General features: G+C 70.5%; 15 protein-coding genes. 9 read left to right on the top strand and 6 right to left on the bottom strand.

The features are described 5' to 3' along the window. The 3 genes from D7Y15_RS14000 to D7Y15_RS13990 all read left to right on the top strand — a co-directional run. A partial coding sequence (locus D7Y15_RS14000; protein ID WP_233604950.1) for a baseplate J/gp47 family protein occupies positions 1 to 1,434 on the top strand: 1,434 nt, incomplete at its 5' end. Further along, entirely contained in the window at positions 1,431 to 3,047 is a 1,617-nt protein-coding gene (locus tag D7Y15_RS13995) for a phage tail protein (protein ID WP_120580742.1), read from the top strand. The genes D7Y15_RS14000 and D7Y15_RS13995, both read left to right, overlap by 4 nt. Positions 3,048 to 3,079: 32 nt before the next feature. Beyond that, entirely contained in the window at positions 3,080 to 4,942 is a 1,863-nt protein-coding gene (locus D7Y15_RS13990) for a DUF6519 domain-containing protein (RefSeq protein WP_121752893.1), read from the top strand. Positions 4,943 to 4,951: 9 nt separating this feature from the next. On the opposite strand, the gene D7Y15_RS13985 is transcribed toward D7Y15_RS13990, so the two are convergent. Then, positions 4,952 to 5,980 carry a toprim domain-containing protein gene (locus D7Y15_RS13985; RefSeq protein ID WP_121752892.1) on the bottom strand — a complete coding sequence of 343 codons (1,029 nt, stop codon included), beginning with the start codon at positions 5,978 to 5,980 and terminating at the stop codon, positions 4,952 to 4,954. Between the two features lie 36 nt (positions 5,981 to 6,016). Then, a complete protein-coding gene (locus tag D7Y15_RS13980; RefSeq protein ID WP_120580745.1) occupies positions 6,017 to 7,207 on the bottom strand; it encodes an alpha-hydroxy acid oxidase in 1,191 nt (396 codons plus the stop codon). Positions 7,208 to 7,428: 221 nt separating this feature from the next. Here D7Y15_RS13980 and D7Y15_RS13975 point away from each other — a divergent pair, with 221 nt between their 5' ends. After that, positions 7,429 to 8,697, top strand: coding sequence for a PLP-dependent aminotransferase family protein (locus tag D7Y15_RS13975; RefSeq protein WP_199733947.1), 1,269 nt, complete (start codon positions 7,429 to 7,431; stop codon positions 8,695 to 8,697). 13 nt (positions 8,698 to 8,710) lie between these two features. Here D7Y15_RS13975 and D7Y15_RS13970 read toward each other — a convergent pair whose 3' ends face one another. From D7Y15_RS13970 to D7Y15_RS13960, 3 genes are all read right to left on the bottom strand, one after another. Then, on the bottom strand, positions 8,711 to 10,456 hold the full coding sequence (locus D7Y15_RS13970; RefSeq protein ID WP_121752891.1) for an ABC transporter ATP-binding protein: 1,746 nt from the start codon (positions 10,454 to 10,456) through the stop codon (positions 8,711 to 8,713). An 88-nt stretch (positions 10,457 to 10,544) separates the two neighbouring features. Beyond that, positions 10,545 to 11,876, bottom strand: coding sequence for a glycosyltransferase (locus D7Y15_RS13965; protein ID WP_121752890.1), 1,332 nt, complete (start codon positions 11,874 to 11,876; stop codon positions 10,545 to 10,547). 52 nt (positions 11,877 to 11,928) lie between these two features. Continuing rightward, on the bottom strand, positions 11,929 to 13,521 hold the full coding sequence (locus D7Y15_RS13960; protein ID WP_121752889.1) for an MBL fold metallo-hydrolase: 1,593 nt from the start codon (positions 13,519 to 13,521) through the stop codon (positions 11,929 to 11,931). 223 nt (positions 13,522 to 13,744) lie between these two features. Here D7Y15_RS13960 and D7Y15_RS13955 point away from each other — a divergent pair, with 223 nt between their 5' ends. After that, the gene (locus D7Y15_RS13955; protein ID WP_121752888.1) at positions 13,745 to 26,890 is read left to right on the top strand and encodes a non-ribosomal peptide synthetase; all 13,146 of its coding nucleotides are present in this window, start codon (positions 13,745 to 13,747) and stop codon (positions 26,888 to 26,890) included. Positions 26,891 to 26,897: 7 nt separating this feature from the next. Continuing rightward, complete coding sequence (locus tag D7Y15_RS13950; RefSeq protein ID WP_121752887.1) at positions 26,898 to 46,397, top strand: non-ribosomal peptide synthetase; 19,500 nt, start codon at positions 26,898 to 26,900, stop codon at positions 46,395 to 46,397. 51 nt (positions 46,398 to 46,448) lie between these two features. On the opposite strand, the gene D7Y15_RS13945 is transcribed toward D7Y15_RS13950, so the two are convergent. Beyond that, positions 46,449 to 47,462 (bottom strand): hypothetical protein, encoded by a 1,014-nt coding sequence (locus D7Y15_RS13945; RefSeq protein ID WP_120574433.1) that lies wholly within the window; start codon positions 47,460 to 47,462, stop codon positions 46,449 to 46,451. Positions 47,463 to 47,571: 109 nt separating this feature from the next. Between D7Y15_RS13945 and D7Y15_RS13940 the strand changes: the two genes are divergently transcribed. From D7Y15_RS13940 to D7Y15_RS13930, 3 genes are all read left to right on the top strand, one after another. Continuing rightward, on the top strand, positions 47,572 to 48,396 hold the full coding sequence (locus D7Y15_RS13940; protein WP_121752886.1) for a hypothetical protein: 825 nt from the start codon (positions 47,572 to 47,574) through the stop codon (positions 48,394 to 48,396). A 156-nt stretch (positions 48,397 to 48,552) separates the two neighbouring features. Continuing rightward, entirely contained in the window at positions 48,553 to 49,635 is a 1,083-nt protein-coding gene (gene hppD / locus D7Y15_RS13935; protein WP_158629049.1) for a 4-hydroxyphenylpyruvate dioxygenase, read from the top strand. A gap of 42 nt (positions 49,636 to 49,677) precedes the next feature. Continuing rightward, positions 49,678 to 50,448, top strand: coding sequence for a hypothetical protein (locus tag D7Y15_RS13930; RefSeq protein WP_121752884.1), 771 nt, complete (start codon positions 49,678 to 49,680; stop codon positions 50,446 to 50,448). Positions 50,449 to 50,472 lie beyond the last annotated feature (24 nt).

The raw sequence follows: 50,472 nt of genomic DNA, 5'->3' as shown, positions 1-50,472 counted from the left end.
GTGGTGGTGACGGGCGTGCAGGCCTCGTGGGGGCGCCTGGCCTCGGTGGCGAACAACGCCGAGCTGGGGCGCACGGAGCTCGTCCCCGTGGACGGCTGGCAGGGCCGGGGCGGGGGAGAGTTTCCCCGCGCGGAGACGCGCGTGTACGGCCGCTTCCAGGAGGTGGCGCGGCTGGTGGGTTGGGAGGAGAACGCCACGCCGCTGTCCGGCACGCAGGTGCCGCTGGACACGGTGCCACGGGGCCTGACGTTCGGCCGCGCCGTGGTGGTGCGGCAGGAGGGCGGTACGGCGCCGCCGCTGCTCACGCGCGTGCAGGGCACCGGCGAGGGCTTCGTCGCGCTGGTGGACCCGCTGCCTCCCGGCAGCACGGTGGACAACCTGGTCCTCCACGCGAACGTCGTCCTGGTGGGGCACGGAGAGCGCAAGCCCGAGGAGGTGCTGGGCAGCGGAGACGCCACCCAGACCGGGCAGGCGTTCGTGCTGAAAGAGCGCGGCCTCTCGTTCGTCGCGGACTCCACGCGCGCGTCGGGCGTGCGCGCGGACCTGGAGGTGAAGGTGGCGGGCCGCCGCTGGCAGGCGGTGGAGAGCCTGCGCGAGTCGGGCCCCACGGACCCGCACTACACGGTGCGCCTGGTTCGCGACGGGGAGCTGGCGGTCGTCTTCGGTGATGGGCGCAACGGCCGGCGGCTGCCGACGGGCGCGAACAACGTGCGGGTGGGCTTCCGCGCGGGCTCGGGGCTGCGAGGCAACCTGCCCGCGGGCAGCCTCGCGAAGCCGAGCCGGCCTCATGCGCTGGTGGAGGGGGTGGAGCAGCCGCTGCCCGCTTCGGGGGGCAACGACATGGAAGACGTGGAGGCGCTGCGCCGCACCGCGCCCGCCACGGTGCTGACGCTGGAGCGCGCGGTGTCGACGGAGGACTTCGCCAGCCTCGCCATGGGCCACAGCAGCGTCTGGCAGGCGCGCGCGCTGCTCAAGCGCAACCCCGGCTCCCGCATGGAGCTGGTGGAGGTGGTGGTGGTGCCCTCGGACGGTGGAGAGCTGGGACCCCTGAAGCAGTCCCTGGCGGACTTCCTGCGCGCCCACTCGCTGCCGGGCGTGGAGGTGTCGCTCTCCCGCTACCTCAGCGAGCCGGTGACGCTCGACGTGGAGGTGGAGGTGGACACGCGGGCCTTCAACCCGGACGCGGTGGTGCAGGCGGTGCGGGCGGCGCTGCTGGACGCGCTGTCGCTGCGGCACCGGGGGCTGGGACAGGCGCTGTACCTCAGTGACGTCTACAAGGTGGTGGAGGCCGTGACGGGTGTGGAGAGTTCCATCTGTGTGATGGCCGGTGTGCCGGGGCTGCAGCGCAAGGACGCGCCGTCCGGCGCGCACGTCGTCTACCTGGCGCCGGAGGGGCAGGACCTGTCCGTGCGCTTCAAGGAGTACTCACTGTGAGCTCGGGAAGCGGGGGGACGGGGAGCGGGCTCGGCGCGCAGCTCTACGGGCTGCTGCCGGAGGTGTACCGCACGCGTGACAACGGAGACCTGCGCGACTACCTGGGGTCTTGCGGCGAGGTGCTGGACCTGGTCCGCGGGGTGATGGCCCAGCGGTTGGCGGATGCGTTCCCGGACCATCCGGACGCCCAGGGCTGGACGCTGCCGTATCTGGCGGAGCTCCTGGACGTGAAGCTGCTGTCGCCCGCGGAGCCGGAGCAGCGGCGTGAGCTGTCCCAGGCCGTGTCGCTGCGCCAGCGCAAGGGCACGCCCGGGTCGGTGGTCCAGGTCGCCCAGGACGTCGGCCAGTATGCCTGGGACACGGAGGACCCTCGGAACGAGCCCTCCGAGCCTGTCTACCTCCAGGAGGGCTGGAGGCGGGTGGCGGTGACGCCGCGCGTGGGACAGCCGTTGCTCCCGCCGGAGTCGCTCGGGGCCCTGCCACTTCCGGCGGGGGCGCCAGCGCGACGGCACCCGGCGCTGCCCGCGGCGACGGTGGACCTGCGGTACCTGTCCCGCAAGGTGGCGCTGCCGCCGCGTGGGGATGGTTCGTCGCTGCCGCCGTTGCAGGAGAACGTGCACGGCATCCCCGCGGCGCCCGGCCACTTCGACGACGTCTCCCGGCGGACACCGGACCTGCGCCGGCCCTCCGCGCGGCAGGGACAGGTCCACCCCAAGCGCGTCGCGGTCTTCACGCTGCCCAGGGTGGGGTTCTTCCCTCCGGGCTGGGAGTTCGGAGACACGCGTCCGCTGCCAGTGCCCCCGGAGCCGTCGCGCGTGCTGCCCCGACGCCGTCAGGGGCCCCTGACGCCCGAGCCGGAGTCGGGCGACTACGTCCTCGAGAACCTCGTCCTCCCCGAGGGAGAGGACGTCATCGTCGGCAATCGGCCGCTGGTGATGCGCAACTGCGTCGTCCAGGGCAACGTGTACATCGACGCCTTCGATACCGCGCACGTCATCGAGGACTCCATCGTCACGGGGATGGTGACGAAGAACCTGGGGAACGAACTCGTCGTCCGCCGCTCCGCCTTCGGCCGCCTCCAACTGGAGGCGGGCACGCCGGACGTGGTCGGCGCGACGGTGGAGGACAGCCTCCTGGGGTCACTCGAGAGCACGGCGTTGATCACGTTGCTGAGCGTGACGGTGCTCGGCTCGATGGACGTGGCGCGGTGCTTCGCCAACGACTCGCTCTTCGCGGGCTCCGTCACTCCCCGCCCCGGGGTGGGCAACTGCTTCCGCTACTGCCGGCTGCCAGAGGCCACGCTGGGGGCGTACACCGTGGAGGGGCAGCCCGCGGAGGCGTACGCGTGTACGAGCGAGGTGCCCCGTTTCCGCGCCACCGTCTTCGGAGCACCCGGCGCTGGCGTGCTCGCGAGCGACAGCGGCGCGAGGCTGCTCGATGGCGCGGAGGATGGAGGGGAGCTGGGGGCCTACCGCCACCGTCGCTATGCGTTGCGCGACGAGGCGGTGCTCGCCCGGCTCCGTGAATCCCTGCCCGCGGGCATGAGCGCCATCCTGGTTCCCGACGAACGGCTCGGCCTGGCCCTGCCCGTCGTCACGCCTCCTTCCACCTGATTCCCGCTTCGACTCCAGCGGAGTTCCTCATCATGAAGACCCAGATTTCACGCGACTCCCACGACTCCTCCAAGGGCTACTCCGGCGTCTACCAGCAGCAGGGGCGGATGCTCACCGACGCGGACTGGAACGAGTTGGTGTCCATCATCAACGACCGCGTCACCAGCGCGCTGCGGGACGTGGTGGGCAGCGGCGGCCCCGCCACCGGCAAGCTGCTCATCTCCAACACGCTGCAGATGACGCCCGGCAGCGTCTACGCGGACGGGCTGATGGCCTCGCTGCCCGGCACGACGCCCTTCACCTACGCCACCCAGCCGGACTTCCCATTGGCGCCGGGGGCACCCGCGGTGGGCGAGAGCCTCTACGCGGACGTCTGGGAGCGGCCGGTGCTGTTCCTGGAGGACCCGAACCTCCAGGATCCGGGGCTGCACGGCGCGGACACGAGCACACGCACGCAGGTGATGCTGCAGATCAAGCGCTGCCCCGCGGGCCAGCAACCCACGGACCCGCTCGTCAACCCGGGGCGGGGCAACGCGCCGCTCACCCTGTCCCAGCGCGTGGCGGGCACGGGGCCCGCCGCCCAGTTCACGGGCAACTACCTCTTCCGGCTGGAGGTGCATGACGTGAAGGGCTCGCCCACGGCGCCCAGCGAGCTCACGTTGAAGTGGTCGAGCGAGAACGCGGCGGAGGCCTACGCGAACGGGCCTGGCGTGCCCCAGGACTACCAGGGCAACGACTGGCTCTACGAGTTCTACAACGCCGCGACGGAGCGCCACCTGGGCGTGCACCTCGGCACGCCGTCGGCGGGGTTCCCCTCGCGCGGCCGGTTGGAGGCGGGCTACCCGGTCTCCGTGCCCGACGCGGCCACGTACCCGTTCGTCCGCAGGTGGGACGGCTGGTGCACGCTGACGCGCAACACCACGACGGGAGTGTGGACCTTCGCCAGCGGCGGGAGGGATCGCGGCGCGCCGCTGTCCACGGCCAATGCGCAGGGCGTGCATGGCCATGTGCGCATCGAGAGCGGCGTGCTGCACCTGGAGCTCCAGGACCTGGCGCTCGCGCTCACCCTGACGGGAGGGGGCACCACCAGCCGTGCCTTCGTCGCCGGGGACTACTGGCTGGCGCCCGTGCGCGAACAGGATGCCGCGGGGGACCAGGTCCTGAGCGGCGCGCAGCCCGTGGGGCTCCTCCATCGCTACGTGAAGCTGGGCGTCATCGCGTCGGGCTCCTTCACGCCGGAGCGGACGCTGGGGTTCCCCTCGTTGACACGGCTGATGTCGCCGTCCGTGGGGGACTCGGGGGCGAACTACGTCGGCACGGAGGCGCACGCGGACGTGACGGGCACCACGGTGCAATCACAGCTCAGCTCGCTCATCCCCGTGTTGAACAAGGCGAACTCCGCGTCCAATGGTTCGGGCCTGATTGGCAGCGCGGCCATCACCGGTGCGCCGAAGAACCTGACGGCGGGCACGGTCCGGAGCCAGCTCACCCAGCTCGTCACCCACCTCAACACCCACGTGGCGTCGACCTCCACGGACCACGATGCGCGCTACTACCCGCGAGCGGACGCGAACGCGACCTTCGCATCCACGAGCCACCACCACGATGCGCGGTACCCCTCGATGCTCTACCAGTGGACGTTCACGCTGGAGCCCGACGAGTCGTGGGAGGCGGCGGTGCCCCTCTTCACCCAGCCGCCGCTCATCGCGATGGGACTGAAGCGTCAGATCCCTCAGGGAAACGAGGATGACATCTACTTCGCCTACAGCGGGCCAATCCACCCGCAAATCGAGGTGGAGCTCTATCCCGGGGGGAGCAGCTCCAATGAGCTGTACGTGAGGAACACCTCCGCCGAGACCGTCGAAGTGCAGCTCCGCATGTTCGACGTGCGGTAGGTCCCGGGTTCATCCCTGGGTACGCAGCAACGACTCCAGCTCCTGGCCTGAGAGCCCGGAGTGCGAGGCCAGGGCCTCCAGGAGGGCCGTGCGCGCCGGGCCCTCCTGCAGCCGGAGGAAGATGGGGGAGAGCTCTTCAATGGCCTTCTTCCGCTCGGAGGCGGAGGCGCCGCGCCCCTGGGGCAGGGCGGTGGCGAGGAGGTAGTCGGTGAGAGGGCGCGCCTCGGAGAGCAGGCGGCGCATGGCCCCGGCTCCGGCGCGGAGGATGAACTCGTCCGGGTCCTCCTTGCCGGGGAGCTGCACCACGCGAGTCCTCGGGACGTAGAGCAGCAACAGGTCGCTGTTCTGCTGGATGCCTCGCCAGCCTCCGCGGTCTGGATCCAACATGACCACCAGCTCGCGGGCCCCCGCGGCGAGCAGCAAGTCGATCCGGGCCGTGCTCAGGGTGGTGGAGATGAGGCCGACGCTGTGGGGGAAGCCGGCCTGGTGCAGCAGCATGCAGTCGAAGCCTCCCTCGACGACGATGGCGGAGCCCTCGCCGCGGATGGCGTCGCGGGCGTGGGTCAGCCCGAAGAGCGTCGTGTTGCGGATGAAGATGGAGGAGTTCCGGGTCTCCAGGTACTTGACTCGTTGATGGGGAGGGAGGTCCCGTCCGATGAATGAGAGGGATTGTCCTTCCGGGGAGCAGAACGGGAGCATGACGCGCCGCTTGAAGTAGTCCGTGTGGCGGTCGCCCGCCCTCGGATGGCGCAACACGCCCGCACGCTCACCCGCGTCGAGGAGTTCCTCGCGTGCGAGTGTCTCCGCCAGCGCCGTCCCCGAGGCCGAGGCGTAGCCGAGACCAAAGGCCCGAGCACTCTCCAGCGTGACTCCGCGCGAGGCGATGTAATCCCTCGCGGCCTGTCCCTCCTCATCGTCCCAGAGACGCGATTGGAAATGGGTTGCGGCGAGGGTGACACACCGATGGAGTTCCTCTCGTTCCAGCCGAGCCGCCTGCTGGAAACCGTTCTCCTCGCCGCGCGTCTCGGTCTGGCTCATGGATGACAGGATAACGCGGGAATGGCGCTCACGCCCTCACCCGGTGGACGTACGCCCCGCTGGCAATGACAGCCGTGGAGCCTCGCCAGGTCCTCGCAGATACGAGGCATCCAGCTGATCCAGCCGGGGGCAGCCCAACAGCGTCAGCGTACGGTCAATCTCCTTGCGGAAGAGCTCCAGCGCGAGTTCCACGCCGGCCTGGCCATCGGCGGCCAACCCATACAGGTAGGGCCGGCCAATCATGCAGGCTCGCGCGCCCAAGGCGATTGCCTTCACCACATCCGAGCCACGACGAACGCCGCCATCCAGGATGACCTCCGCGCGCCCACCCACGGCGTCGACGATCTCGGGCAACACGTCGAGAGCGGCAGGCAGGCCATCCAGCTGCCGCCCACCGTGGTTGGAGACGACGAGGGCCTGGACTCCGCGCTCCACGGCGCGCCGGGCATCCTCGGCGCAACTGAGCCCCTTGAGCACCAGCGGACCGGGCCACAACTCCCGAAGCCACTCCAGATCCGCCCAGGTGACGGATGCATCGAACTGGCGCGAGGTATAGGCAGCCACGGAGACCGCATCCCGGCGCGTCAGCGCCTTGCTGTCCTCGAAGTTGCCAAAGGTGGCCCGTGGTGAGCGGGTCATCCGCAGCACCCAGCCCAGGTGCAGCAGGAGGTCAAAGGCATTGGCCACCGTGAGGCGCGGCGGCACCGTGAAGCCATTGCGCACGTCACGCTCGCGATTGCCCATGTCCGGGACATCCACCGTCACGCAAAGCGCCGTGTAGCCCGCGGCCTTCGCCCGTTCCACGAGCGAACGCGTGATTCCACGATCCTTCCAGATGTAGAGCTGAAACCACCCCGGTGCCGGAACCGCCGCGGCGACCTCTTCAATGGTGCACACCGACATGGTGCTCAGCGTGAAGAGGGCCCCCTTCTTCACGGCAGCCCGAGCCGCGAGGCGCTCCCCGCCCGGCGCGAGCAGACCCGCGAGGCCCACCGGCCCGAGGATCAACGGGAGCTCCAGCCGCTGCCCCAGCAGCGTCGTGGAGAGGTCCCGCGTGCTGACGTCCACCAGCGAGCGAGCCCGGAACGCATGGCGGCCAAAGGCTTCCCGGTTGGCGCGCACCGTGAACTCGTCGTCCGCGCCTCCCTCCACGAAATCGAAGAGGAAGCGTGGAATCCGGCGCCGCGCCCGCTGACGCAGATCCTCGATATTGGCTGTCTTGGGCATGTCCGTCTTCAGCCTCGTTAGGAGGGCTGGAGTTCAAGTCAACCATTCGTAATCCCCCAAAATCGCATTCCCCGCAAGGGCCTACCTTTCGTGGGTCGGGGTCGTTTATCGTCTCGCGGAGGCACGGGTGGTTTGCGTGCCCTGCTCCTGTCCGGGTCGCTCTCGCCATGCTCCTGCAAAACGCGCTTCACGCTTCGTTGACGGATCCGAGTCTGGAGGTCATGAACTTCCTGAACGAGATCGCGATCCGCTTTCCAGAGGCGATCTCGTTCGCTCCGGGGAGGCCGAACGAGCAGTTCTATGAAGCCGAAAAGCTCACCGTGTATCTCGACGCGTACTGCCGCTATCTGCGCGAGGAACGCGGGCTGACCGAGGCGCAGGTCAAGACGCAATTGTTTCAATACGGCCGGACCAATGGCCACATCCACGACCTGATCGCGCGGATGCTGGAGAAGGACGAGGGAATCCGGGCCGCGAAGGAGTCCATCGTCGTCACGGTCGGGTGCCAGGAGGGGATGTTCATCTCCTTGCGCGCGCTGTTTTCAGCGCCCACCGATGTGTTGCTGGTGGGAATGCCTTGTTACATCGGCATTACCGGCGCGGCCAAGCTCCTGGGAATCGAGATCGTCCCCGTGACGGAGCGCGAGGACGGGTTGGATCTGCAGGAGCTTGAAGACACGCTGAGCAGGCTCAAGGCGGAAGGCAAACAGCCCCGAGCGCTCTACCTCGTCGCGGACTTCGCCAATCCCTCTGGGAAGAGCCTCCCGGTGCCGGCACGCAAGCGTCTGCTGGAAATCGCCAGGGGCGCGGGGTTTCTCATCATCGAGGACAACCCCTACGGCTTCTTCTTCCGGGAGGGCCCCCGGAAGCCCACCCTCAAATCCATGGATGAGCACCAGCAGGTCATCTACCTGGGCTCGTTCTCGAAGTCCGCCTTCCCTGGCGTGCGGGTGGGCTACGCGGTGGCGGACCAGCGCGTCCTGGGCGCCACGGGGAAGCAGCACCTGTTGGCGGACGAGTTCTCGAAGATCAAGAGCATGCTGACCGTGAATACGCCCGCGCTCAGCCAGGCCATCATCGGCGGGATGCTGGTGATGAATGAGGGAGGGCTCCTTGACGCGAACCGCGAGGCGATTCGCTTCTACAAGGAGAACATGGACGCCACCCTCGGTGCGCTGGAGCGTCACTTCCCGAGGAGCGAGGCCTGGGCGCGCGGCGTGACGTGGAACGTTCCCGAGGGCGGCTTCTTCCTGGTGATGAAGCTTCCCATCGAGGCCGATGAAGCCCTGCTCGAGCGGTCCGCGAAGCACCACCAGGTCATCTGGACGCCCATGCGGTATTTCTACCTGGGCTCGGGAGGAGAGACCGAGCTGCGGCTCTCCTGCAGCTATCTCACTCCCGCCGAGATTGAAGAGGGAATCTCCCGCCTGGCCAGGTTGATCCGTTCGGCGCTGGAGCAGCAGCCCGCCCGGGCACTCTCCGTGGGGTGAGGTTGTAGCGGGCTCAGGCGGCCGCGAACTGCCGCTCCACCAGGCGGCGGTACAGGCCTTCCTGCTCCATGAGGGAGGCATGGCTGCCGCTCTGGACCACCTGCCCGCCTTCCAGCACCAGCACGCGGTCCGCGCCGAGCACCGTGGACAGGCGGTGGGCGATGATGAGCGTGGTGCGCCCGCGCATCAGCCGCTCCAGGGCGTCCTTCACCAGGTGCTCGCTCTCCGCGTCGAGTGCGCTGGTGGCCTCGTCCAGGACGAGCAGGCGCGGGTCCTTGAGGATGGCGCGGGCAATGGCCACGCGCTGCTTCTGGCCGCCGGAGAGCTGCACGCCGCGCTCGCCCACGGAGGTGCGGTAGCCGTCCGGGAAGCGGCAGACGAAGTCGTGCGCGTTGGCGGCGCGGGCGGCGGCCTCCACCTCGGCCTCCGTGGCGTCGAGCCGCCCGTAGCGGATGTTGTCGAAGATGGAGCCGGAGAAGAGCATGGGCTCCTGCGCCACCACGCCAATCTGCTGACGCAGCCACTCCGGGTCCACCGTGCGCAGGTCCCGCCCGTCCAGGAGGAGACTCCCTCCCTGCGGGTCATACATGCGCGCCAGCAGCCCGGCGATGGTGGACTTGCCCGCGCCCGAGGGGCCGACGATGGCCACCACCTCGCCGGGCTGGATGGCCAGGTTGAGGTCCTTCAGCACGGGCGCGTCCAGCCGCGTCGGGTAGGCGAAGCGCACGGACTGGAACTCGACGTGGCCCTGGAGGGGGTCGATGCGCTCACCGCCGGAGATGGGCATGCCGGGCTTGCGATCCAGCAAGTCGAAGACGCGCTCGGCGGAGCCGGAGGCCCGCATGAAGTCCGCCCACAGGTCCGTCAGCCCGCTCACCGACATGGAGACCAGCGTGGTGTAGACGAGGAAGGAGGTGAGGCTTCCAATGGACAGGTCGCCCCTCAGCATCAGCCGGCTGCCGTACCACAGCACGAGGGACCCGGCGATGAAGCCACCGAAGGTGCTGCCGCCGATGAAGAAGGCGGACAGCTGGGTGCGCCGGCGGGCCAGCGCGAGCGCCTTCGCCAGGGCGACGCTGTAGCGTCCCCCCTCGTGGCGCTCGGCCGCGAAGGAGCGCACGGTGCGGATGCCGACGAAGATCTCCTCGGCCACCGCGTTGGACGCGGCGTGCTCGTCGTTCACGCGCCGGGAGGTCAACCGCATGCGCCGGCCATACACCATGGCCACCACCACCACCGGAGGCACCACGGTGAGCATCAGGAGCGTGAGCGTGGGCGAGGTGTAGAAGAGCAGCGCGACGCCGCCCAGCACCTGCGCCCCGCTGCGCAGCGCCATGGCGATGTTGCCGCTCACCGACTGCTGGAGCACCGCCGTGTCGGCGCCCAGCCGGGTGACCAGCTCGCCCGTCTTGCTGTTGTCGAAGAAGGCCACCTCCTGGGACACGAGGTGGGAGAAGAGCCGCTCGCGCAGCGCCTGCACGACGTTTTCGCCCGCGCTGGTGAAGAAGTAGTAGCGCAGCGCGTTCGCCACGGCCGTGACCGCGAAGATGACCGTCATCCAGAGCGTGGCCCGGTCGATGAGGGCCTGGTCCCGGGCGCCGAGCGCCTCGTCGATGATGAGGCGGATGGCCTGCGGGAAGAGCAGGGACAGCCCGCTGCCGATGAACAGGAAGAAGACGCCCGCGGAGAGCCTGCGCGCCTCGGGACGGGCAAGGCTCAGGATGCGGCGCGGAGTGACGGAGGACGCGGCAGGGGGCATGGGTCGGTCGGACGAGGAGGCGCGGTGGGCGTTTCTGGCCGGGTGCCGGAGTCACCGGAAGCGGTGGGGGCGGGGGACGCGGGCGGCGTCAGGCCGCCTGGGCCTGCCTGCGGCCGCGGGTTTCGAGCGCGAGCCGCTCGAGGGTGTCGATGGCCACGCTGTCCTTGCGCATGGCCTTCAGCTCCTCGGAGAGCTTCTGGACGCGCGCGTGGAGCACCTGGTCCTTCAGCAGGGCCTGGACGCGCTCGCGGATGGCCTCCGGCGTGGCCTCGCGCAGCGACAACTGGTAGGCGAGTCCCTGCTTCTCCAGCAGCTCCGCGTTGAGCGGCTGGTCAGCGAACAGGGGGATGATGAGCATGGGCACGCCGTGCCGCAGGGCCCGGCCCACCGCGCCCCAGCCCCCGTGCGTCACCAGCGCCGCGACGTGGGGGAAGACCTGCTCGTGGGGCAGGAAGGCTTCGGTGCGGATGTGGGGGCCCAGGTTGTCGGGCACGTCGCGGGCGCCGGCCGTGGTGGCCAGGACCGGCATCCCCGTGGGGTCCAGGGCCTTCAGCACCCGGCGCATCAGCCCTCCGTCCTGGCCCACGCTGGTGGTGCTGACCAGCACGGTGCCGGGCGCGATGGGGCCGAACGTCGCGGAGTTCTCCGCGGTCGCCCCGTCGAAGGCGATGGTGCCCGCGTAGAGCTGCTCGCCCCGCCGGGGGACTCCCGCCAGGATGTTCTCCGGCACCATGGCGAGGTGGAGCTCGCTGGAGCCCATGGTCTGGAACAGCTCGGCGTGCTTCGCGGCGCGCGGCGGCAGGCCGAGCTTCGCCCGCGTGCGCCGCAGGGGCAGGAACGCCTCCACCAGGGCGTGTGTCAGCCGGGGCATGCGCCGCGCGAGCCGGCCCGGGGGCGCGGTGCGCAGCAGCACCGGCAGCCCGTCCGCGTCGATGACGCTCCCCAGGTTGCCGGTGCTGATGGCGGGAATGCCCAGGCGCTCCGCCGCGTACCCCGCGCCGAAGGCGAAGTAGTCGTACACCACGCAGTCCACCTGCTCACGGCGCAGCAGGGGCTCCAGCTGGTGGCAGTAGTCCTCCGCGCTGCCCAGCACCGCGCGGCGGTAGCACGCGAACCAGTAGGCCCTGCGCAGCAGCAGCGAGACGCGCATCCAACCGGGAAGCGTCTCGCGGGCGGCCTCCATCCGGTCCATGATGCCCCGGTAGTCGCCGACCGGCACCAGCTCCGCCCCCGAGGCCTCCACCTCGGCGGGGACGGCCTCCTCGGTGAACACGAGCACCCGGTGCCCGCGAGCGACCAGGCTCTGGGCCAGGTCGAGCACGCGCGTCAGGTGGCCCTTCATCTGGCCCTTGCCGCCCGGTGTGACCATGAGGAAGGTGGCCCGGTCACCCTGCCGCGCGGGAGTCGTGGGGGTCTGCATGGGGGACCTCGGGGGAGGCGCCACGGCCCGGGTCACCCCGGGCGGGGCCGGGTTAGCGGAGGAAGTACTCGGCCTGTCCGTAGGGCATGCCCGCCGGAATGCCCTTCTCCGCGCAGTACGCGAGCAGCTTCCGGGACTCGACGAGCTGCGGGGAGTTCTCGTGGTAGCCCATCACCATGACGTGTCCCAGCCACGGCTCGCGGCCCATGGCGTAGATGTGGACCTGTCCGGGCTTGAGCCGCTGGACGATTTCGATGGCGCGCACGGCGTTGGAGCCGTTGAGCCTGCGCGACTGGTCCATCTTGCGCTGCATCGGCGCGGGCAGCAGCGGGCCGTACATCCAGCTCAGGGGCCCGCCCTCGGACTCCATGCCCAGCCACATCATGTCGATGTCGCCCACCTCGCGGTGGATGTGCTCGTACAGGTGGGGCTCCAGCGCGTTGGAGTCCGCCGCCATCAGCAGGGACTTGCCCTCCAGCTTGACGAGGTGGGCCAGCTTGGCCTGGATGTCCAGGTCGCCGTGCTCGCCGATGAAGGGCAGCCCGATGAGCTCGCCGTTGGGGAGCGGCAGGGACTCCAGCTCCGCCAGCGCCACCACGTTCTGGAAGCCCGCCTGCTTGAGCATCAGCTTGAGTGACGGGTCCGCCAGGCTGCCACCGCCAGCGGCCGGCACGACGAGGGTGCCGATGCGGTGCCGCAGCTGCAGCAGCGGCTCGAACATCAGGTGGTCCGCGTGGCCGTGGGTGATGAGGACGTAGTCGATCTTCTCCGGCAGGTCCGCGAAGGTGTAGCGCGGCAGGTCCGTGGGGAAGTCGTAGCTGACGACCGGGTCCGTGAGGATGCTGACGTGGCGTGACTCGATGAGCGCGCACGCGTGGCCGAAGTAGCGCACGCGCACCCCGTCCCCGTCGTACCGGGGCGCCGGACGCGGGGGCTCTTCCGTGAAGAAGGCGGCGAAGGTGTCCGCGTCCTTCTCCGCGATGCCCAGCGCCTCGCGCACGGGCGCCACCGGCGCCGGGGTGCGGCTCATGGCGAAGAGCCGGTCAAGGGCCTCGTGCCGGTAGGGCACCTTCACCTGGAGGCTGCCGTCCGCGGTGTCCAGGCGCGGCGTGCTGAAGACGTACGGGCGCTCGTCCCCGTGGATGAGCCGCATGGACAGGCTCTGCGAGGACTCGCGGTGGAAAGGGCTGCGGTAGAGCAGCGCCTCGAAGAAGCGCGGCGAGGCCCGGTTGTTCAGGTCGTACGTCAGCTCCACGTAGCCGCGCAGCAGGTCCGGCACGCGCGGGTACAGGTCCTCCAGCGAATATCCCTCCGCGGTGGCCAGCAGCTTGTCCAGCTCCAGCATGGCCTTCGCGTACTGGAGCGACAGCGCCTCGTCCTTCAGCGTGCGCTCCAGCAGCGCCTTCACGTCGCCCACCCGGTCCACGCCGAGGTTGAGGTAGGGGCCGCCGCGCAGCGCCGGGCTCTTCAGCGCCGCCACGTGGATGGCCGGGTTGGCCACGAAGGACTCCATGATCTTCACATGGAGGTTCGCCACGAACAGCGGCGCCGTCATGGGCGAGGCCAGGAACCACCACGCGTACCACTGGTTGTAGAGCGGCTCGGTGACGACGTTTTGTTTCAGGAACAATGCGGGCTGAGACATCCTTCAATCCTTGGTGGCGCACGCCCTGGTGAGCGCGCACGGTCCGGCGGCTCCCTCGGGTCACGACCTGGGTCGGCTGCGGGTCACTGCGTGCGCTGGGGCAGTTTGCCACAATCAGTGAAATTGTATAGGTGTCAGCCCAGCCATAATTGCATTCCGTGCATTGTGGGCTCTCTGTAAAAACTGCGGTGCAGCCGGGAAACATACATCTCTGAGGCTTGGTATGGGTGCAGGGCTTACCCCGCGTGGCGGCACGTTGGTGGAGTTGTTGTTGGGGCGGGCGGAGACGAAGCCCGACGAGCGCCTCTACACCTTCCTGGAAGAAGACGGCCCGGACGCGGAGCTGACGTATCGCGGGCTGGATGCGCGGGCGCGGCGTATCGCGGTGGCGCTCCAGGAGTCCACGCCCGCCGGTGAGCGCGCGGTGCTGCTGTATCCGCCGGGGCTGGAGTACGTGGCGGGCTTCTTCGGGTGTCTGTACGCGGGGGTGGTGGCGGTGCCGGCCTACCCGCCGGATCCGATGCGGCTGGAGCGGACGCTGCCGCGGCTGAGGGCCATCATCCAGGACGCGCAGGCGACGGTGGTGCTCACCACGTCCTTCGTGCTGTCGATGAAGGAGGCCCTCTTCGAGTTCGCGCCGGACCTGGCGGCGCTGCGCTGGGTGGCCACGGACGAACTGCCGGAGGGCGGGGAGTCAGGCTGGCGGGGCACGGAGGCGGATCCGGAGTCGCTGGCGTTCCTCCAGTACACCTCCGGATCCACGGGCACGCCGCGCGGGGTGATGCTGAGCCACGGCAATCTGTTGCACAACCTGAGGCTCATCTCCGGGGCCTTCCAGGTGCGCGCGGACAGCGCGGGCGTCATCTGGCTGCCGCCGTACCACGACATGGGGCTCATCGGCGGCATCCTCCAGCCGCTGTACGCCGGCTTCGCGTGCACGCTGATGTCGCCGATGACGTTCCTCAAGAACCCCTTCCGGTGGCTGGAGGCGCTGTCGCGCACCCGGGGCACCATCAGCGGAGGGCCCAACTTCGCCTTCGACCTGTGCGTGCGCAAGGTGTCGGAGGAGCAGCGGCGCCAGCTGGACTTGAGCCACTGGGAGGTGGCGTTCTGCGGCGCGGAGCCCATACGCGCGGAGGCGTTGGATCGCTTCGCGGAGGCGTTCGGGCCGAGCGGCTTCCGCCGGGAGGCGTTCTACACGTGCTACGGGCTGGCGGAAGGGACGCTCATCGCCTCCGGCGCGACGAAGGGCCACGTGCCGGTGCTGCGCACGCTGGACCGCAAGGCGCTGGAGCTGGGCCGGGCCGAGTCCCCGTCCGCGAGCACGGAGGCGCGCACGCTGGTGGGCTGCGGCAAGTCCCTGGAGGATCAGGAGCTGCGGGTGGTGCACCCGGAGCTGCGCGAGCCGTGTCCCCCGGGCGTGGTGGGGGAGGTCTGGGTGTCGGGACAGAGCGTCGCGCGCGGGTACTGGCGGCGGCCCGAGGAGTCCGAGGCGTCCTTCCAGGGGCGGCTGGCGGACGGGCGTGGTCCCTTCCTGCGCACCGGTGACCTGGGCTTCCTCGACGCGGACGGTGAGCTCTTCGTCACCGGCCGCATGAAGGACCTCATCATCCTGCGCGGGCGCAATCACTACCCGCAGGACCTGGAGCTGACCGCGGAGTCGAGCCACCCGGCGCTGCGGCCCGGCTGTGGCGCGGCCTTCGCCGTGGAGGTGGGCGGTCAGGAGCGGCTCGTCCTGGTCCAGGAGGTGGACCTGCGCCGCTACGCGAACCTGCGCCAGCAGTTCGAGGCGGGCGAGGTCGCCCTGGGCGCCATCCGCCAGCGGCTGGCCGAGGGGCACGAGGTGCGGCCCCACGCGGTGGTGCTCATCGAGCCGGGCAGTCTGTCGAAGACGTCCAGCGGCAAGGTGCAGCGCCGCGCCACCCGCGCGGCCTATCTGGAGGGTTCGCTGCGCGTCGTGCTGGCCTGGGAGGAGGAGGGTCCCCCGGAGGGCGGTCCTTCCGGTGGCGGTGTTTCCGGTGGTCCGTCGAGTGGGTCGTCGTCCGGGACGTCCTCGCCACCGTCCTCCGGGGCGGGCGGCGGGACGGCGCGCGCCGAGGGCGGGGCCGGCGCTCCGAGCCGGCTGGAGGCGGTGGAGGCGTGGCTGGTCTCGCGGCTGGCGGCTCGGCTGCAGCTGCGCCCCGAGTCGCTCCGGCTCGACGAGCCCATCACCCGCCACGGGTTGGACTCGCTGGCCGCCGTCGAGCTCGCGAACGACGTGGAGACCGGCCTGGGCGTGGCGCTGCCCATGGAGGTGCTCCTGCAGGGCCCCAGCCTGTCCGAGCTGGCCCGCCGCATCTGCGCGAAGCAGGAGGGGACCCACCGGGGCGCGCCCACCCGGACGTCGAGCGAGGACGCGGTGCCGCTGTCCTTCGCGCAGCAGCGCCTGTGGTTCCTCCACCAGCTGGAGCCGGGCAGCCCGCTGCATCACATCCCCGCGGCCGTGCGTCTCACCGGCGAGCTGGACGTGGCGGCCCTGTCGGGGGCCCTCGGTGCGCTGGTGCGGCGCCACGAAGCCCTGCGCACCACGGTGGACGAACGGGACGGCGTGCCCGTGCAGTGCGTCCTCGCCCACCTGGACGTGACGCCGCGAGTGGAGGATCTGACGGACGTGCCCGCGGCCCGGCGCGAGGCGGAGATGCACCGGCGCCTGCGGGAGGAGGCGTGCCGCCCTTTTGATCTGACGCACGGCCCGCTGCTGCGTGCGCTCCTGTTGCGCACCGGGGAGCGGGAGCACGTGCTGCTGCTGGTGGTGCACCACCTCGTGGCTGACGGCTGGTCCCTGGGCGTGCTCGTGCGCGAGGTGGGCGCGCTCTACGCCGCGCTTCGCGAGGGCCGGGACGCCACGCTGCCGGCGCTCCCCGTGCGGTACGTGGACTACACGGTCTGGCATCGGGAGTGGCTGAAGGGCGACGTGCTGGAGTCCCAGCTCGCGTGGTGGCGCAAGCAGCTCGCGGGCGCGCCGCAGGTGCTGGAGCTGCTGGGGGACGCGCCCCGGCCGCCCGTGCAGTCCTACCGGGGCGCGAAGCGGCCCGTGCGTCTGTCCGCGGAGCTCACCCGGGCCGTGCGCGAATTGGCCGTGCGGGAGGGTGTGACGCCCTTCATGGTGTTGCTGGCCGCCTTCCAGGCGGTGTTGCACCGGTACTCCGGTCAGGAGGACGTGTGCGTGGGCACGCCGGTGGCGGGCCGGACGCACGCGGAGCTGGAGGGGATGGTGGGCGTGTGCATCAACGCGCTCGTGCTGCGCACGCGGGTGGAGGGACAGCGGTCCTTCCGGGAGCTGCTGGCGCGCGTGCGTGAGGTGACCCTGGGCGCCTATGCGCACCAGGACGTGCCCTTCGAGCTGCTGGTGCAGGCCCTGCAGCCGGCGCGCTCGCGCAGCCACGCGCCGCTCTTCCAGGCCATGCTCATCCTGCAGCCGGCCTCGGCGGTGTCGCCCGCGCTGCCCGGCGTGGAGGCGCGCCTGGAGGATGTGGACACCGGCACGGCGCAGTACGACCTGACGCTGTCGCTGCACCAGGTCCAGGGCGCGCTGGAAGGGACGCTGGAGTACAGCACCGACCTCTTCCAGGCCTCCACCGCCGCGCGGCTGGTGTCGAACCTGGAGACGCTGCTGACGGGCGCCGTGGCGGAGCCCTCGCGGGCGGTTTCCCAGCTGCCGCTGCTGTCGGAGGACGAGCGGCGGCGGGTGCTGGGGGAGTGGAACGCCACGCGCCGGCCCTACGAGGATTCGGGGCTCGCGGCGCTGCTGGAGGCGCAGGCGGCGCGCACGCCGGACGCGGTGGCGCTGGTATCTGGCGCGGAGCGCCTCACGTACCGCGCGCTGCACCGCCGGGCGAACGCGCTGGCGGCGCGGCTGCGCGCGGAGGGCGTGGGGCCCGAGGTCGTGGTGGGCCTGTGCGTGCGCCGCTCGGTGGAACTGGTGGTGGGGATGCTGGGCATCCTCAAGGCGGGAGGCGCGTACCTGCCGCTGGACCCCAACTACCCGGCGGAGCGGCTGGCGTACATGTTGGAGGACTCGGGGGCGCGCCTGCTGCTGACGCAGGCGTCGCTGGCCGGGACGCTGGGCGCGGACGGAGTGCGCCCGGTCCTGGTGGACGCGCCGGATGCGCGCGGCGAGGCGTCCGAGCACGGGCCCGGCGACGGCGCGGGCCCGGAGCACCTGGCGTACGTGCTGTATACGTCGGGCAGCACGGGGCGCCCCAAGGGCGTGCAGGTGGTGCAGCGCAACGTGGCCAACTTCTTCGCCGGCATGGACGAGCGCGTGCCGGTGGGGCCTCGGCCGGTGTGGCTGGCCGTCACCAGCGTCTCCTTCGACATCTCCGTGCTGGAGCTGTTGTGGACGCTGGCGCGCGGGTTCCAGGTGGTGGTGCACGGGGATGAGGTGGGCGCGGCCTCGGTGCTGGCGGAGGTGCGCCAGCACGCGGTGACGCACCTGCAGGGCACGCCGTCGCTGGCGCGGGCGCTGCTGCTGGAGCCCGGAGCCGAGGAGGTGCTGGGCACGCTGCGCTGCCTGCTGGTGGGCGGTGAGGCCCTTCCTCCGGCGCTGGCGGCATCGCTGGCGAGGCGGCTGCCCCGGCGGCTGCTCAACATGTATGGCCCGACGGAGACCACCGTCTGGTCCTCCACGCACACGGTGGGGGCGGCGGAGTCGCCGGTGCCGATTGGCCGGCCCCTGGCCAACACGGAGCTGTACGTGCTGGACGCGCACCTGCGCCCGGTACCGGGAGGGGTGGCGGGAGAGCTGTACATCGGCGGCGAGGGCGTGGTGCGCGGCTACCGCGGCCGCCCGGAGCTGACGGCGGAGCGCTTCATTCCGGATCCGTTCAGCGGGAGGCCGGGGGCGCGGCTGTACCGGACGGGAGACCTGGCGCGGTGGAAGGCGGACGGGACGCTGGAGTTCCTCGGCCGCGTGGACTTCCAGGTGAAGGTGCGCGGCTTCCGCATCGAATTGGGCGAGGTGGAGGCCGTCCTCGCGCGGCACCCTGGCGTCCAGGCCGCGGTGGTGTCCGCCCGAGAGGAGGCGCCCGGGGACCGGAGGCTGGTGGCGTATGCCGTGCCCCGCCCGGGACACACGCTGGACGTCAGCTCGCTGCGCGAGCACCTGCGGCGCGGGCTGCCGGAGTACATGGTGCCCTCGGCCTTCGTGGTGCTGCAGGCGCTGCCGCTGACGCCCAACGGCAAGGTGGATCGCAAGGCGCTGCCCGCGCCGGAGGGCCGGGGGCTGGAGCCGCGCCGCGAGGCCTTCGTCGCGCCGCGCACGCCCACCGAGGAGCGGGTGGCGGGACTCTGGGCGCGCCTGCTGCAGGTGGAGCGGGTGGGCCTCCACGATGACTTCTTCGAACTGGGCGGGCACTCGCTGCTGGCGGCCCGGCTGGTGGCCGCGGTGCGCGCGTCGTTCGGCGTGGAGGTGCCGCTGCGGGACGTGTTCTCGGCCCCGACAGTGGCTGGCCTGGCGGAGCGCCTCCAGGCCGCGGCGGGAGGCGGGCAGGCTTCGGCGCTGCCCCCCGTGCGGCCCGTGGCTCGCGGCGAGACGGCGCCGCTGTCGTTCGCGCAGCAGCGGCTGTGGTTCCTTGATCAGATGGAGCCGGGCAACCCGGCGTACAACGTCCCCGGCGCCGTGTGGCTCGACGGCGCCCTCGACGTGGCCGCCCTCGAGGAGGCGCTCCGCGAGGTGCTCCGGCGTCACGAGGCTCTTCGGACGCGCTTCCGCGAGCAGGAGGGAGGACCCGTCCAGGTCATCTCGCCCGTGCCGGCCGGCCCGCTGTTGGAGGTGGTGGAGGTCCAGGGCGGGGATGCGGCCGCGCTCGAGGACGAGGCCCTGCGGCGCTCCCGTGAGGAGGCCCGTCGTCCGTTCGAGCTCACGCGCGGGCCGTTGATGCGCGCCACGCTGCTGCGGCTCGGGGCGCATGAGCACGTGCTGCTGCTGACGCTCCACCACATCATCTCGGATGGCTGGTCGCTGCGGGTGCTGGTGCGCGAGGCGGTGCAGGCCTATGGGGCCCTCGTCGAGGGACGTGCCCCCGTGCTGCCACTGCTCCCGGTGCAGTACGCGGACCATGCGCTGTGGCAGCGGGAGTGGCTCCGGGGCGAGGTGCTGGACGCGCAGGTGGCCTGGTGGCGCGAGCACCTGGCGGGGGCGCCTCCCGTGCTGGACCTTCCCACCGACAGACCCCGCACGGCGGTGCAGGGCTTCCGCGGCGCGCTGCTGCCGGTCCAGTTGCCCCGGGAACTCTCCGGCGCGCTGAAGTCGCTGGCCCGTGCGGAGGGCGTCACGCCTTTCATGGTGCTGCTGGCGGGGCTCCAGGTGCTGCTGTCGCGGTACTCGGGACAGCAGGACGTGAGCGTGGGCACGCCGGTGGCGGGGCGCCACGGCGCGGAGGTGGAGGAGCTGATCGGCGTGTTCATCAACACGCTGGTGCTGCGCACGAAGCTGGAGGCCGAGGCGTCCTTCCGGACACTGCTGGGACAGGTGCGCGAGACGACCCTGGGCGCGTTCGCGCACCAGCAGGTGCCCTTCGAGCGGCTGGTGCAGGCGCTCCAGCCCGAGCGGCGGCTGGGGTACTCGCCGCTGTTCCAGGTGATGCTCATCCTCCAGCAGGACCTTCAGGCCGAGCTGAACCTGCCCGGGCTGAGCGCGCGCCTGCGCGACGTGGATGTCGGCACCTCCCGCTTCGACTTCACGCTCTCCCTCGCGGACACGGCGGAGGGATTCCAGGGGACGCTGGAATACAGCACGGACCTGTTCGAGGCGGCGACGGTGCAGCGGATGTTGGGGCACCTGCACGTGCTGCTGGAGGCTGCGGTCGCGGCGCCGGAGCGCAAGCTGTCCGAGGTGACGCTGCTGACGGAGGCGGAGCGTCAGCAGGTGCTGAAGGGATGGAACGCGACGGAGCAGGAGTACGCGCGCGAAAGCAGCATCGCGGAGGAGTTCGAGCGTCAGGTGGCGCAGCGGCCGGACGCTGTGGCGGTGGAGTGCGGAGAAGAGAAGCTGACGTACCGGCAGCTGGATGAGCGAGCCAACCAGCTGGCGCACTTGCTGAGAAGCAAGGGAGTCGGAGCCGAGGAGCGGGTGGGGTTGTGCCTGGAGCGCTCGGTGGAGTTGGTGGTGGCGCTGGTGGGCATCGCGAAGTCCGGAGGCGCGTACGTGCCGCTGGAAGCGGACTACCCCCAGGCGCGGCTGGAGCAGATGGTGTCGGAGGTGAAGCCGCGGGTGGTGGTGACGCGGCGAGCGCTGGCGGAGAAGCTGCCGGTGCAGGGCATGGAGTGCGTGCTGCTGGAGGAAGTGGCGGAGAAGCTGGCGCAGCAGCCGAAGCACGCGCCGAGGAGTGGAGTGAGTGGACGCAACCTGGCGTACATCGACTTCACCTCGGGAAGCACGGGCAAGCCGAAGGGCGTGTGCACGGAGCAGCGGGGCGTGCTGCGCACGGTGAAGGGGACGAAGTACGCGCACCTGGGGCCTGAAGAGACGCTGCTGCTGATTGCGCCGGTGTCGTTTGACGCTTCGACGCTGGAGGTGTGGGGCAGCCTGCTGAATGGGGCAAGGCTGGTGGTGTACCCGCCGGGCCCGGTGGGAGACGTGGAGGAGTTGAAGCGGGTGGTGAAGGGGAAGGGCGTCACGACGTTGCACCTGACTGCGGGACTCTTCGCCCAGGTGGTGGACGCGGACGTGGAGGTGCTGCGGGGCCTCAAGCAGTTGCTGACGGGCGGAGACGTGGTGTCGGCGCCGCACGTGCGCCGGGTGGTGGAAGAGCTGAAGGTGCCGGTGACGGCGTGCTACGGCCCGACGGAGAACACGCTCTTCACCAGCTGCCACCGGATGACGGAAGGCAGCCAGGTGGGCGAAGTGGTGGCCATCGGGCAGCCGATTGGCAACACGCGCGTGTACGTGCTGGACGCGGCGCTGAACCCGGTGCCGGTGGGCGTGGCGGGCGAGCTGTACGCGGCCGGAGAGGGCGTGGCGCGAGGCTACCTGGGAAGCGCGGAGCTGACGGCGGAGCGCTTCATGCCGGACGTGCACGGAGGCCTGTCCGGAGAGCGGATGTACCGGACGGGAGACCTGGCGCGGTGGCGTGCGGACGGGACGTTGGAGTTCCTGGGCCGAGCGGACACGCAGGTGAAGGTGAGGGGCTTCCGAATCGAGCTGGGCGAAGTGGAAGGAGCGCTGCGAGCGCACCCTGCGGTGAAGGAAGCGGTGGTGGTGGCCAAGGGCCAGGGCGCGGGCGACAAGCGCCTCATCGCCTATGTCGTCGGTCATGGCCCCGAGCCCCTCGACGTGGGTGAGCTGCGCCGCGCGCTCCAGAGCCGGGTGCCGGAGTACATGGTCCCCGCGATCTTCGTGCCCCTGGAGGCGCTGCCGCTGACGTCCAACGGCAAGGTGGATCGCAAGGCCCTGCCGGAGCCGGAAGGCGTTCGTCCGGAGCTGGCGCGTCAGTACGTGGCGCCGCGCACCGAAGTGGAGAAGACGCTGGCGGAGATCTGGGCCCAGGTGCTGGGGCTGGACCGCGTGGGCGTGCAGGACAACTTCTTCGAACTGGGCGGTGACTCCATCCTGAGCCTGCAGGTGGTGTCCCGCGCGAAGAGGGCGGGCCTGGAGGTGACGCCGAAGCAGCTCTTCCAGAAGCAGACGGTGGAGGCGCTGGCGCAGGTGGTGAAGGCCGCGCAGGTGGTGGCCGCGCAGGGCCCGGTGGAAGGCCCGGTGGAGCTGACGCCTGTGCAGCAGGCGTTCTTCGCGCAGGAGCGGAGCCAACCGCACCACTTCAACCAGTCGCTGCTGCTGGAGGTCTCGCGCGCGCTGGACGCGGCGGTGCTGGAGAAGGCGCTGAGCGAGGTGGTGAAGCACCACGACGCGCTGCGGATGCGCTTCGAGCGAGTGGACGGCGAGTGGACGCAGCGCAACGCGAGCGTGGAAGAAGCGGGCGCGCTGAAGCTGGAGCAGGTGGACCTGCTCGGGGCGCAGGACGTCGCCACGGAGCTGGAGCAGGTGGCGACGCGGGTGCAGGGCAGCCTGGACTTGGAGAAGGGCCCGCTGGTGAAAGCGGTGCTCTTCGAACTGGGAGAGAAGGGCCGGAGGCTGCTGGTGGTGGTGCACCACCTGGTGGTGGACGGCGTGTCGTGGCGGGTGGTGGTGGAGGACGTGGAGCGGGCGTGTGAGCAGGTGGCGAGGGGCGAGGCGGTGGAGCTTGGTCCGAAGAGCGCCTCGTACCAGCAGTGGGCCAAGAGGCTGAAGGAGTACGCGGGGCAGGTGGAAGGAGAGGTGGCGTACTGGGAAGCCCAGGGCGCCGCGCAGGTGTCGTCGCTGCCGGTGGACGAGGCAGGTGGCCGCAATGAGACGGGCCTGGAGGGAGAGGTCCGTCTGGAGTTGAGCCGTGAAGAGACGGCGGGGCTGCTGCGCGAGGTGCCTGGTGCGTACCGGGCGCGAGTGGACGAGGTGCTGCTGGCGGGACTGGTGGCGGCGCTGAAGAAGTGGAGAGGGCTGGAGCGGGTACGGGTGGAGCTGGAAGGCCACGGGCGCGAGGAGGAAGTGGGGCTGGAGGTGTCGCGCACGGTGGGTTGGTTCACCAGCGTGTACCCGGTGGTGGTGGAGGCGCCGAAGGCGGAGGGCGCGGGCGCGTGGGTGAGGGCGGTGAAGGAGTCGGTGCGGCGGGTGCCCGGCAAGGGCCTGGGCTTCGGGCTGCTGAAGTACCTGGGCAGTGGCGAGAGTCAGAAGAAGCTGCGCGCACTGCCGAAGGCGGAGGTCGTCTTCAACTACCTGGGCCAGGTGGACGCGACGGCGGCGCAGTCGAAGTACTTCGCGCCGGCGAAGGAGAAGGCGGGCGAGGCGCAGGCGAAGGGCGAGAAGCGCGCGCACGTGTTGGGCGTCAACGGGCTGGTGGTGGGCGGCCGGCTGGAAGTGGCCATCGACTACGGCCGGGAGTTGCACCGCCGCGAGAGCGTGGAGGAGTTGGCGCGGCACTACGCGCAGGAGTTGCGTCAGCTGCTGCGGCAGCGGACGGAGTCCGAAGCGGGGCTGTGGACGGCGGTGGACTTCCCGCTGGTGAAGGCGAGCCCTCCGCAGTTGGAGAAGGTGCTGGGCCGGGGCGAGGGCGTGGAGGACGTCTATCCGCTCTCCCCGTTGCAGCAGGGCCTGCTCTTCCACTCGCTGCTGGAGGCGGGCAGTGGTGTCTACGTCGAGCAGCTCACCTGGGAGGTGCGCGGCGGACTCGACGTCTCGGCGTTCAGGAAGGCGTGGGAGACGGTGGTGGAGCGGCTGTCCATCCTGCGCACGCGCTTCCTCTGGGAAGGGCTGGAGGATCCGCTGCAGGTGGTGCAGCGCACGGTGCAGCTGCCGTGGGAGGAGCGTGACTGGAGCAGCCTCGGGCGCGAACAGCAGCGGAGCTCGCTGGACGAGTACCTGAAGGCGGACAGCCGCCGGGGCTTCGAGCTGGGCCAGTCGCCGCTGATGCGCATGGCGGTGATGAAGCTGGGCGAAGACGGCTGGCGCTTCGTCTGGAGCCACCACCACCTGTTGCTGGACGGCTGGAGCCTCGGCCTGGTGCTGGAGGAGTTGTTCGCCACCTACGAGTCGCTGGTGACGGGCGCGCAGGCGCGAAGCAGCGCTCGCTCCGCCTACCGCGAGTACATCGAGTGGCTCGGGAAGCAGGACTCGAAGACGGCGGAGGCGTACTGGCGTGAGGCGCTGAAGGGCGTGAGCGCGTCGACGCGGCTGCCACTGGAAGCGCGTGGCTCGAAGAGCATCAAGGGCCAGCAGGAACTGCATGTGCAGCTGACGGAGGAAGAATCGTCGGCGGTGCAGGGCTTCGCGCAGCGGCAGCAGGTGACGGTGAACACCCTGGCGCAGGGCGCATGGGCGCTGGTGCTGGGACGCCACGCGGGCGAAGGCGAAGTTGTCTTCGGCGCCACGGTGGCGGGCCGTCCGACCGAGCTGGACGGCGTCGAAGGCATGGTCGGCCTCTTCATCAACACGCTCCCGGTCCGGGTGAAGCTGCCAGGGGACGAGGTGGTGGCGGAGTGGCTGAAGGGGCTCCAGAAGCAGCAGGCCGAGCAGCGGCAGTTCGAGCACAGCGCGCTGGTGCAGGTGCAGGGCTGGACCGACGTGCCGCGCAGGCAGCCGCTCTTCGAGAGCCTGCTCGTCTTCGAGAACTACCCCATCGATGACTCCCTCAAGCGCAGGACGGCCCAACTGGACGTCCGGGACGTGTGGCTCGGGGAGCGGACGAACTATCCCCTCACGCTGTCGGTGATCCCGGGTCCCCAGCTGCGCTTGAGGCTGGCCTACGAAACCTCCCGCTTCGAGCAGCGCGGGATGGATGCGCTGCTGAGTCAGTGGAAGGTGGCGCTGCTCGGACTGATGACGAGCGCCAGCAAGCGGCTGGAAGCGGTGCCGCTGCTGACGGAGGCGGAGCGCCAGCAGGTGGTGAAGGGCTGGAACGCGACGGAGCAGGAGTACGCGCGCGAAAGCAGCATCGCGGAGGAGTTCGAGCGTCAGGTGTCGCAGCGGCCGGACGCGGTGGCGGTGGAGTGCGGGGAGGAGCGGCTGACGTACCGGCAGCTGGATGAGAAGGCGAACCAGCTGGCGCACTACTTGAGAAGCAAGGGCGTTGGATCCGAGGAGCGGGTGGGGCTGTGCCTGGAGCGCTCGGTGGAGTTGGTGGTGGCGCTGGTGGGCATCGCGAAGTCCGGAGGCGCGTACGTGCCTTTGGAAGCGGACTATCCCCAGGCACGGCTGGAGCAGATGGTGTCGGAGGTGAAGCCGCGAGTGGTGGTGACGCGGCGAGCGCTGGCGGAGAAGCTGCCGGTGCAGGGCATGGAGTGCGTGCTGCTGGAGGAGGTGCAGGAGCAACTGGCGCAGCAGCCGAAGCACGCGCCGAGGAGTGGAGTGGGTGGACGCAACCTGGCGTACATCGACTTCACGTCGGGAAGCACGGGCAAGCCGAAGGGCGTGTGCACGGAGCAGCGGGGCGTGCTGCGCACGGTGAAGGGGACGAAGTACGCGCACCTGGGGCCTGAAGAGACGCTGCTGCTGATTGCCCCGGTGTCGTTTGACGCCTCGACGCTGGAGGTATGGGGCAGCCTGCTGAATGGAGCGAGGTTGGTGGTGTACCCGCCGGGCCCGGTGGGAGACGTGGAGGAGTTGAAGCGGGTGGTGAAGGGGAAGGGCGTGACGACGCTGCACCTGACGGCGGGCCTCTTTGCGCAGGTGGTGGACGCGGACGTGGAGGTGCTGCGCGGCCTCAAGCAGTTGCTGACGGGCGGAGACGTGGTGTCGGCGCCGCACGTGCGTCGGGTGGTGGAAGAGCTGAAGGTGCCGGTGACGGCGTGCTACGGCCCGACGGAGAACACGCTCTTCACCAGCTGCCACCGGATGACGGAAGGCAGCCAGGTGGGCGAGGTGGTGGCCATCGGCCATCCGATTGGCAACACGCGCGTGTACGTGCTGGACGCGGCGCTGAATCCGGTGCCGGTGGGTGTTGCGGGCGAGCTGTACGCGGCCGGAGAGGGCGTGGCGCGAGGCTACCTGGGAAGCGCGGAGCTGACGGCGGAGCGCTTCATTCCGGACGCGCACGGTGGCCTCGCCGGAGAGCGGATGTACCGGACGGGAGACCTGGCGAGGTGGCGCGCGGACGGGACGCTGGAGTTCCTGGGCCGTGCGGACACGCAGGTGAAGGTGCGTGGCTTCCGAATCGAGCTGGGCGAAGTAGAAGGAGCGCTGCGAGCGCACCCGGCGGTGAAGGAAGTGGTGGTGGTGGCCAAGGGCCAGGGCGCCGGAGACAAGCGCCTCGTCGCCTACGTCGTCGGCCAGGGCCCCGATTCGCTCGACGTGGGTGAGCTGCGTCGCGCACTCAAGAGCCGACTGCCCGAGTACATGGTGCCCTCGGCGTTCGTGACGCTGGAGGCGCTGCCGCTGACGTCGAACGGCAAGGTGGACCGCAAGGCCCTGCCCGATGTCTCCGGGGCACGGCCCGCGTCCGAGCACCCCTATGTCGAGCCACGCAGTGACGTGGAGCAGAAGCTGGCGCTCATCCTCGCCGAGATCCTCGGTGTGGCGCGCGTCGGCATCCACGACGATTTCTTCGAGCTGGGAGGCCACTCCCTGCTCGCGACCCGAACCATTTCCCGCATTCGCAGCGAGCTCGGAGTCGAGCTGCCGCTGAGTGCGCTTTTCGAGAACCCGAGCATCGCCCGGCTCTCCGTCCACCTGGTGCAGGCCCAGTCCACCCAGGCGGATCAGGCGGAGCTGGAGCAATTGCTGGCCCTGCTGGAGCAGGACACCAGCGACGACATCGACGCCCTGCTTGCATCAGGGCAACTGGCTTCAGGCGAGGAATGACATCCCCATGAGCGACATCAACAAGCGTATCGCGGCCCTCTCGCCCGAGAAGCAGGCCCAGCTGCTCCGTCAACTCCGCAAGAAGGACACCCAGTCGGCCCGTCCGGCCATCACCGCGCGCCCGCGCACGGGTGACTCGGCGCCGCTCTCCTTCGCCCAGCAGCGCCTCTGGTTCCTGGACCGGATGGAGCCGGGCACGCCCACGTACAACATGCCGGCGGCCGTGAAGCTCGAGGGCTCGCTCAACGTGGCCGCGCTGGAGCAGTGCTTCGCGGAGCTGCTCCGTCGTCACGAGTCGCTGCGGACCATCTTCCGCGACGAGGAGGGCCATGCGCTCCAGGTCATCTCGCCGCCGCGACCGTGCCCGGTGGCCCTGCATGACCTGACGTCGCTGCCCGAGCCCACGCGCGAGCAGGAGGCGCTGCGGCTGACGCGAGAGGAACAGCAGAAGCCCTTCGACCTCACCCGCGGTCCGCTGCTGCGGGCCACGCTGCTGCGGCTGGGCGAGCGCGAGCACGTGCTGCTCCTGACGATGCACCACATCGTCTCGGACGGCTGGTCCATGGACGTGCTGGTGCGGGAGATGGGGCTGCTGTACGGGGCCTTGTCGCGTGGTGAGGCCCCGCGGCTGCCCGAGTCGCCGGTGCAGTACGCCGACTACGCGCTGTGGCAGCGGGAGTGGCTCCAGGGGCCGGTGCTGGAGAATCAGCTCAAGTGGTGGCGCGAGCAGCTCGCCGACGTGACTCCAGTGCTGGAGCTGCCGACGGACAGGCCGCGTCCCTCGGTGCAGAGCTTCCGGGGCGCGAGCCGCGAGTCCCTGCTGCCGCGCGCCCTGTACGAGCAGTTGAAGGCGATGGGGCAGGCGCAGGCGATGTCGCCCTTCATGGTGCTGCTGACCGCGTGGCAGACCCTGCTGTCGCGCTACTCGGGGCAGGAGGACATCTGCGTCGGAACGCCCATCTCCGGCCGGCATCAGTCCGAGCTGGAGGGGCTCATCGGCTTCTTCGTCAACACGCTGGTGGTGCGCACCCGGATCTCCCCCGAGGCGAGCTTCCAGGAGCTGCTGGGCCGCGTGAAGGCCGCGACCGTGGGCGCGTACGCGCACCAGGACGTGCCCTTCGAGAAGCTCGTGGAGGACCTGAAGCCCGCCCGCAACCTGAGCTACTCACCGCTCTTCCAGGTGATGATGAACCTGGAGCAGGCGAAGCCTCCGCGGCTGGAGCTCCCGGGGCTCACGCTGACGCCGATGCCGCAGGCGGATCAGGTCGCGAAGTTCGACCTCGAGCTGCTCTTCAAGGAAGAGCCCGAGGGACTGCGCGCCGTGCTGGTCTACAGCACGGACCTGTTCGATGCGGCGACGGCGCAGCGGATGCTGGGGCACCTACGCGTGCTGCTGGAGTCCGCCGCGGCCCACCCCGAGCGTTCGCTCTCCGAGGTGACGCTGCTGACGGAGGCGGAGCGTCAGCAGGTGCTGAAGGGCTGGAACGCGACGGAGCAGGAGTACGCGCGCGAAAGCAGCATCGCGGAGGAGTTCTCGCGTCAGGTGGCGCAGCGGCCGGACGCAGTGGCGGTGGAGTGCGGGGAGGAGAAGCTGACGTACGGGCAGCTGGATGAGAAGGCGAACCAGCTGGCGCACTTGCTGAGGAGTAAGGGAGTCGGAGCCGAGGAGCGGGTGGGGCTGTGCCTGGAGCGCTCGGTGGAGTTGGTGGTGGCGCTGGTGGGCATCGCGAAGTCCGGAGGCGCGTACGTGCCTTTGGAAGCGGACTACCCCCAGGCGCGGCTGGAGCAGATGGTGGGCGAGGTGAAGCCGCGGGTGGTTGTGACGCGGCGAGCGCTGGCGGAGAAGCTGCCGGTGCAGGGCGTGGAGTGCGTGCTGCTGGAGGAAGTGCAGACGCAACTGGCGCAGCAGCCGAAGCACGCGCCGAAGAGTGGAGTGGGTGGACGCAACCTGGCGTACATCGACTTCACGTCGGGAAGCACGGGCAAGCCGAAGGGCGTGTGCACGGAGCAGCGGGGCGTGCTGCGCACGGTGAAGGGGACGAAGTACGCGCAGCTGGGCCCCGAGGAGACGCTGCTGCTGATTGCCCCGGTGTCGTTTGACGCTTCGACGCTGGAGGTGTGGGGCAGCCTGCTGAATGGGGCGAGGCTGGTGGTGTACCCGCCGGGGCCGGTGGGAGACGTGGAGGAGTTGAAGCGGGTGGTGAAGGGGAAGGGCGTGACGACGCTGCACCTGACAGCGGGACTCTTCGCGCAGGTGGTGGACGCGGACGTGGACGTGCTGCGGGGCCTCAAGCAGTTGCTGACGGGCGGAGACGTGGTGTCGGCGCCGCACGTGCGCCGGGTGGTGGAAGAGCTGAAGGTGCCGGTGACGGCGTGCTACGGCCCGACGGAGAACACGCTCTTCACCAGCTGCCACCGGATGACGGAAGGCAGCCAGGTGGGAGAGGTGGTGGCCATTGGCCAGCCGATTGGTAACACGCGCGTGTACGTGCTGGACGCGGCGCTGAGTCCGGTGCCGGTGGGAGTGGCCGGAGAGCTGTACGCAGCCGGAGAGGGCGTGGCGCGCGGCTACCTGGGAAGCGCGGAGCTGACGGCGGAGCGCTTCGTGCCGGACCTGCACTCAGGCCTGGCCGGAGAGCGGATGTACCGGACGGGAGACCTGGCGCGGTGGCGTGCGGACGGGACGTTGGAGTTCCTGGGCCGAGCGGACACGCAGGTGAAGGTGAGGGGCTTCCGAATCGAGCTGGGCGAAGTGGAAGGAGCGCTGCGAGCGCACCCTGCGGTGAAGGAAGCGGTGGTGGTGGCCAAGGGCCAGGGCGCGGGCGACAAGCGCCTCATCGCCTACGTGGTGCCGAAGGCGGAAGGGTGGCCTGGAGTCTCCGGGCTGCGGGAGCACGTCAAGGCGAAGCTCCCCGAGTACATGGTGCCCTCGGCGTTCGTGGCGCTGGAGACGCTGCCGCTGACGTCGAACGGCAAGGTGGATCGCAAGGCCCTGCCCGAGCCGGAGAGCGTCCGCCCGGAGCTCGCGCGTCAGTATGTGGCGCCGCGCACGGAGGTGGAGACGACGCTGGCGGAGGTCTGGGCGCAGGTGCTTGGCCTGAATCGCGTGGGTGTGCAGGACAACTTCTTCGAGCTGGGCGGTGACTCCATCCTGAGCCTGCAGGTGGTGGCTCGGGCTCGGAGGGCCGGTCTGGAGATCTCTCCGAGGCAGCTCTTCCAGAAGCAGACGGTGGAGGAACTGGCGCAGGTCGCGAAGGTCGCCCTGGAGGCCGGAGAGCAGAAGCCGGTGGAAGGCGCGGTGGAGCTGACGCCCGTGCAGCAGGCCTTCTTCGCGCAGGAGCGCAATCAGGCGCACCACTTCAACCAGTCGCTGTTGCTGGACGTCGCGGGAGAAGTCGAAGCCGCGGTGCTGGAGAAGGCGCTGAACGAGGTGGTGAAGCACCACGACGCGCTGCGAATGCGCTTCGAGCGGGTGGGCGGCGCGTGGAAGCAGCACAACGCGAGCGTGGAAGAAGCCGGCGCGCTGAAGCTGGAGCAGGTGGACCTGCGCGGGGCGCAGGACATAGCCGCGCAACTGGAGCAGGTGGCGACGCAGGTGCAGGGCAGCCTGGAGCTGGAGAAGGGCCCGCTGGTGAAGGCGGTGCTCTTCGAGCTGGGAGAGAAGGGCCGGCGGCTGCTGGTGGTGGTGCACCACCTGGTGGTGGATGGGGTGTCGTGGCGGGTGGTGGTGGAGGACGTGGAGCGGGCGTGCGAGCAGGTGGCGAGGGGCGAGGCGGTGGAGCTGGGTCCGAAGAGCGCCTCGTACCAGCAGTGGGCGAGGAGGCTGAAGGAGTACGCGGGGCAGGTGGAAGGGGAGGTGGCGTACTGGGAATCCCAGGGCGCCGCGCAGGTGCCGTCGCTGCCGGTGGACGAAGCGGGCGGGAAGAATGAGACGGGCTTGGAGGGAGAAGTCCGTCTGGAGTTGAGCCGCGAGGAGACGGCGGCGCTGCTGCGCGAGGTACCCGGGGCGTACCGGGCGCGAGTGGATGAGGTGCTGCTGGCGGGCCTGGCGGCGGCGCTGAAGAAGTGGAGAGGGTTGGAGCGGGTACGGGTGGAGCTGGAAGGCCACGGGCGCGAAGAGGAAGTGGGGCTGGAGGTGTCGCGCACGGTGGGTTGGTTCACCAGCGTGTACCCGGTGGTGGTGGAAGCGCCGAAGGCGGAAGGCGCGGGCGCGTGGGTGAGGGCGGTGAAGGAGTCGGTGCGGCGGGTGCCCGGCAAGGGCCTGGGCTTCGGGCTGCTGAAGTACCTGGGCGCGGAAGAGTCGCGGCGGAAGCTGGCGGCACTGCCGAAGGCGGAAGTCGTCTTCAACTACCTGGGTCAGTTGGACGCGGCGGCCGCGCAGTCGAAGTACTTCGCGCAAGCGAAGGAGCGTGCGGGCGAGGCGCACGCGAAGGGCGAGAAGCGCGCGCACGTGCTGGGCGTCAACGGGTTGGTGGTGGGCGGCCGATTGGAAGTGGCCATTGAATACGGCCGGGAGCTGCACCGCCGCGAGAGCGTCGAGCAGCTGGCCCGGGAGTACGAGCGGCAGCTGAAGAAGCTGCTGAACGAGTTGCGGGAACCGGACGCCGGGGTGTGGACGGCGGTGGACTTCCCGCTGGTGAAGGCGAGCCCTCCGCAGTTGGAGAAGGTGCTGGGCCGGGGCGAGGGCGTGGAGGACGTCTATCCGCTCTCTCCGTTGCAGCAGGGTTTGCTCTTCCACTCGCTGCTGGAAGGCGGCAGCGGTGTGTACGTGGAGCAGCTCGCGTGGGAGGTGCGCGGCGGGCTGAAGGTGGAGGCGCTGAAGCAGGCGTGGCAGACGGTGGTGGAGCGGCTGTCCATCCTGCGCACGCGCTTCCTCTGGGAAGGGCTGGAGGAGCCGCTGCAGGTGGTGCAGCGCACGGTGCAGTTGCCGTGGGAAGAGCGTGACTGGAGCAGCCTGGGTCGCGAGGCGCAGCAGCACGCGCTGGACGAGTACCTGAAGGAAGACGCCCGCCAGGGCTTCGAGCTGGGCCAGGCGCCGCTGATGCGCATGGCGGTGATGAAGCTGGGCGAAGACGGCTGGAGGTGCGTGTGGAGCCACCACCACCTGCTGCTGGACGGGTGGAGCCTCGGTCTGGTGCTGGACGAGGTCTTCACGACGTACGAGGCGCTCGTCACGGGTGGCGACGTGCGGGGCAGGACGCGCCCTGCGTACCGCGAGTACCTCGGGTGGCTCGGGAAGCAGGACACGAAGAAGGCGGAGGCGTACTGGCGTGAGGCGCTGAAGGGCGTGAGCGCGCCGACGCGGCTGCCGCTGGAAGCGCGTGGTGCGAAGGACGGCTCCCATGCCCAGGACGAGCTGGTGCTGCAGCTGACGGAGGAGGAGACGTCGGCGGTGCAGGGCTTCGCGCAGCGGCAGCAGGTGACGGTGAACACGCTGGCGCAGGGCGCCTGGGCATTGGTGCTGGGACGTCACGCGGGCGAAGGCGAAGTCGTCTTCGGGGCCACGGTGGCGGGCCGCCCGGCCGAGCTGGACGGTGTCGAAGGCATGGTCGGCCTCTTCATCAACACGCTCCCGGTCCGGGTGAAGCTCGGTGGCGGCGAGTGGGTGGAGTCGTGGCTCAAGGCCCAGCAGGAGCAGCAGGCGGAGCAGCGGCAGTATGAGCAGAGCCCGCTGGTGCGCGTGCAGGGCTGGAGCGAGGTGCCGCGCGGACAGGCCCTGTTCGAGAGCCTGCTCGTCTTCGAGAACTACCCCATTGATTCGTCGTTGAAGGGCCGTGCCAATCGCTGGGAGGTCGGAGACGTCCGCGTGAAGGAGCGGACGAACTACGCGCTCACGCTGTCGGTGATTCCTGACAGGCAGCTGCGGCTGATGCTCGCCTATGACGTGTCGCGCTTCGAGGCACGCGGCATGGACGCGCTGCTGAAGCAGTGGAAGGTGGCGCTGCTGGGGCTGGTGGCCAGCGCCGGCAAGCGGTTGGAGGACGTATCGCTGCTGACGCAGGCGGAGCGTCAGCAGGTACTGGAGACGTGGAGCGGCACCCGCGTGGCCTTCCCGGAAGCCACCACCGTCGCCTCTCTGTTCGAGGCGCAGGTAGACCGGGCGCCGGACGCGGTGGCGGTGGAGTTCGAGGGACAGCGGCTGACCTACCGGGAGCTGGACGTGCGAGCCAACCAACTCGCGCGGGCGCTGCACCGGCTGGGCGTGGGCCCGGAGGTCCGGGTCGGACTGTGCCTGGAGCGCTCGCTGGATGTGGCGGTGGCGCTGCTCGGCGTCCTCAAGGCGGGCGGGGCCTACCTGCCCCTGGATCCGATGCTGCCTCGCGAGCGGCTCGCCTTCATGCTGAGCGATAGCGGCGCCGAGGTTCTGCTCACCCAGGGCTCACTGCGGGAACGCCTGCCGGAGACCTCGGCTCGCACGCTCTGCCTGGACGAGGCGCGTGAAGCGCTCCTGCGCGAGAGCGGGGAGCGCGTCACCCGTGGCGCGGGCCCCGGCAACCTCGCGTACATCATCTACACCTCCGGCAGCACCGGGACCCCCAAGGGCACCGCCATCGAGCACCGGAGCGTGGCCAACCTCGTGACCCACGAGGCGGTGGCGTACGGCATCGGGCCGGGCAGCCGCGTGTTGCAGTTCGCCAACCTGAGCTTCGACCTCTCGGTGGAGGAGATCTTCACCACGCTGACCTCGGGGGCCACGCTGGTGCTGGCGCCCGCGGAGCGGCTGTTGCCGGGCGACACGCTGTCCGCGCTGCTGCGGGACGCGAACATCACGGTGCTCAGCCTCACGCCGGCGGCGCTCGCCGTCACGCCGTCCGAGGGGCTGCCCGCGCTTCGCACCGTCATCTCGGGCGGTGAAGCGCTCCCGGCCGAGGTGGTGACGCGCTGGGCCCCTGGCCGGCGCTTCGTCAACTCGTACGGGCCCACGGAAGCCACCGTGGTGGCCACACTCACGGATTGCGTGGCCGACGGTCGCACGCCGTCCATTGGCCGGCCGCTGGCCAACGTGCGGACCTATGTGCTCGACGCGCGTGGCGGTCTGGTCGCCCTGGGCGTCGCGGGCGAGCTGTACCTGGGAGGCGTCGGTGTGGCTCGGGGCTATCCCGGCCGTCCGGAGCTGACGGCGGAGCGCTTCGTGCCGGACGCGTTCGGCGGCGAGCCGGGTGCCCGGCTGTACCGCACGGGTGACGTCGCGCGCTGGCGCGAGGACGGCAGCCTGGAGTTCGTGGGCCGCGCGGACACGCAGGTGAAGGTGCGTGGCTTCCGCATCGAGCTGGGCGAAGTGGAAGGGGCGCTGCGAGCGCACCCGGCGGTGAAGGACGCGGTGGTGATGGCCAGGGGCCAGGGCGCGGGTGACAAGCGCCTGGTGGCCTATGTCGTGGGCCACGGCCCGGCGGCGGTGGACACGAACGAGCTGCGTCAGGCGCTCAAGACCCGGCTGCCCGAGTACATGGTGCCCTCGGCGTTCGTGGCGCTGGAGACGCTGCCGCTGACGTCGAACGGCAAGGTGGACCGCAAGGCCCTGCCCGAGCCGGAAGGCATTCGTCCGGAGCTGGCGCGTCAGTACGTGGCGCCGCGCACGGAGATGGAGAAGACGCTGGCGGAGGTCTGGGCGCAGGTGCTCGGCCTGAATCGCGTGGGCGTGCAGGACAACTTCTTCGAGCTGGGCGGTGACTCCATCCTGAGCCTGCAGGTGGTGTCCCGCGTGAGAAGGGCGGGCCTGGAGGTGACGCCGAAGCAGCTCTTCCAGAAGCAGACGGTGGAAGAGCTGGCGCAGGTGGTGAAGGCCGCGCAGGCGGTGGCGGATCAGGGACCTGTCGAAGGCCCGGTGGAGCTGACCGCCATCCAGAAGAGCTTCCTGGAAGAGGCCTGGAAGAAGCCGAGCCACAGCAACCAGTCGCTGCTGCTGGAGGTCTCGCGCGCGCTGGACGCGGCGGTGCTGGAGAAGGCGCTGGGCGCGGTGGTGAAGCACCACGACGCGCTGCGGATGCGCTTCGAGCGAGTGGACGGCGAGTGGAAGCAGCGCAACGCGAGCGTGGAAGAAGCGGGCGCGCTGAAGCTGGAGCAGGTGGACCTGCGCGGGGCGCAGGACATAGCCGCGCAACTGGAGCAGGTGGCGACGCGGGTGCAGGGCAGCCTGGAGCTGGAGAAGGGCCCGCTGGTGAAGGCGGTGCTCTTCGAGCTGGGAGAGAAGGGCCGGCGCTTGCTGGTGGTGGTGCACCACCTGGTGGTGGATGGGGTGTCGTGGCGGGTGGTGGTGGAGGACGTGGAGCGGGCGTGTGAGCAGGTGGCGAGGGGCGAGGCGGTGGAGCTTGGTCCGAAGAGCGCCTCGTACCAGCAGTGGGCGAGGAGGCTGAAGGAGTACGCGGGGCAGGTGGAAGGGGAGGTGGCGTACTGGGAAGCCCAGGGCGCCGCAGAGGTGCCGTCACTGCCGGTGGACGAGGCAGGTGGCCGCAATGAGACGGGCCTGGAGGGAGAAGTCCGTCTGGAGTTGAGCCGCGAGGAGACGGCGGCGCTGCTGCGCGAGGTGCCTGGTGCGTACCGGGCGCGAGTGGACGAGGTGCTGCTGGCGGGACTGGCGGCGGCGCTGAAGAAGTGGAGAGGGCTGGAGCGGGTACGGGTGGAGCTGGAAGGCCACGGGCGCGAGGAGGAAGTGGGGCTGGAGGTGTCGCGCACGGTGGGCTGGTTCACCAGCGTGTACCCGGTGGTGGTGGAAGCGCCGAAGGCGGAGGGCGCGGGCGCATGGGTGCGCGCGGTGAAGGAGTCGGTGCGGCGGGTGCCCGGCAAGGGCCTGGGCTTCGGGCTGCTGAAGTACCTGGGCGCGGAAGAGTCGAGGCGGAAGCTGCGCGCACTGCCGAAGGCGGAAGTCGTCTTCAACTACCTGGGACAGGTAGATGCGACGGCGGCGCAGTCGAAGTACTTCGCGCCGGCGAAGGAAAAGTCGGGCGAGGCGCAGGCGAAGGGTGAGAAGCGCGCGCACGTGCTGGGCGTCAACGGGTTGGTGGTGGGCGGCCGGTTGGAAGTGGCCATCGACTACGGCCGGGAGCTGCACCGCCGCGAGAGCGTCGAGGAGTTGGCGCGGCACTACGCCCAGGAGTTGCGTCAGTTGCTGCGGCAGCGGACGGAGCCCGAAGCAGGGCTGTGGACGGCGGTGGACTTCCCGCTGGTGAAGGCGAGCCCCCAGCAGTTGGAGAAGGTGCTGGGCCGGGGCGAGGGCGTGGAGGACGTCTATCCACTCTCTCCGTTGCAGCAGGGCCTGCTCTTCCACTCGTTGCTGGAAGGCGGCAGCGGTGTGTACGTGGAGCAGCTCGCGTGGGAGGTGCGCGGCGGGCTGAAGGTGGAGGCACTGAAGCAGGCGTGGCAGACGGTGGTGGAGCGGCTGTCCATCCTGCGCACGCGCTTCCTCTGGGAGGGTCTGGAGGAGCCGCTGCAGGTGGTGCAGCGCACGGTGCAGTTGCCGTGGGAAGAGCGTGACTGGAGCAGCCTGGGCCGCGAAGCGCAGCAGCACGCGCTGGACGAGTACCTGAAGGAAGACGCCCGCCAGGGCTTCGAGCTGGGCCAGGCGCCGCTGATGCGCATGGCGGTGATGAAGCTGGGCGAAGACGGCTGGAGGTGCGTGTGGAGCCACCACCACCTGCTGCTGGACGGGTGGAGCCTCGGTCTGGTGCTGGAGGAAGTCTTCACGACGTACGAGGCGCTCGTCACGGGTGGCGACGTGCGGGGCAGGACGCGCCCTGCGTACCGCGAGTACCTCGGGTGGCTCGGGAAGCAGGACACGAAGAAGGCGGAGGCGTACTGGCGTGAGGCGCTGAAGGGCGTGAGCGCGCCGACGCGGCTGCCGCTGGAAGCACGTGGGGCGAAGGGCGGCACGAGCAACCAGGACGAGGTGACGCTGCAGCTGACGGAGGAGGAGACGTCGGCGGTGCAGGGCTTCGCGCAGCGGCAGCAGGTGACAGTGAACACGCTGGCACAGGGCGCCTGGGCATTGGTGCTGGGACGCCACGCGGGCGAAGGCGAAGTCGTCTTCGGCGCCACGGTGGCGGGCCGCCCGGCCGAACTCGACGGTGTCGAAGGCATGGTCGGCCTCTTCATCAACACCCTCCCGGTCCGGGTGCAGTTGCCCGGTGACGGCGGAGTGGCGGAGTGGCTGAAGGGGCTCCAGAAGCAGCAGGCCGAGCAGCAGCAGTTCGAGCAGAGCCCGCTGGTGCAGGTGCAGGGCTGGAGCAACGTGCCTCGCGGCCAGCCGCTCTTCGACAGCTTGTTGATCTTCGAGAACTACCCTGTCGATGAGTCGCTGAAGGGCCGTGCGAGCCGTTGGGACGTGCGGGATGTCCGCTCGAAGGAGCGGACGAACTACGCGCTCACGTTGTCCGCGATGCCCGGCTCCCAGCTACGGCTGAAGCTGGTCTACGAGACCCCGCGCTTCGAGCAGCGCGGGATGGATGCGCTGCTGAATCAGTGGAAGGTGGCGCTGCTGGAACTGGTGGCGAGTGCCGGCAAGCGGCTCTCCGAGGTGACGCTGCTGACGCAGGCGGAGCGCCAGTTGGTGGTGAAGGGGTGGAACGCGACGGAGCAGGAGTACGCGCGCGAAAGCAGCATCGCTGAGGAGTTCTCGCGTCAGGTGGAGCAGCGGCCGGACGCGGTGGCGGTGGAGTGCGGGGAGGAGAAGCTGACGTACCGGCAGCTGGATGAGCGAGCCAACCAGCTGGCGCACTTGCTGAGGAGCAAGGGAGTCGGAGCCGAGGAGCGGGTGGGGCTGTGCCTGGAGCGCTCGGTGGAGCTGGTGGTGGCGCTGGTGGGCATCGCGAAGTCCGGAGGCGCGTACGTGCCGCTGGAGGCGGACTACCCCCAGGCGCGGCTGGAGCAGATGGTGGGCGAGGTGAAGCCGCGAGTGGTGGTGACGCGGCGAGCGCTGGCGGAGAAGCTGCCGGTGCAGGGCGTGGAGTGCGTGCTGCTGGAGGAAGTGCAGACGCAACTGGCGCAGCAGCCGAAGCACGCGCCGAAGAGTGAAGTGGGTGGACGCAACCTGGCGTACATCGACTTCACGTCGGGAAGCACGGGCAAGCCCAAGGGCGTGTGCACGGAGCAGCGCGGAGTGCTGCGCACGGTGAAGGGGACGAAGTACGCGCAGCTGGGCCCCGAGGAGACGCTGCTGCTGATTGCCCCGGTGTCGTTTGACGCTTCGACACTGGAGGTATGGGGCAGCCTGCTGAATGGGGCGCGGCTGGTGGTGTACCCGCCGGGCCCGGTGGGAGACGTGGAAGAGTTGAAGCGGGTGGTGAAGGGGAAGGGCGTGACGACGCTGCACCTGACGGCGGGACTCTTCGCGCAGGTGGTGGACGCGGACGTGGAAGTGCTGCGCGGCCTCAAGCAGCTGCTGACGGGCGGAGACGTGGTGTCGGCGCCGCACGTGCGTCGGGTGGTGGAAGAGCTGAAGGTGCCGGTGACGGCGTGCTACGGCCCGACGGAGAACACGCTCTTCACCAGCTGCCACCGGATGACGGAAGGCAGCCAGGTGGGCGAGGTGGTGGCCATCGGCCAGCCGATTGGCAACACGCGCGTGTACGTGCTGGACGCGGCGCTGAATCCGGTGCCGGTGGGAGTGGCCGGAGAGCTGTACGCGGCCGGAGAGGGCGTGGCGCGAGGCTACCTGGGAAGCGCTGAGCTGACGGCGGAGCGCTTCGTGCCGGACCTGCACTCAGGACTGTCCGGAGAGCGGATGTACCGGACGGGAGACCTGGCGCGGTGGCGCGCGGACGGGACGCTGGAGTTCCTGGGTCGTGCGGACACGCAGGTGAAGGTGAGAGGCTTCCGAATCGAGCTGGGTGAAGTGGAAGGAGCGCTGCGAGCGCACCCGGCGGTGAAGGAAGCAGTGGTGGTGGCCAAGGGCCAGGGCGCGGGCGACAAGCGCCTCGTCGCCTACGTCGTCGGTCATGGCCCCGAGCCCCTCGACGTGAGCCCCCTGCGCGAGGCGCTCGGCTCCCGACTGCCCGAGTACATGGTGCCCTCGGCGTTCGTGACGCTGGAGGCGCTGCCGCTGACGTCGAACGGCAAGGTGGACCGCAAGGCCCTGCCGGAGCCGGAGGGCGCGCTGCTGGAACGGGCGCGCGAGTACGTGGCGCCACGCACGGACGCGGAGAAGTCGCTGGCGGACGTGTGGACGCAGGTGCTGGGCGCGGAGCGCGTGGGCGTGCACGACAGCTTCTTCGAGCTGGGCGGGCACTCGCTCCTCGCCACCCGTGCCATCTCACGCATCCGAGAGGCGCTGAAGGTGGAGTTGCCCCTCAAGGCCCTCTTCGATGCGCCCACGGTGGCGGAGCTGGCCTCGCTCCTCCAGCGCAGCGCGATGGCGCCGACGACGCAGGCGCCACCGCTGGTCCGCGCGGATCGCTCGGGCCCGCTGCCCCTGTCCTTCGCCCAGCAGCGGCTGTGGTTCCTGGAGCAGCTCGCTCCGGGCGGCTCGCGCTACAACATCCCGGCCGTCTTCCGGCTGGAAGGGGCGCTCGACGTGGCCGCCCTGCGGCACGCGCTCCACGCGCTGCAGCAGCGCCACGAGTCCCTGCGCACCTCCTTCCGGGGAGAGTCCGGACAGGTCTGGCAGGTCATCGCCTCGGAGGTGGAGCCGGTCCTGGAGCTCGTCGACCTGCGCCCCATCCCCGACGCCGAGCGCGAGGCCGAGGCCCTCCGTCAGGCCACGCAGGAGGCCCAGCGGCCCTTCGACCTGGGCCGGAGCCCGCTGCTGCGCACCCTCCTGCTGCGGCTGGGTGAGCACACCCACGTGCTGGTGCTCACCGTGCACCACATCGTCTTCGACGGCTGGTCCACGCAGGTCCTCGTCCGCGACCTCACCGCGCTGTACGACGCCCATCGCCGGGGCCACGAGGCCCCGCTGCCTCCGCTGTCCATGCAGTACGCCGACTACGCGGTGTGGCAGCGCGCGTGGCTCCAGGGCGAGGCCCTGGAGTCGCAGCTCGCGTGGTGGAGGGCCCAGCTCGACGGCGCTCCGCCCGCCCTGGAGCTGCCCACGGACAAGCCCCGCCCGGCCGCTCAGTCCTCCCGTGGCGCGAGCCACCCGGTGTCGCTGCCGCGCGAGCTGGTGGAACGGCTCAAGGCACTCGGTCAGCGCGAGGGCGCAACGCCCTTCATGGTGATGCTCGCCGCCTTCCAGGCCCTGCTGTACCGCTACTCGGGCCAGGACGACATCAGCGTGGGCTCGCCCGGCGCCGGCCGTGGCCAGCTGGAGCTGGAGGGCGTCATCGGCTTCTTCATCAACACCCTGGTGCTGCGCACCCGCATGCCGGGCCCGCTCACGTTCCAGGAGCTGCTCGCCCGCGTGCGCGAGGTGACGCTCGGCGCCCACGCCCACCAGGACGTGCCCTTCGAGCGGCTCGTGGACGAGCTGCGTCCCGAGCGCGACCTCAGCCGCAATCCGCTGTTCCAGGCGTGGTTCGTCCTCAATCCCGAGGAGTCCCTGGCCCACGTCCTGCCGGGCCTCACCCTGCGGCCGCTGGCGCTGGAGGACTCCACCACCCAGTTCGACCTGACGCTGTCGCTCGTCGACTCGCCCGACGGCTTCTCCGGCGCCCTCTCGTACGCCACCGACCTGTTCGAACCGGCCACCATCGCCCGCATGAGCAGCCACCTGCGGGCGCTCGTGGAGGCGCTGGTGGAGTCGCCCACGCGGCCCCTGGCCACGCTGCCGATGCTCGCTCCGGCCGAGCGGCATCAGCTACTGCGCGCGTGGAACGACACCGCCCGTCCCGTCGCGGCCGAGCCCGTCCACCGCCTCTTCGAGGCCCAGGTGCGCCGCACCCCGGACGCCATCGCCGTCACCTTCGACGGCCAGGAGCTCACCTACGCGGAGCTCAACGGCCGCGCGAACCAGCTCGCGCACTACCTGCGCGCGCGCGGCGTGCTGCCCGACGTCCTCGTGGGTCTCTACGTCGACCGCTCGCTGGAGCTGCTGGTGGGCGTGCTCGGCATCCTCAAGTCCGGCGCCGCCTACGTCCCGTTGGATCCCGCCCTGCCCGAGGACCGGCTCGAGCTCATCGCCGACGAGGCCCGCACGCCGCTGCTGCTGACGCAGGAGTCGCTGGCGGATCAGCTCAGCCACCGTGCCGCCCACACCCTGTGCCTGGACCTGGATTGGGATCGCGTGGAGCGCTACCCGGACCATGACCTGGAGGGAGGCGCCAAGGACAGCCATCTCGCCTATGTCATCTTCACCTCCGGCTCCACGGGCACCCCCAAGGGCGTGCTGCTGGAGCACCGCGGGCTGACCAACACCACCCTGGCCTGCATCGAGGCCCTGGAGCTGGGCCCCGGGAAGCGGGTGCTGCAGTTCTTCTCCTCCGGCTTCGACGCGTCCGTCTGGGAAATCTTCCCGACGCTGGTGTCCGGCGCCCGGCTGACCCTGGCGCGCCGGGATGACCTGATGCCCGGCACGTCCCTGAAGACGCTGCTCGCCGAGCAGGCCATCACCTCCGTGACGCTCACCCCGTCGGTGCTGGCCCAGCTGTCGCCCGACGAACTGCCGGCCCTGAAGGTGGTGGCCGCGGCGGGCGAGGCCTGCACGCCGGAAGTGGTGGCGCGCTGGAAGCCCGGCCGGCGGTTCCTCAACGCCTACGGCCCCACGGAGACCACCATCTGCGCCACCTTCAGCGAGGACGTGGATGCGGCCCGTCCCACCATCGGCCAGCCCATCACCAACGCCCAGGTGTACGTGCTGGATGCGCACCTGGAGCCCGTCCCCACGGGGCTGCCCGGCGAGCTGTACATCGGCGGCGCGGGCGTGGGCCGCGGCTACCTGGGCCGTCCGGAGCTGACGGCGGAGCGCTTCGTGCCGGATCCGTTCCGCGGTGCCCCCGGCGCCCGGCTGTACCGCACCGGTGACCTGGTGCGCTGGCTGCCCGAGGGCTCCATCGAGTTCCTGGGACGGCTCGACAACCAGGTGAAGCTGCGCGGCTACCGCGTGGAGCTGGGCGAAGTGGAGGCCGTGCTGCTCAAGCACCCCGGCGTGCGCGAAGCAGTGGTGCTGGTGCGCGAGGACGCGCCGGGCCTGATGCGGATGGTGGCCTACCACGTCGGAGAGGACTCGCTCACCGCGGCCGAGCTGCGCGGCTTCCTCCAGGCGCGGCTGCCCGAGTACATGGTCCCCTCCGCGTTCGTCGCGCTGCCCACGCTGCCGCTGAGCTCCAGCGGCAAGGTGGACAAGCAGGCGCTGCCGGTGCCGGAGACGCTGCGCGCCGAGGAGGACTTCGTCGGTCCGTCCACCGACACGGAGCGGCGGCTCGCCGCCATCTGGAGCGAGCTGCTCGGCGTGGAGCGCGTCAGCGTGCACGACAGCTTCTTCGACCTGGGCGGCCACTCGCTGGTGGCCACCCAGCTGCTGTCGCGCATCCGCAACGGCTTCCAGGTGGAGCTGCCCCTGCGCGTCGTCTTCGAGGCCCGCACCCTGGCCGAGCAGGCCGCGCGCGTGGACGCCCTCGCCGGACACGCGAGCGGGGCGGACGCCTTCCCCCTGCGGCCCATGCCGCGGCGGGAGCGCATGCCCATGTCCTTCGCGCAGCAGCGGCTCTGGTTCCTGGATCAGCTGGAGCCGGGGATGCCCTTCTACAACATCCCCATCGCGGTCCGGGTCGAGGGCGCGCTGAACGCCGACGCGCTGGATCGCGCCTTCCAGGAGGTGGTGCGCCGCCATGAGTCCCTGCGCACCACGTTCCACGACGGCGAGGACGGTCCGGCCCAGGTGGTGTGGCCCCAGGCGATGCCGCCGCTGTCCCGGATGGACCTGCGCGAGCTTCCGGAAGCGCAGCGCGACGCGCAGGCGCAGCGGCTCCAGGAGGAGGAGGCGCGCCGGCCGTTCGACCTGGCGCGCGGCCCGCTGGTACGCGCCACGCTGCTGTGGCTGAGCGAGGAGTCGCACCTGCTGCTCCTGACGATGCACCACATCGTCTCGGACGGCTGGTCCATGGGCGTGCTGGTGCGCGAGGTGGTGTCGCTCTACGGGGCCTACCGCGACGGCCAGCCCTCGCCCCTGCCGGAGCTGACGCTGCAGTACGCGGACTACGCGGCGTGGCAGCGGCAGTGGCTGCGGGAAGAAACCCTGGAGACGCAGCTCGGCTACTGGCGGAAGCAGCTGGAGGGCGCGCCCTCCTCGCTGGAGCTTCCGGCGGACCGTCCGCGGCCCGCGGTGCGCAGCTACCGGGGCGGGACGCACGTGTCGATGATGGACGCGCGCCTCGCCGGCAACCTGGAGGCGCTGGGCCAGCGCGAGGGCGCCACCCTCTTCATGGTCCTGATGGCGGGCTTCCAGTCCCTGCTGCACCGCTACAGCGGGCAGACCGACCTGGTGGTGGGCACGGACGTGGCCAACCGCAACCACGCGGAGACGGAGTCGCTCATCGGCTTCTTCATCAACCAGCTCGTGCTGCGCCTGCGGATGGAGGGGGACCCGACCTTCACTGAACTGCTGGCGCAGGCGAAGCAGGTGTCGATGGACGCGTACGCGCACCAGGACCTTCCCTTCGAGGAGGTGGTGCGCGCCATCAACCCGGACCGCACCACGGCGCACGCGCCGCTGTTCCAGGTGAAGTTCGTGCTCCAGAACATGCCCGTGTCGGCGCTGGAGCTGCCCGGGCTCAAGGTGAGCGCGGAGGGTGGCGACCCGGCCACCGCGAAGCTGGACCTGACGGTGCTGGTGAACCCCCGGCCCGACGGGCTGGTCATCACCTGGATGTACAGCATGGACCTCTTCGACGAGCCGACCATCGCGCTCCTGGCGCGGCGCTTCCAGCGGCTGCTGGAGGGCGTGGTGGCCCAGAAGGGCGGCGCCCTGCGGCTGTCCCAGCTCCCCCTGCTGTCCGAGGAGGAGCGCAAGCGCGTGCTGGTGGATTGGAACGACACCGCGGCGCCGTACGAGCGGCGGTGCATCCACGAACTCATCTCCGAGCAGGCGGCGCGGGTGCCGGACGCGGTGGCGGTGGTGGCTGGCGACGAGCGGCTCACCTACGCGGAGCTGGAGCTCAAGGCCAACCAGCTGGCGCACTGGCTGAAGGCGCTGGGCGTGGGGCCGGAGACGCGGGTGGGCCTGTTCGTGGAGCGGCGGGCGCACGCGCTGGTGGGCATGCTGGGCATCCTCAAGGCCGGCGGCGCCTACGTGGCCCTGGACCCGGCGCACGCGCACATGAGCGAGCGCGTGCGGCACGTCCTCAACGACGCGCGGGTGCAGGTCATCGTCACCGAGGAGGCGCTGGCCAACGAGCTGCCGTCGCAGGGTGAGTTCCTGGTCAGCCTGGACGCCGGGGACGGGCTGCTGGAGTCCCAGCCGGAGGAGGCGCCGGACAGCGGCGCGGTGCCGGGCAACGTGGCCTACGTCATCTACACATCGGGAAGCACGGGGCAGCCCAAGGGCGTGTGCATCGAACACGGCCAGCTCGCCTGCTACGTGGCGGGCGTGAGCCGCAGGCTGGACCTGCCGCGAGAGATGAGCTTCGCGTCGGTGTCCACGCTGGCGGCGGACCTGGGGCACACCGCGCTCTTCCCCACGCTCTGCGCGGGCGGGGCGGTGCACCTGGTGGACCGGCGGACCGTCTCCGACTCGGCGCTGATGACGGCGTACGGGCGCGAGCACCAGGTGGAGGGCTTGAAGATCGTCCCGACGCACCTGGAGGCGCTGCTGGCGGACGAGGCCGCCCAGGCGCTGCTGCCTCGCAAGCGGCTGGTGCTGGGCGGCGACAAGTCGGAGTGGGCCCTGGTGGAGCGGGTGCACGCGCTCGCGCCGGAGTGCGAGGTGTTCAACCACTACGGCCCCACGGAGACGACGGTGGGCGTGCTCGCGCAGAAGGTGGAGCGCGGCGTGCGCGTGCCCGGGGCGCAGACGGTGCCGCTGGGCAAGCCCCTGGGCAACGTGCGGGTGTACGTGCTGGACGGGTATGGCCAGCCGGTGCCTCCGGGCGTGCCGGGCGAGCTGTTCGTCGGCGGCGAGAGCGTGGGCCGCGGCTACCTGGGCCGGCCGGACCTGACGGCGGAGCGCTTCCTGCCGGACGGCTTCAGCGGCGTGGCCGGCGCCAGGCTCTACCGCACCGGAGACCGGGTGCGGTGGCTGGAGGATGGCCGCATCGAGTTCCTCGGCCGCGTGGACCACCAGCTCAAGATTCGCGGCTACCGCGTGGAGCTGGGTGAGGTGGAGGCGGTGCTGGCGCAGCAAGCCGGCGTGGGCGAGTGCGTGGTGGTGGCGCGCGACGAGGCCGGCGGAAAGCAGCTGGTGGCGTACGCGGTGGCGAAGCCGGGCGTCACCCTGGAGGAAGCGGGGCTGCGCGACCACCTGGCGGCCCGGCTGCCGGACTACATGGTGCCGTCGGCCTTCGTGGTGCTGGAAGCGCTGCCGCTGACGTCCAACGGCAAGGTGGACCGCAAGGCGCTCCCTGCGCCGTCGCGCGTGCGGACGGAGACGTCCTACACCGCCCCGCGCACGCAGACGGAGGAACGGCTGGCGGTGCTCTGGCGGGAGCTGCTCAACGTGCCGCGCGTGGGCGTGCACGATGACTTCTTCGACCTGGGAGGCCACTCCCTGCTGGCCACGCAGGTGGTGGCGCGCGTGCGGGCGCTGTTCGAAGTCCAGCTCGCGGTCATCGACCTCTTCGAGGCACCGACGCTGGAAGGACTGGCGGCGCGCATCGAGGCGGGCACGTCGTCGGACTCGCCGCTGGTGACGCTGCGCAAGGGCGGCGAGGCCCGTCCCTTCTTCTGCGTGCACCCGGTGGGTGGCAGCGTGCTCGGCTACCTGGAGCTGGCGCGGCGCCTGCCGCCGGAGCAGCCCGTCTACGGGTTGCAGGTGCCGGCGAGCGGAGGCGGCGAGACGGTGGAGGAGATGGCCACCCGCTACCTGGAGTCCGTGCGCGAGGTGCAGCCGGAAGGGCCGTACCTGCTGGGCGGCTGGTCGCTGGGCGGACGCGTCGCGTACGAGATGGCGCGGCAGCTCGAAGCCCTGGGCGAGCAGGTGGGGATGCTGGTCGTCATCGACGCGAGCAGCCAGGACGAGGGCCCGGCCGAGGAGGAGTGGCAGGGCGTGCTCGAGTTCGCGGACCACCTGTCGAAGCTGTCGGGCGTGCACCCGCGCGCGGCCGAAGTGCTCCAGCAGGTGGACGCGGTGGAGCTGCGCTCCCTGCTGGAGGGGCCGGCCCCCGTCATCCCGGGCATCGAGGAGGAGGCGTGCGAGGAGCTGCGCGGGCTGTGGCGCGTGTTCGCGCGAAACCGGCGGGCCGCTAGGGCCTTCGTGCCCGGGTCCTATGGAGGCTCGCTGGTGCTGCTGCGGGCCGCCGAGTCGCCTCCGGACCTGGAGGCGGACCTGGGCTGGGGCAGGGTGGTGCGGGGCGGGGTGGAGGTGCTCGAGGTGCCGGGCGACCACTTCACCCTCATCGCCATGCCGCACGTGGAGGCGCTGGCCGAGCGCCTCACGGCCTTGCTGGAGCGGGCCCGGTCCGGGGACTCGTTCCAGCGGGTCGGGTAGTCCCGGCCCCAGTGCCGGCGGCCCGGGTGTTCAGGCCGCCGGTGGGTCCGGTCAGGTGCCGGACGGGCCCAGGCGACGGAGCGACTCCGCCGCCGCCTCGCGCAGCTCCTCTTCCGGGGCCTGCGCGAGGGCCCGCAGCGCCGCGGGCACCTCATCACCCGGGTAGGCGATCTCCCCCAGCCGCTGGGCCGCCAGCACGCGGTCCTTCACCGCTCCACGCCGCAGTTCCTCCAGCAGGAAGCCCTTGTAGAGCCCCAGGAAATGATTCTCCGCCTCCAACATGCCCGCGCAGAGCGACCGCAGGTGCGCCACGTCTTCGGCGGCCTCCGGCACCCGGTAGCCCCAGCGCTTGCGGGCCGCGTAGATCTGCTCGTACAGGGGCGTCCACGCGTCGTTGACGAGCTCGCGGTGCGCCTCGATGGCCTCGCGCTTGGAATACGTGTACCCGCCCGCCTTCACCGCCACCTCGGCCGTCGCCAGCCGGCAGGCCAGGGTGACCAGCTCCTTGAAGCCCCGGTGCGACTGGCCCTGGGCATCCAGCACCTCGCGGTGGTCGTAGCCGTAGAGCTCGCCGCGCGGGTCCGGGTAGATGAGCGGGAAGCGCAGGGGTTCGCCCTCGGCGCGGGCCCGGGCGCGCTCCATGAAGACGTAGGGCCGGTGCATGCAGTAGCGGATCCACGCGTCCAGCGGCATCAGCGGGATGCGCTCCCGGAGGTCCTCGCCCATGAGCAGCAGCGACGTCTTCTTGAGGTTGACGGCGCCCTCCTCCAGCAGCTGCTCCTCCTCCACCGCGTTCGCATCCAGCGACAGGGGGCTCAGCGGGCTCACGTGCCGGCGGAAGTGCTCGAAGCGCCGCCGCTCTCCCGGCTGGAACCGGCCCTTGAAGACGAGCGTCAGGTCGATATCGCTCTCGCCCACGGCCTCGCTCGTCGCGTGGCTCCCCAGCAGGTAGCAGGCCTGGAGGCGGCCCGGGAACACCATCTGGAACAACCCCAGGAAGCCGAAGAAGACGGCGTTGAGGTTCATGTCCTCCGTGAAGCCCACCAGCGACAGCTCTTCATCCATCACGTGAATTCCCCATCCTTTGCCTGCGCCGCGGCCGGCATCCTAGGAGCCGCACGGCTCCCGGCGCGAGCCCGCGCGTCCCAGCCCCAGCGTCCCACAGGAGCAGTCCATGGTCCGTGACTTCACGCAGTCGGAGGTACAGAGCCTTTGCGAGTTGCTCGGCGTGAGCGACCTGCGCGACCCGGACGCGGCGGTGGTGAAGACCCCTCCGCTCATCGAGGACGTGCGCCGCGTCCTGAAGCTCCCGGTGCTGCCCCACAGCCACCTGCTGGATGAGCAGACCTGGATGATGGGCGGACGTGTCACGCGGTGGCTCGGCGGGGAGATGAACACGTCGGTGGACGACGGGGACTACGACCTCTTCTCCGGCTCGTTCCCGGCCATGGAACGCACCCTGAACCGCATGCTGGAGTCGGGCTACTCCATCACCCGGCTGCAGTACATGAATCCCTGGCCGGGCATCCCGGTGCCGCGCATGCTGCGCCGCAAGCCATCCCCCGTGCGCAAGCCCCCGAGGAACGCGTCCGTGCCGGACCTGCCAGGGCTCCTGTTGCGGACGATGCCGGATGGCCGCGACATGTACTGCATGCGCCTCACCTCACCGGAGAGGCATGTCATCCAGTTCATGTACATTCCGTCGCTCTTCCCGGACGGGGCCAGGCCGGACACGCTCATCGAGCAGACGGACCTCAGCATCTGCCAGTTCACCCTGGACGGCGCCTACCTGCGCGCGGGTCCCCACTCGTGGTCCGACTTCGTCCGGCATCGCCTCCGCGTGGTCCACATGCGCAGCGGCCGCCGCACCGCGGGCCGCCTGTTCAAATACGCCGCCCGCGGGTTCTGGCCCGACGCGCGGACCGTCCAGACCGTCTATGGCCGGTGGCTGTCCGAGGCGCTGAAACGCGGAGGAAATCCCGCGCGTTTCAAAGCCTGACCCGACGCGACACATCCCTGTACTTCTTGTGAATCCAGGTATGCTTGACAGTACTGGAAAAATAGCTCAATTGGATACACGCGCAGTGTTTTTGTTCACATGCGGCATCAGCGCTTCTCGCTGCCTGGCTTGGGGCGAGCAGGTTCCAGGATCGACATGAAGAACGTGGCCGTCGATGAGATTGAGTACATCGAGTTGTGCGTCGGAGATCTCCTCCAGTCGACCCGCTTCTTCACGGACGCGCTGGGCTTCCGTCGCGTCGCGGAAGGCGGTCCGGAGACGGGGCTCGAGGCGCAGCGCTGCGTGCTGATGCAGCAGGGCCGCTGCCGGGTGCTGCTGACGCAGGGGCTCACCCCCGAGTCGCCCTCGTCCGAGTACGTCCAGCGTCACGGTGACGGCGTGCGGGACATCGCGCTGCGCACCCCGGACCTGGTGGCCACCTACGCGCACGTCATCGAGCGCGGCGCCCATCCGGTGCGCGAGCCCGCCATCCTCCAGGACGGCCACGGTCGCCGCGTGCTGAAGGCCACCGTGCAGGCCATGGGCGACGTGGTGCACTCGCTCATCGAGCGCGAGGGGCCCTGGGAGGGCTTCCTGCCCCCGGGCCTGCGCGCGGTGGACGCGCCTCGGTCTCCGGCGAAGGAGCTGTTCTCCGGCCTGGACCACGTGGCCATCTGCCTGACCCCGGGCACGCTGGACGCCATGGTGCGCTTCTACACGGAGGCCTTCGGCTTCCGGCAGTCGCACGAGGAGAACGTCAAGACCCACGGCAGCGGGATGAACTCCAAGGTGGTGCAGAGCCCCTCCGGGCGCATCTGCTTCCCCATGCAGGAGCCCATCTCCCACGAGAACCCGGGGCAGATTGGCGAGTTCCTCGCGCGCCACGGCGGACCGGGCGTGCAGCACCTGGCCATGCTCTCCCCTGACATCGTCGCCAGCGCGCGGCAGCTCCGGACGCAGGGCATCGAGTTCCTGGACATCCCGGCGGCCTACTACGACCGGCTCGAGGGGCGGCTCGGCCCCATTCCCCTGGACCTGGGCCCGCTGCGCGAGATGGGCATCCTGGTGGACCGGGACGCATGGGGCCTGCTGTTGCAGTCCTTCACGCGCTCGGTGCACCCGCGGCAGACGCTCTTCTTCGAGGCCGTGGAGCGCAAGGACGCACGCGGCTTCGGCGGCGCCAACATCCGCGCCCTCTACGAGGCCGTGGAGCACGAGCTGAGCCGGGCCCAGTCCTGAGCGCTTCGGCGTGTGCGAAAGCGTCGTACGGACGCCCGCACCATGCCGCAGCGCTGGACCTCAGTCGCCTCGTTCGTCGACGCCTGTGTCGGCCTCAACCGCGCCGTCTGCATGGCGGTCGTTGACGACGAACTCGCCGCGAAGCGCGTGCCGTTCACCAAAGGCGCCGTGTTCCATCAAGGCGCCTGGCTCGACGCCGGCGCGTTGAAGTGGGACGAGATCGCGGTCACGCGATGCCAGACCCCGATTCCGCGATACGCGCTCGTCTCGGTCACCGGCCAGAGCTACGCCATCGGTCGAGGAGGCAAGTTGATCCTCGGGCGCGGGGCGCAATGGCAGACACGCGAACTGGAGCTCCCGCACGAGCTCTGCGGTCTGGCGTGGTTCCGCGACCGGCTGCACGCGTGCTCGACGCGTGAACTCTACGTCTGGGACGGCGCACGGTTCCAGGTGTACGCGTTCGATGGCGACCGCCCACGAACGTTGCAATCCCTGAGCATCGGCGAGAACGGCCTGTGCGCCGTCTGCCCGAAGGGCCTGTTCCTCTACGACGGCGGCCTGGACGCGGATCGACTGACAAGCAGCCACGGAACAGACGCGCGGCGGCGGCCGCTGAGCAAAGCGACGCCTATGCCGTCGATGGCGCCTCTTCACGTTTCAGCAGGGGCCGTCTCTCTGCCCAGGCCAGCAATTCGTCAAGGGCTGGGCACCATCCGCTTCCGGTTTAGCCGCCACTCCCGAGGGAAGCCTCACGTTTCCGCCGTTCGCGCTCTCGGCGCTGCTGGCGTGAGCGGGCCGTCACCTCGGCGATGAGCAGGATGCGCTCCTCCAACTGCT

It is taken from the genome of Corallococcus sp. AB030 (assembly GCF_003668965.1).
Classification (GTDB): domain Bacteria; phylum Myxococcota; class Myxococcia; order Myxococcales; family Myxococcaceae; genus Corallococcus; species Corallococcus exiguus.
The sequence above is the reverse complement of the archived record's forward strand: the minus strand, read 5'-3'. Positions and strand labels throughout refer to the sequence as shown.

What these genes read in the sequence shown, in the direction of transcription:
- D7Y15_RS13990 (WP_121752893.1), top strand. Translation starts at nt 3,080, where the DNA reads ATGAAGACCCAGATTTCACGCGACTCCCACGACTCCTCCAAGGGCTAC.
- D7Y15_RS13985 (WP_121752892.1), bottom strand. Translation starts at nt 5,980, where the DNA reads ATGAGCCAGACCGAGACGCGCGGCGAGGAGAACGGTTTCCAGCAGGCG.
- D7Y15_RS13980 (WP_120580745.1), bottom strand. Translation starts at nt 7,207, where the DNA reads ATGCCCAAGACAGCCAATATCGAGGATCTGCGTCAGCGGGCGCGGCGC.
- D7Y15_RS13975 (WP_199733947.1), top strand. Translation starts at nt 7,429, where the DNA reads ATGAACTTCCTGAACGAGATCGCGATCCGCTTTCCAGAGGCGATCTCG.
- D7Y15_RS13970 (WP_121752891.1), bottom strand. Translation starts at nt 10,456, where the DNA reads ATGCCCCCTGCCGCGTCCTCCGTCACTCCGCGCCGCATCCTGAGCCTT.
- D7Y15_RS13965 (WP_121752890.1), bottom strand. Translation starts at nt 11,876, where the DNA reads ATGCAGACCCCCACGACTCCCGCGCGGCAGGGTGACCGGGCCACCTTC.
- D7Y15_RS13960 (WP_121752889.1), bottom strand. Translation starts at nt 13,521, where the DNA reads ATGTCTCAGCCCGCATTGTTCCTGAAACAAAACGTCGTCACCGAGCCG.
- D7Y15_RS13955 (WP_121752888.1), top strand. Translation starts at nt 13,745, where the DNA reads ATGGGTGCAGGGCTTACCCCGCGTGGCGGCACGTTGGTGGAGTTGTTG.
- D7Y15_RS13950 (WP_121752887.1), top strand. Translation starts at nt 26,898, where the DNA reads ATGAGCGACATCAACAAGCGTATCGCGGCCCTCTCGCCCGAGAAGCAG.
- D7Y15_RS13945 (WP_120574433.1), bottom strand. Translation starts at nt 47,462, where the DNA reads ATGGATGAAGAGCTGTCGCTGGTGGGCTTCACGGAGGACATGAACCTC.
- D7Y15_RS13940 (WP_121752886.1), top strand. Translation starts at nt 47,572, where the DNA reads ATGGTCCGTGACTTCACGCAGTCGGAGGTACAGAGCCTTTGCGAGTTG.
- hppD (WP_158629049.1), top strand. Translation starts at nt 48,553, where the DNA reads ATGAAGAACGTGGCCGTCGATGAGATTGAGTACATCGAGTTGTGCGTC.
- D7Y15_RS13930 (WP_121752884.1), top strand. Translation starts at nt 49,678, where the DNA reads ATGCCGCAGCGCTGGACCTCAGTCGCCTCGTTCGTCGACGCCTGTGTC.